56 protein-coding genes (1 of these 56 cut by a window edge) are annotated in these 57,671 nt (G+C 58.5%); 23 read left to right on the top strand and 33 right to left on the bottom strand.

Annotation, left to right across the window (positions count from 1 at the left end):
- A protein-coding gene (locus ACL2XP_RS17410) for an FAD-dependent oxidoreductase (RefSeq protein ID WP_413734188.1) crosses the window boundary here: on the top strand, positions 1-626 show its 3' portion. Its footprint begins 601 nt before the window's first position; the window shows 626 of its 1,227 coding nt (coding positions 602-1,227); its start codon lies off the left edge, out of view; its stop codon occupies positions 624-626.
- 19 nt (positions 627-645) lie between these two features.
- Positions 646-1,947: an alpha/beta fold hydrolase gene (locus ACL2XP_RS17415; RefSeq protein ID WP_413734190.1), complete on the top strand. Its 1,302-nt coding sequence runs from the start codon at positions 646-648 to the stop codon at positions 1,945-1,947.
- 1 nt (position 1,948) lies between these two features.
- Here the strand turns inward: ACL2XP_RS17415 and ACL2XP_RS17420 are convergent, their stop codons facing one another.
- The 3 genes from ACL2XP_RS17420 to ACL2XP_RS17430 all read right to left on the bottom strand — a co-directional run bounded on the left by ACL2XP_RS17420 (position 1,949) and on the right by ACL2XP_RS17430 (position 4,465).
- Entirely contained in the window at positions 1,949-2,488 is a 540-nt protein-coding gene (locus ACL2XP_RS17420) for a GNAT family N-acetyltransferase (protein WP_413734191.1), read from the bottom strand.
- A gap of 29 nt (positions 2,489-2,517) precedes the next feature.
- Positions 2,518-3,477: a 2-hydroxyacid dehydrogenase gene (locus ACL2XP_RS17425; RefSeq protein WP_413734192.1), complete on the bottom strand. Its 960-nt coding sequence runs from the start codon at positions 3,475-3,477 to the stop codon at positions 2,518-2,520.
- Positions 3,478-3,592: 115 nt separating this feature from the next.
- Complete coding sequence (locus tag ACL2XP_RS17430; protein ID WP_413734193.1) at positions 3,593-4,465, bottom strand: phosphonopyruvate hydrolase; 873 nt, start codon at positions 4,463-4,465, stop codon at positions 3,593-3,595.
- Between the two features lie 123 nt (positions 4,466-4,588).
- Between ACL2XP_RS17430 and ACL2XP_RS17435 the strand changes: the two genes are divergently transcribed.
- Both ACL2XP_RS17435 and ACL2XP_RS17440 read left to right on the top strand, forming a co-directional pair.
- The gene (locus ACL2XP_RS17435) at positions 4,589-5,038 is read left to right on the top strand and encodes a DUF4385 domain-containing protein (protein WP_413739209.1); all 450 of its coding nucleotides are present in this window, start codon (positions 4,589-4,591) and stop codon (positions 5,036-5,038) included.
- 110 nt (positions 5,039-5,148) lie between these two features.
- The gene (locus ACL2XP_RS17440; RefSeq protein WP_413734194.1) at positions 5,149-6,288 is read left to right on the top strand and encodes a mechanosensitive ion channel family protein; all 1,140 of its coding nucleotides are present in this window, start codon (positions 5,149-5,151) and stop codon (positions 6,286-6,288) included.
- A gap of 77 nt (positions 6,289-6,365) precedes the next feature.
- Here ACL2XP_RS17440 and ACL2XP_RS17445 read toward each other — a convergent pair whose 3' ends face one another.
- A complete protein-coding gene (locus tag ACL2XP_RS17445) occupies positions 6,366-6,635 on the bottom strand; it encodes a YdgH/BhsA/McbA-like domain containing protein (protein WP_413734196.1) in 270 nt (89 codons plus the stop codon).
- Positions 6,636-7,081: 446 nt separating this feature from the next.
- On the opposite strand from ACL2XP_RS17445, the gene ACL2XP_RS17450 reads away from it, so the two are divergent.
- From ACL2XP_RS17450 to ACL2XP_RS17490, 9 genes are all read left to right on the top strand, one after another.
- Positions 7,082-7,741, top strand: coding sequence for an MgtC/SapB family protein (locus ACL2XP_RS17450; RefSeq protein WP_413734198.1), 660 nt, complete (start codon positions 7,082-7,084; stop codon positions 7,739-7,741).
- A 519-nt stretch (positions 7,742-8,260) separates the two neighbouring features.
- Positions 8,261-8,878 carry a 23S rRNA pseudouridine(2457) synthase RluE gene (rluE, locus tag ACL2XP_RS17455; RefSeq protein ID WP_413734200.1) on the top strand — a complete coding sequence of 206 codons (618 nt, stop codon included), beginning with the start codon at positions 8,261-8,263 and terminating at the stop codon, positions 8,876-8,878.
- 54 nt (positions 8,879-8,932) lie between these two features.
- Entirely contained in the window at positions 8,933-9,379 is a 447-nt protein-coding gene (locus ACL2XP_RS17460) for an NUDIX domain-containing protein (protein WP_413734202.1), read from the top strand.
- 111 nt (positions 9,380-9,490) lie between these two features.
- On the top strand, positions 9,491-10,600 hold the full coding sequence (gene mnmA, locus ACL2XP_RS17465) for a tRNA 2-thiouridine(34) synthase MnmA (RefSeq protein ID WP_413734203.1): 1,110 nt from the start codon (positions 9,491-9,493) through the stop codon (positions 10,598-10,600).
- 249 nt (positions 10,601-10,849) lie between these two features.
- The gene (hflD, locus tag ACL2XP_RS17470; protein ID WP_413734204.1) at positions 10,850-11,476 is read left to right on the top strand and encodes a high frequency lysogenization protein HflD; all 627 of its coding nucleotides are present in this window, start codon (positions 10,850-10,852) and stop codon (positions 11,474-11,476) included.
- Between the two features lie 24 nt (positions 11,477-11,500).
- Complete coding sequence (gene purB, locus ACL2XP_RS17475; protein WP_413734205.1) at positions 11,501-12,871, top strand: adenylosuccinate lyase; 1,371 nt, start codon at positions 11,501-11,503, stop codon at positions 12,869-12,871.
- A 178-nt stretch (positions 12,872-13,049) separates the two neighbouring features.
- Positions 13,050-13,721, top strand: coding sequence for a two-component system response regulator PhoP (phoP, locus tag ACL2XP_RS17480; protein ID WP_413734206.1), 672 nt, complete (start codon positions 13,050-13,052; stop codon positions 13,719-13,721).
- 5 nt (positions 13,722-13,726) lie between these two features.
- Entirely contained in the window at positions 13,727-15,193 is a 1,467-nt protein-coding gene (gene phoQ, locus ACL2XP_RS17485; protein WP_413734207.1) for a two-component system sensor histidine kinase PhoQ, read from the top strand.
- A 152-nt stretch (positions 15,194-15,345) separates the two neighbouring features.
- Complete coding sequence (locus tag ACL2XP_RS17490; protein ID WP_413734208.1) at positions 15,346-16,467, top strand: JmjC domain-containing protein; 1,122 nt, start codon at positions 15,346-15,348, stop codon at positions 16,465-16,467.
- Positions 16,468-16,544: 77 nt separating this feature from the next.
- Here the strand turns inward: ACL2XP_RS17490 and pepT are convergent, their stop codons facing one another.
- From pepT to lolC, 5 genes are all read right to left on the bottom strand, one after another.
- Positions 16,545-17,792 (bottom strand): peptidase T, encoded by a 1,248-nt coding sequence (gene pepT / locus ACL2XP_RS17495; RefSeq protein ID WP_413734209.1) that lies wholly within the window; start codon positions 17,790-17,792, stop codon positions 16,545-16,547.
- Positions 17,793-17,919: 127 nt separating this feature from the next.
- Positions 17,920-18,750 carry a Sir2 family NAD+-dependent deacetylase gene (cobB, locus tag ACL2XP_RS17500; protein ID WP_413734211.1) on the bottom strand — a complete coding sequence of 277 codons (831 nt, stop codon included), beginning with the start codon at positions 18,748-18,750 and terminating at the stop codon, positions 17,920-17,922.
- Between the two features lie 41 nt (positions 18,751-18,791).
- The gene (lolE, locus tag ACL2XP_RS17505; protein WP_413734213.1) at positions 18,792-20,039 is read right to left on the bottom strand and encodes a lipoprotein-releasing ABC transporter permease subunit LolE; all 1,248 of its coding nucleotides are present in this window, start codon (positions 20,037-20,039) and stop codon (positions 18,792-18,794) included.
- The gene (gene lolD / locus ACL2XP_RS17510) at positions 20,036-20,743 is read right to left on the bottom strand and encodes a lipoprotein-releasing ABC transporter ATP-binding protein LolD (RefSeq protein WP_413734214.1); all 708 of its coding nucleotides are present in this window, start codon (positions 20,741-20,743) and stop codon (positions 20,036-20,038) included. The genes lolE and lolD overlap by 4 nt, the downstream gene beginning before the upstream one ends.
- Positions 20,736-21,938 (bottom strand): lipoprotein-releasing ABC transporter permease subunit LolC, encoded by a 1,203-nt coding sequence (gene lolC / locus ACL2XP_RS17515; protein WP_413734215.1) that lies wholly within the window; start codon positions 21,936-21,938, stop codon positions 20,736-20,738. The genes lolD and lolC overlap by 8 nt, the downstream gene beginning before the upstream one ends.
- Positions 21,939-22,149: 211 nt before the next feature.
- On the opposite strand from lolC, the gene mfd reads away from it, so the two are divergent.
- On the top strand, positions 22,150-25,599 hold the full coding sequence (gene mfd, locus ACL2XP_RS17520; RefSeq protein ID WP_413734216.1) for a transcription-repair coupling factor: 3,450 nt from the start codon (positions 22,150-22,152) through the stop codon (positions 25,597-25,599).
- Between the two features lie 96 nt (positions 25,600-25,695).
- On the opposite strand, the gene ACL2XP_RS17525 is transcribed toward mfd, so the two are convergent.
- From ACL2XP_RS17525 to yceD, 22 genes are all read right to left on the bottom strand, one after another.
- A complete protein-coding gene (locus ACL2XP_RS17525) occupies positions 25,696-26,235 on the bottom strand; it encodes a glycine zipper 2TM domain-containing protein (RefSeq protein ID WP_413734217.1) in 540 nt (179 codons plus the stop codon).
- A gap of 420 nt (positions 26,236-26,655) precedes the next feature.
- Positions 26,656-27,960, bottom strand: coding sequence for an NAD(P)/FAD-dependent oxidoreductase (locus tag ACL2XP_RS17530; RefSeq protein ID WP_413734219.1), 1,305 nt, complete (start codon positions 27,958-27,960; stop codon positions 26,656-26,658).
- A 226-nt stretch (positions 27,961-28,186) separates the two neighbouring features.
- The gene (gene ycfP, locus ACL2XP_RS17535) at positions 28,187-28,729 is read right to left on the bottom strand and encodes an alpha/beta hydrolase YcfP (protein ID WP_413734221.1); all 543 of its coding nucleotides are present in this window, start codon (positions 28,727-28,729) and stop codon (positions 28,187-28,189) included.
- A 38-nt stretch (positions 28,730-28,767) separates the two neighbouring features.
- Entirely contained in the window at positions 28,768-29,811 is a 1,044-nt protein-coding gene (gene nagZ / locus ACL2XP_RS17540) for a beta-N-acetylhexosaminidase (protein ID WP_413734222.1), read from the bottom strand.
- Between the two features lie 19 nt (positions 29,812-29,830).
- On the bottom strand, positions 29,831-30,700 hold the full coding sequence (gene thiK, locus ACL2XP_RS17545; protein WP_413734223.1) for a thiamine kinase: 870 nt from the start codon (positions 30,698-30,700) through the stop codon (positions 29,831-29,833).
- Entirely contained in the window at positions 30,687-31,265 is a 579-nt protein-coding gene (gene lpoB, locus ACL2XP_RS17550; protein WP_413734224.1) for a penicillin-binding protein activator LpoB, read from the bottom strand. The genes thiK and lpoB overlap by 14 nt, the downstream gene beginning before the upstream one ends.
- Before the next feature lie 20 nt (positions 31,266-31,285).
- On the bottom strand, positions 31,286-31,669 hold the full coding sequence (locus tag ACL2XP_RS17555; RefSeq protein ID WP_413734225.1) for a YcfL family protein: 384 nt from the start codon (positions 31,667-31,669) through the stop codon (positions 31,286-31,288).
- A gap of 44 nt (positions 31,670-31,713) precedes the next feature.
- Entirely contained in the window at positions 31,714-32,064 is a 351-nt protein-coding gene (gene hinT, locus ACL2XP_RS17560) for a purine nucleoside phosphoramidase (protein WP_413734227.1), read from the bottom strand.
- 193 nt (positions 32,065-32,257) lie between these two features.
- Positions 32,258-33,694, bottom strand: coding sequence for a PTS glucose transporter subunit IIBC (ptsG, locus tag ACL2XP_RS17565; protein ID WP_413734228.1), 1,437 nt, complete (start codon positions 33,692-33,694; stop codon positions 32,258-32,260).
- A gap of 225 nt (positions 33,695-33,919) precedes the next feature.
- Positions 33,920-34,717, bottom strand: coding sequence for a metal-dependent hydrolase (locus ACL2XP_RS17570; protein WP_413734229.1), 798 nt, complete (start codon positions 34,715-34,717; stop codon positions 33,920-33,922).
- 11 nt (positions 34,718-34,728) lie between these two features.
- Positions 34,729-35,733, bottom strand: a complete 1,005-nt coding sequence (gene holB, locus ACL2XP_RS17575) for a DNA polymerase III subunit delta' (protein WP_413734230.1) — start codon at positions 35,731-35,733, stop codon at positions 34,729-34,731.
- Positions 35,730-36,371, bottom strand: coding sequence for a dTMP kinase (tmk, locus tag ACL2XP_RS17580; RefSeq protein WP_413734231.1), 642 nt, complete (start codon positions 36,369-36,371; stop codon positions 35,730-35,732). Before tmk ends, holB begins: the two co-directional genes overlap by 4 nt.
- The gene (mltG, locus tag ACL2XP_RS17585; RefSeq protein ID WP_413734232.1) at positions 36,361-37,377 is read right to left on the bottom strand and encodes an endolytic transglycosylase MltG; all 1,017 of its coding nucleotides are present in this window, start codon (positions 37,375-37,377) and stop codon (positions 36,361-36,363) included. The genes tmk and mltG overlap by 11 nt, the downstream gene beginning before the upstream one ends.
- Before the next feature lie 12 nt (positions 37,378-37,389).
- Positions 37,390-38,190, bottom strand: a complete 801-nt coding sequence (gene pabC / locus ACL2XP_RS17590) for an aminodeoxychorismate lyase (RefSeq protein ID WP_413734233.1) — start codon at positions 38,188-38,190, stop codon at positions 37,390-37,392.
- 81 nt (positions 38,191-38,271) lie between these two features.
- Positions 38,272-39,513: a beta-ketoacyl-ACP synthase II gene (gene fabF / locus ACL2XP_RS17595; protein WP_413734234.1), complete on the bottom strand. Its 1,242-nt coding sequence runs from the start codon at positions 39,511-39,513 to the stop codon at positions 38,272-38,274.
- Positions 39,514-39,592: 79 nt separating this feature from the next.
- Positions 39,593-39,829, bottom strand: coding sequence for an acyl carrier protein (gene acpP, locus ACL2XP_RS17600; protein ID WP_011410921.1), 237 nt, complete (start codon positions 39,827-39,829; stop codon positions 39,593-39,595).
- 154 nt (positions 39,830-39,983) lie between these two features.
- The gene (gene fabG, locus ACL2XP_RS17605) at positions 39,984-40,718 is read right to left on the bottom strand and encodes a 3-oxoacyl-ACP reductase FabG (protein ID WP_413734236.1); all 735 of its coding nucleotides are present in this window, start codon (positions 40,716-40,718) and stop codon (positions 39,984-39,986) included.
- Between the two features lie 14 nt (positions 40,719-40,732).
- On the bottom strand, positions 40,733-41,662 hold the full coding sequence (gene fabD, locus ACL2XP_RS17610; protein ID WP_413734237.1) for an ACP S-malonyltransferase: 930 nt from the start codon (positions 41,660-41,662) through the stop codon (positions 40,733-40,735).
- Between the two features lie 18 nt (positions 41,663-41,680).
- Entirely contained in the window at positions 41,681-42,634 is a 954-nt protein-coding gene (locus tag ACL2XP_RS17615) for a beta-ketoacyl-ACP synthase III (RefSeq protein ID WP_413734239.1), read from the bottom strand.
- A 6-nt stretch (positions 42,635-42,640) separates the two neighbouring features.
- Entirely contained in the window at positions 42,641-43,675 is a 1,035-nt protein-coding gene (gene plsX / locus ACL2XP_RS17620) for a phosphate acyltransferase PlsX (protein ID WP_413734240.1), read from the bottom strand.
- A gap of 15 nt (positions 43,676-43,690) precedes the next feature.
- Complete coding sequence (gene rpmF / locus ACL2XP_RS17625) at positions 43,691-43,861, bottom strand: 50S ribosomal protein L32 (RefSeq protein ID WP_162364591.1); 171 nt, start codon at positions 43,859-43,861, stop codon at positions 43,691-43,693.
- 16 nt (positions 43,862-43,877) lie between these two features.
- A complete protein-coding gene (yceD, locus tag ACL2XP_RS17630) occupies positions 43,878-44,399 on the bottom strand; it encodes a 23S rRNA accumulation protein YceD (RefSeq protein ID WP_413734242.1) in 522 nt (173 codons plus the stop codon).
- Between the two features lie 139 nt (positions 44,400-44,538).
- On the opposite strand from yceD, the gene ACL2XP_RS17635 reads away from it, so the two are divergent.
- A complete protein-coding gene (locus ACL2XP_RS17635; RefSeq protein ID WP_413734244.1) occupies positions 44,539-45,123 on the top strand; it encodes a Maf family protein in 585 nt (194 codons plus the stop codon).
- A gap of 19 nt (positions 45,124-45,142) precedes the next feature.
- On the opposite strand, the gene rluC is transcribed toward ACL2XP_RS17635, so the two are convergent.
- Positions 45,143-46,099, bottom strand: coding sequence for a 23S rRNA pseudouridine(955/2504/2580) synthase RluC (gene rluC, locus ACL2XP_RS17640; RefSeq protein WP_413734245.1), 957 nt, complete (start codon positions 46,097-46,099; stop codon positions 45,143-45,145).
- A 565-nt stretch (positions 46,100-46,664) separates the two neighbouring features.
- Between rluC and rne the strand changes: the two genes are divergently transcribed.
- The 6 genes from rne to solA all read left to right on the top strand — a co-directional run bounded on the left by rne (position 46,665) and on the right by solA (position 54,046).
- Positions 46,665-50,360: a ribonuclease E gene (gene rne / locus ACL2XP_RS17645; RefSeq protein ID WP_413734246.1), complete on the top strand. Its 3,696-nt coding sequence runs from the start codon at positions 46,665-46,667 to the stop codon at positions 50,358-50,360.
- A gap of 131 nt (positions 50,361-50,491) precedes the next feature.
- The gene (pyrC, locus tag ACL2XP_RS17650; protein WP_413734248.1) at positions 50,492-51,538 is read left to right on the top strand and encodes a dihydroorotase; all 1,047 of its coding nucleotides are present in this window, start codon (positions 50,492-50,494) and stop codon (positions 51,536-51,538) included.
- A 76-nt stretch (positions 51,539-51,614) separates the two neighbouring features.
- Positions 51,615-51,854: a DNA damage-inducible protein I gene (dinI, locus tag ACL2XP_RS17655; RefSeq protein WP_413739210.1), complete on the top strand. Its 240-nt coding sequence runs from the start codon at positions 51,615-51,617 to the stop codon at positions 51,852-51,854.
- A gap of 181 nt (positions 51,855-52,035) precedes the next feature.
- A complete protein-coding gene (locus tag ACL2XP_RS17660) occupies positions 52,036-52,314 on the top strand; it encodes a hypothetical protein (RefSeq protein ID WP_413734249.1) in 279 nt (92 codons plus the stop codon).
- A gap of 190 nt (positions 52,315-52,504) precedes the next feature.
- Positions 52,505-52,759 carry a biofilm formation regulator BssS gene (bssS, locus tag ACL2XP_RS17665; RefSeq protein ID WP_413734251.1) on the top strand — a complete coding sequence of 85 codons (255 nt, stop codon included), beginning with the start codon at positions 52,505-52,507 and terminating at the stop codon, positions 52,757-52,759.
- Between the two features lie 156 nt (positions 52,760-52,915).
- Positions 52,916-54,046, top strand: a complete 1,131-nt coding sequence (gene solA, locus ACL2XP_RS17670; RefSeq protein ID WP_413734253.1) for an N-methyl-L-tryptophan oxidase — start codon at positions 52,916-52,918, stop codon at positions 54,044-54,046.
- On the opposite strand, the gene ACL2XP_RS17675 is transcribed toward solA, so the two are convergent.
- Entirely contained in the window at positions 54,040-55,104 is a 1,065-nt protein-coding gene (locus tag ACL2XP_RS17675; protein ID WP_413734254.1) for a rhodanese-related sulfurtransferase, read from the bottom strand. The two genes, solA and ACL2XP_RS17675, sit on opposite strands and share 7 nt — an antisense overlap.
- A 194-nt stretch (positions 55,105-55,298) precedes the next feature.
- On the opposite strand from ACL2XP_RS17675, the gene ACL2XP_RS17680 reads away from it, so the two are divergent.
- Both ACL2XP_RS17680 and ACL2XP_RS17685 read left to right on the top strand, forming a co-directional pair.
- On the top strand, positions 55,299-56,396 hold the full coding sequence (locus ACL2XP_RS17680; protein ID WP_413734256.1) for an NADH:flavin oxidoreductase/NADH oxidase: 1,098 nt from the start codon (positions 55,299-55,301) through the stop codon (positions 56,394-56,396).
- A gap of 175 nt (positions 56,397-56,571) precedes the next feature.
- A complete protein-coding gene (locus ACL2XP_RS17685; RefSeq protein ID WP_413734258.1) occupies positions 56,572-57,492 on the top strand; it encodes a Kdo(2)-lipid IV(A) acyltransferase in 921 nt (306 codons plus the stop codon).
- Positions 57,493-57,671: the final 179 nt, after the last annotated feature.

Genomic DNA, 57,671 nt, shown 5'->3' on the forward strand with positions numbered 1-57,671 from the left:
AACAGCCGGATGATGACCACCATGCCAGCGGACACGGCGGCCCGAAAAATAATTTTATCATGCTCGATCGGGGTGAATACTGGCAGTGCGGCTATAGCATCGATAAAGGCAGCTTTGAGCCGCTGCGCCGGCAGGGGCTGGCGGCGTTTTTGCAGCGGGTGGCGCAGGCCGGGCCGTTTAGCCACCAGCGCCTGAGCGGCGCGGTAACGGATTGGCGGCAGATTAAGTTATTGGTGATCCGCATCGACCGCCTGGAACGGTGGGCGGCGCCCGGCGTATTATGTATCGGCGATGCCGCCCATGCCATGTCGCCCATCGGGGGCGTGGGCGTCAACCTGGCCATTCAGGATGCGGTGGCGACGGCGAATCTTCTCACCGCCCCGCTGCTGCGCGGCGCGGTGACCCTGGGCCAGTTAAACCGGGTGCAGCGCCGCCGCCGGTTCCCCACCTGGGCGTTGCAGTCGCTGCAAATCATGCTGACCGGCAAAAATAATCCCCCCCGCGATCCCGCGCGCAAACCGTCCGCCATCGGCGGCTGGATGCGCCGCCGGCGCTGGGTTCCATTTCTTACCGGGCGCATCATCGGCCTGGGGTTTCGCGGCGAAATCCCGCGCGCCGCGCGCTAAGTTACTTAAGGAGTCCCCATTGGACGCTGGCGAATATATGCTTCCCGGCATGCTGATCCGCGATCGGCTGTTCGACGTGCCCCTGGATTGGTCCAGGCCCGGCGACGGCCGCACTATCCAGGTTTTCGCGCGCGAAGTGGTCGACCCCGCCCGCCGCGACGCCCCCCTGCCCAAGCTGGCGTTCCTGCAGGGCGGGCCGGGCGGCAAAGCGCCGCGCCCGGCCGGCGGCGGCACCGTCTGGCTACAGGAAGCGTTGAAAACCCACCGGGTCATCTTGATCGATCAGCGCGGCACGGGGCGCAGCACCCGCATTGAAACCGCCACCATGGCCGGATTCGCGGATGACGGCGCGGCGGCCGATTATCTCTGGCTGTTTCGCGCCGATAGCATTGTGCGCGACTGTGAACATATCCGCGGCGCCCTGTACGGCGATGAGCGCTGGGAAACCCTGGGCCAGAGCTACGGCGGTTTTATCACCCTGAGCTATCTGTCGCTGGCGCCCCAAGGGCTGGCGGCCTGCTACGTCACCGGCGGCCTGAGCGGCCTCGATGCCGGCGCCGAGGATGTCTACCGCCTTACCTACCCGCGGGTGGCGGCCAAAAATGCCCGCTACTATCAGCGTTATCCCGCCGACCGGGCGCGCATCGCCCGCCTGGCCGACCATATCGCCGCCAACGACGTGCGGCTGCCGGACGGCGACCGGCTCAGCGTGCGGCGCCTGCAAACCCTGGGCATCGGTTTTGGCATGGCCGCGGGTTATGACAGCCTGCACTGGCTAATCGATGAAGCGTTCAGCGATGCGGGGGAAACCCGGCTAGCGGATCATTTCCTCGCTTCCGTCATGACGCTGACCTCATTTGACGACAATCCGCTGTTCGCGGTACTGCATGAAATGATCTATGGCCATGGCGATGAAGCCGCCAATTGGGCCGCCGAGCGGGTGCGCGCCGAATTCGGCGATTTTGACCCGGGCCGGCGTCCCCTGCTGTTTACCGGTGAAATGATATATCCCTGGATGTTCAGCGAAATCCGATCGCTGCGGCCGTTCCAGGGCGCGGCCAACGCCCTGGCCGGGCGCGCCGGCTATCCGCCGCTGTATGACCCGGCCATCCTGGCGGCCAATGAGGTGCCGGTGGCGGCGGCTATCTATCATGAGGATATGTATGTGGATGCCGGCCTGTCGCTGGATACCGCCGGCCGGGTCGGCAATCTGCAAACCTGGGTAACCAATGAATACCAGCATGACGGCGTGCGGCAATCGGCGGCGGTGCTGCGCCGCCTGCTGGATAATATCCGCCAGCGCGGCGGCGCCCGGCGGTGAATCAGGGCTTGGGGTATTGCCTGCGGTAAACGTTATGATCCACATAACAATCGCCGATTTTCTCCGCCCGCACCTGGCGGTAATCGAACTCGAAACCCAGGCGCTGGGCCAGGCGGTTGCTGGCCCGGTTGGACACCCCGCAGCGGATGATAAACGTATCCAGCCGGTCCGCTGCGGCATACCAGTCCATTAACGCCGCGACCGCCGTGGACATCACGCCCCGGCCTTCGTGCCGGGCCGCCAGCCAATACCCTATCTCCGCCTGCTTATCGTTGATCGTATTATACGAGAGGATACCGGCGAGCTCTTCATCCCAGCGCAGGACGTAGACGGCGGATCGCCCCTCGGCGAAATCGGCGCGATTATGGCGGATATTGGCCAGGGTATCCTTGACGTCATTGATCAGCCGCGGCCAGGAGAGATGGCGGCTCAGCCGCTCTTTTTCCAACTGCACCAGGGCAAAAAGATCCGCGGCATCGCTTTCTTGCTGCAATGAAAGCCGAAGGGAGGGAGGACATTTCAATTCACGGTAATCCATCATGCCGTCTCCGTTGGGTTACGCAATGTATTCTATTTTGTCGTCATTTCCGGCACCGGCGTCAACACCGGCCGGCCGGAAAAATGGCGTTTGAGGTTTTCCAGCACCCGCTCGAACATGGCCGCCTGCGCCTCGGGCGAGCGTCCCCCCACGTGCGGGGTCAGGATAATATTCTCCAGCGCCAGCAGCGCCGGCGGCACCGCCGGTTCGCCTTCGATCACATCCAGCGCGGCGCCGGCGATATGCCGGTGTTGCAAACTCTCGATTAGCGCATCGGTATCCACCACGCTGCCGCGGGAAATATTGATTAAAAAGCCCTGCGGGCCTAACGCCGCCAGCGCCTGGCGGTCGATCAGATGCCGGGTGCCCGCGCCGCCGGGGGTGCAGACCACCAGGAAATCCGCCCAACCCGCCAGTTCAGCGACGCTGGCGCAATACGTCAGATCGCTGTCCTGGCGTACGCTGCGGTTATGGTAAGCCACCGCCATATCGAATCCCAGCGCGCAGCGCCTGGCGATTTTTTCACCGATATGGCCCAACCCCAGTATCCCGACCCGCTTGCCGCTCAGCTGCGGCAGGAGCGCGCGGGAATGCCGCCACTGTCCCTGGCGCACCGCGCGGTCGAGGCCGGCGATATCGCGCACGATGGACGCCAGCAGCGCCATGGCATGATCGGCCACGGCGGTATCGTTGGTGCCCGAGCCGTTGGCCACCATAATGCCCCGTTCGCGGGCGGCCGCCAGATCGATTTTTTCATACCCCACGCCCTGGCAGCAGATAATGCGCAAATCAGGCAATGCCGCCATATCGGCCGCCGTCAGGCCGATGGAACCAATCGTCAGGACCGCCTGAACGCCCTGGCCCCCCTCGGCGGGCAGCAGCGGGCTGCGGTCGTTTTCCCTGAGCATCGGCAGCAGGCTGAAACCGGCCTGTTCAAATGCCGGGCGAAACGCGGCCGGAATATCGACATGAAGCAACAATGGAATGGACATGGTATTTAGCACTCATGATTTAACAAAAGTGATTGAATAATATAACCATACATTAGATATTTCCCGCGTAAAAGCATACGCATATTAATTTTAGATTACCGCAGTGGGATTATCCTCAGCGCAAAAAGCGTTGCTCCACCTCGCGCATCGCCGCATCCCCCTGTAGCTCGATAATCGCTTTCACCGTCGGCAAAGCGGCATCGACGTTATAAATACCCCCGTCCCGGCGAATTTGGGCAAACACCGACTGCATGGCTCCCACCGCGGCGCGGATGGCGTGGTTGCCATAAATAACCAGCCCCACCTTGCCCAAGTGTTCGATCGCCCGTTCGGTGAGCTGCGGATAGGCGGTGGGCACCAATACCAGCGGCGTATCATCCTGCCAGGCGGCGATAAAGCCCAGCACCTCATCGGGGGTGGATTGCCTGGAGTGAATTAAAATGGCATCCGCCCCCGCCGCGACATAAGCCCGCGCGCGGGACAGCGCTTCAACTTGGCCCAGCCCGGCGATCAGCGCCTCGGTGCGGGCGATAATCAGAAAATTCGCATCCCGGCGCGCGGCGCAGGCCGCGGCGATCTTGCCCGCGAATTCCTCGACCCGCACCAATTCCTGCCGGCCGTCGGGGCGCAGGCTGGTATCCTTGGGAAAGGTTTTATCCTCCATGACGACGGCGCTGACCCCGGCGGCCTCATATTGGGGGATAATCCAGGCGACATTCACGGCGTTGCCGAAACCGGTATCGATATCGGCGATAACCGGAATAGCCACGGCGGCGGCGATGGCGCGCATCATCTCCAGATGCGCGGACATGGAAAGAATATTGGCGTCCGGCACCGCATAACTGGCCGACAGCTCGAAACCGCTGCCCCAGATGGCATCAAAACCCGCCTGCTCGGCAAGCTTGGCCGCCAGGGGATTATGGGCCGCCATGGCATGGGTCAGCGCCGCATCGCGCAGTTTGGCGCCGAGTATTTGATTCTTATTCATCTGATGTCCTCTTGGGAAATTAGCCCTTTCGGGCGTCCTATCGTACCGCCGCCGGATCGACTATAGAATCGCGATAATCACCGCCAAATACTATGCTGCTAATCGGAGGCCATGTACAACATGATGAAGCCATTCAATTATCAACAGGATTTTGCCGCCCTGGATTTCCGTTTGCACCCCGAGCTGTATCAAGTCGGACGCGGCGAACAGGGCGTACTATTGGTACAGCCCTATAAAAACGAGATTCTGCCCCACTGGCGCTTTCGCGATGCCGGGGTCGCCCGGGAGTCGGCCGGGAAGATTTATGCGCTGTTTGAACAATACCGGCGGGAAGACGACTTCGTGGGCATGGATATGGCGCGCAAATTTATCCAGATGGGGTATACCCGCGCCCGGCGTTACGCCAATCATCAAGGGGGTAAAAAGTACGATGCCGCGGGCAAGGTACTGCCTTACATCGTCGATAAGCAAAAAGCCGACGCCGCCGCGGTATTCAAAGAGTACTGGGATCGATTGCGGGCGGATCGGGATTATCTGCAACGAAAAAAACGGCACCAGCGGCATTATGGCTGAGTCGGCGGCCGGAGTTGCCGCTTAGGGGATTTTGTGCCACTTTTTAATAACATTAAAAATAATTAGTTTTCTTTGCTCATTACATTGCTTATTTTACTTGGGAGAACCGCATGGAGACGTTAAGGAACCTTAACTTTTTCCGACTTATCACCTCGGGCGATTTTTGGCTTAATATCGCCATTATCATCGCCGCCACCATAATTATTTACTGGGTCATCTCCAAGGCCATTTTACTGGTCGGCCAGCGGGTCAAACAGTGGAGCACCGGCAAACACAGCGCCCTCTATCAGATGGCGGTGGAAATGCTCGATAACACCAAGCGGGTACTGATCCTGTTTACCGCATTTCTTATCAGCATGCGGTTTATCGAACTGCCGGGCACCTGGCACAGCGCCCTATCCCACGGCTGGTTCCTGGTATTCGCGATCCAAATCGCCCTGTGGCTGGACAGCGCCATTCATATCTGGTCGCAAAAGGTGGTGAACCAGCCGGGGGCGGTGCGCAATACCGTGACCATGGTGATCCTGGGCGTCATGCTGCGCTTGCTGATTTGGGCGCTGATGCTGTTGTCCATCCTCGGTAACGTAGGGGTGAATATCACCGCGCTGGTGGCGAGCCTGGGCGTCGGCGGCATCGCCATCGCCCTGGCGATCCAGACCGTGCTGAGCGACGTATTCGCATCGCTGGCCATCGGGTTCGATAAACCCTTTGTGATAGGCGATTTCGTGGTGTTTAACGATATCGCGGGCACCATTGAGCATATCGGCCTGAAAACCACCCGCATCCGCAGCCTGAGCGGCGAGCAAATCGTCTGCGCCAACGCCATTTTGCTCCAGCAGACCATCCATAATTATAAGCGTATGCAAACCCGCCGCATCGTCTTTACTTTCGGTTTGGCCTACTCGACCCCGCCGGAAAAACTGCGCGATGTGGGCCCCATGCTTAAAAGGATCATTGAGGAAATCGAAGAAACCCGTTTTGACCGGGCGCATTTTCTCTCCTTTGACAACTTTCGCCTCACTTATGAAGTGGTGCATATCGTCGCCAGCGCCGATTACAACAAATACATGGATATCCAGCAGGAGATAAACATCCGGTTAATGGAAGAGTTGGTAAAAATGGACATAAAATTGGCTATCCCCACGCAAAATATTTTATTTACCGAACCCGAGTTCCCGCAAATAAAAGTGCTGGAACCCGGCGCGCGGGATGCCGCGCCTGCCGAACCAGGGGAATCGCAGGCTGGATAACGGCCGGCGTGATTAAGCGAGGGATAAATAATTACCGGGCGCCGTAGTGTACGAAACGCCCGGTAGGAATGGTTAACTTAGCGATACAGCTGGGCATCGCCGGACCATCTGCTGGAGTCGCCGGAACTATCGAGGCCGATAATCCGGTAATAGGGAGCGTTCTCTTCGTTGGCTTTATGCCGCAGGGCGCGCGCCGCATCATCCGTCGACCCGGTTAAGCCGGACACCGATACTTCGCCGATGCTTTGATGCCCGGCGGCCTGCTCCTGGGTGATTTCCTGCGCCGCCATACTGGAGAACGAGACGCCGGCAATCATCGCTGCTACGAAATAAGACAATATCTTCATAACCCGATCCTCTAGTTTATTAATACATATTAAAGAATAGGGAAGATAACGTTAACCGCCAAGCTGCGTTTGTAACATAATCTGACCGCCGTGTTATATTTGCGCATTTTCACAAGCGTCCGCCGATGGTGCGATTGACGTTTTGGCTTTTTTTTTCATTAAAAAATATCCGTTTATCCACCTATGGTTTCATGGGCTGGGTTGCTGTCTTGCGCCGGTATAGATTATAAATATAAAGAATAGATATAATCGCTGACCGGATACGCATTTATCCAGGAATAAATAAAGATAACCTGACAAATATTGAAGGTCGGCGCTATTTCGCGGCGGCAACATTTCTGCTTACATTCCCTGATTGAAGATCCGCCAGAAAAATTCGATACTTAGCCACGATCCGGCGTTAATATCGTCCGGAATGTACGCCGGGCGGAAAAAAGGAGAACAATATGGACACCGAATTACTGCTGCGTATCGCCCTGGCCGGAGGATTAGGCGCGCTGATTGGAGTGGAACGCCAGCTGCGGGCCAAGGAAGCCGGTTTACGCACCCATATTTTAGTGTGTATCGGCAGCGCGATGTTTATGATTGTCTCGAAATATGGTTTTGCCGACCTGCTGGCGCAGGGGCATAATATCGCCCTCGATCCCAGCCGGATCGCGGCGCAGGTGGTCAGCGGCATCGGGTTCCTGGGCGCGGGCACCATTATGCTCAATAAACAATATGTCCGCGGCCTGACCACGGCGGCGGGCCTGTGGGTCACCGCCGCCATAGGGCTAATCGTCGGCAGCGGCATGTATGCCATCGGCATTTACGGCACCCTGATGACCCTGCTGGTGCTGGAAGGCATAAGGCAATTAAGCCGGCGGCTTATGGGCCAGCGTTATATCATCTCGCTCTCGCTTACCCCGGCCAGTATCGATTTGATTATGCCGGCATTAAAAAAGATGCGCATGCGGATAGTAAGATCGTCGGTTATACGCAGCGAAGATAAGAATAAGGATTGTAAAATGACGCTGGAAGTCATGCTGCACGCCCGCTATAAACCCACTGAAATCTACAACCAGCTATTGGGCATCGAAGGCCTGCATAAAATTGATATCCGCTGATACCAGTGGCCGCAGCGGCCGTTATGGCGTATCCGGCGCTGGCGCGGTCATTTATGCCGGCGCTATGCTGGCATAGTGCTGGCATAGTGCTGGCATAGTGCCGGCATAGTGCCGGCGTGAGTTTATCTCGCCGATAAATTCGGCATCGCGGCCATCGTAATTATAATCCGGCGCCACGCCCTACGCGGCGAAAGATATTGTAGCGGCGCAATATTTATTTAACCTACTATTGGCCGGGACTATATTAAGATCATTAGCCGCTAGCTGGCTGGAATTAAAATGAATCCAAAGTACAATTATAAATACAGCTTTCATTCAGCGCCAGGATATTATCCGGCCGGGTGTGCGCATCAACCAGCATTGATAGCGTCGCTTGCATATCCGATGCGGTTTTTTGCCCCGTGACCGCCAGCGCGCCGGGCTTGGGATAAATCGGTTTTCCCGCGTCGCCCCCACAAACCGCCCCACTTGAAACTGATTTGCAGTATAATGTTTTCAATGACAACAGCTACATAGATAATGGCGAGTTCCCCTATTAAAAATCACAGCCTTGCACGTTTTAGCCCCCGCCGCCCGCCGGCCCCTATGCGGGGACCCCGTCGCGTCATTCTGTTTAACAAGCCGTTCGACGTTCTGCCGCAGTTCACCGACGATGCCGGCCGCCTGACGCTGAAACATTATATCCCGATCCCGGATATTTATGCCGCCGGCCGCCTGGATCGCGATAGCGAAGGCCTGATGATCCTCACCAACGACGCCAAATTAAAAACCCGCTTGACCCAGCCCGTGGAAAAAACGGCTAAGATTTATTACGTGCAGGTGGAAGGCGAGCCCGAAGACGCCGCGCTCAAACTGTTGCGCACCGGCGTCACCTTGAGCGACGGGCCGACGCTGCCCGCCGGGGCGCAGCGCGTCAAAGAGCCGCGCTGGCTGTGGGAACGCACGCCGCCTATCAGGGAGCGTAAAGCCATTCCCACCTGCTGGCTCAAAATTACCCTTTATGAGGGCAGGAACCGCCAGGTCAGGCGCATGACCGCCCATATCGGCCACCCGACCCTGCGGCTGATTCGCTATCAAATGGCGGATCAAACGTTATTGGATTTGGCGCCGGGAGAATGGCGCGAGGTCCAGCTATAGCGTCTGGCGGATACCCACGGGTATCCCTCCATCCTCAAGCGTTAAGGAGCGCGCATGTTTAAACCGCATGTCACCGTCGCCTGTGTCGTCCAGGCGGAAAATCATTTTCTGATCGTTGAGGAAACCATTCATGGCAATCCGCGCTGGAACCAGCCGGCGGGCCATCTGGAGGCGGACGAAACCGTGATCCAGGCCGCCCAGCGCGAGTTATGGGAAGAGGCCGGCATCCATGCCCGGCCCCAGTCCCTGCTGCGCCTTCATCAATGGATTGCCCCGGATAAAACCCCGTTTCTGCGTTTTTTGTTTGCCATTGACTTGGCCAAACGCGTCACCGCTATTCCCCAGGACGATGATATCGATCGCTGCCTGTGGCTCAAGGCGGATGAAATCCTGGCCTCCACCCAGCTCCGCTCGCCGCTGGTGGCCGAAAGCATTCTTTGTTATCAGCAAGATACGCGTTATCCCCTGGAGATACTCAGCGCCTTCCAGTGGCCCGTTTAGCACAAATCTCCCCCTCCCGCCCCCCATGGGGTGGTGGCGCCGCGGGGCCGGATCGTGGTAAAATCCGGCGCTTCGCATCATCAGTCGCATCACCCCGTTTGTGAGAATCCCATGTCAGAAAACAGCCAGCTCAAAGTGATCGTCGGTATGTCCGGCGGCGTAGACTCCTCCGTTTCCGCCTATCTGCTCCAGCGCCAGGGCTACCAGGTGGAGGGACTGTTCATGAAAAATTGGGAAGAAGACGATAACGAGGAATATTGCACCGCGGCCAGCGATTTGGCCGACGCGCAGGCGGTATGCGATAAACTGTCCATCCCGCTGCACACGGTGAACTTCGCCGCCGAATACTGGGACAACGTATTTGAACTGTTCCTGGCGGAATATAAAGCCGGCCGCACGCCCAATCCCGATGTGTTATGCAACAAAGAGATCAAGTTCAAGGCGTTCCTGGAGTTTGCCGCCGAGGATTTGGGCGCCGACTTCATCGCCACCGGCCACTATGTGCGCCGGGGCGACGCGGCGGGTAAAAGCCAACTGCTGCGCGGGTTGGACGACAATAAAGACCAGAGCTACTTTTTATACACCCTCGGCCATGAACAATTGGCGCAGTGCCTGTTCCCGGTGGGCGAACTGGCCAAGCCGGAAGTGCGGCGCATCGCCGCCGAGCTGGATTTGGCCACCGCCGCCAAAAAAGACTCCACCGGCATCTGCTTTATCGGCGAACGCCGGTTCCGCGAATTTCTCGGCCGCTATCTGCCGGCCCGGCCCGGCCCGATCATGACCGTGGACGGGCAGCGGGTCGGCGAGCACCAGGGACTGATGTATCACACCCTCGGGCAGCGCAAGGGGCTGGGCATCGGCGGCACCCGCGAAGGCAGCGACGATCCCTGGTATGTCGTGGATAAACTGATGGACGACAACGTGCTGGTGGTGGCGCAGGGCCATGAGCATCCGCGCCTGATGTCGGTGGGTTTGCTGGCCGGCCAGCTTAACTGGGTGGATCGCTTGCCGCTGGGCGCCGCGCTGCGCTGCGTGGTGAAAACCCGCTACCGCCAGGCGGACATCCCCTGCCTGGTGGAACCCCTGGCGGACGGCCAGGTCCGGGTGCTGTTCGACCAGCCGGTGGCGGCGGTAACCCCCGGCCAGTCCGCGGTATTTTATCTTGACGATTTATGCCTGGGCGGCGGCGTGATCGAAGCCCGGCTGCCGCTGCAAGCTTAACCGCCGCCAGCGCGGGGCGCCTTTGGCCGGCGCCCTGCCCGCCGCCGCGTTGCCCCGCTATTCCCCCGCGCTTTTAAAAGTCGCGGCGCCTGCATCCCGAACTGGGTTTACCCCGCATTTTGTGGCATGATCGGCGGCAATGAAATGAACGCCCTTTTAGCGCCTGGCAAAGGCGGATGGCGATTATACGCGCGCGGTAGCGCATGGCTACACGTCGTCGCACAATCAGGGACGTGTACAGGAGTCACCTTGGCTAAGAATTATTACGATATTACGCTGGCACTGGCCGGGATCTGCCAAAGCGCCTTATTGGTTCAGCAATTGGCCCACAAAGGCGCCTGTGATGACGGGTTGCTGGAAGTGTCGTTACGCAGCGTACTCGATCTTAATCCGCCCGCCACCCTTGCCGTATACGGCAATCAGCTGTCCAATCTCAAGCTGGGGCTGGAAGGCGTGGTGGGAATGCTTAACGCTTCGCGCCAGGGGCCGGGAGCGGAACTGACTCGCTATACCCTGAGCCTGATGGTGCTGGAGCGCAAACTCCATGCCGACAAAGCTGCGCTGGACGAACTGGGCAAACGTATTGGCCAATTAGAGCGCCAGCTGTCGCATTATGAACTGATGTCCGAACCCCTGTTCAGCGCGATGGCGTCTATTTACGTCGATGTCATCAGTCCGCTGGGGCCGCGCATCCAGGTCACCGGCGCGCCGGCGATGCTGCAAAACATTCAGGTACAGGCCAAGGTGCGCGCCGCGTTACTGGCCGGTATTCGTTCCGCGGTGCTCTGGCAACAGATAGGCGGCGGCCGTTTGCAATTGATGTTCGGCCGCAACCGCCTGATGAAGCAGGCACAGCAAATTCTTGCACAATGTTAAAATTTATCCCAGGAGTTGCCATCAATGGAATTATCCTCACTGACCGCCGTTTCCCCCGTTGACGGCCGCTACGGCGATAAAGTCAGCGCCTTGCGCCCAATCTTCAGTGAATATGGTTTGCTGAAATACCGCGTCCTGGTGGAAGTACGCTGGCTGCAAAAACTGGCCGCTTGCCCGGGCATTTTGGAAGTTCCGCCGTTTGACGACGACGCAAACGCTTACCTTGACGCTATTGCCGCTAATTTCAGCGAACAGGACGCGGCGCGCATCAAAACCATCGAACGCACCACCAATCACGACGTCAAGGCGGTGGAATATTTTCTGAAAGAGAAAGTCGCGCCGGCGCCGGCGCTGCACGCCGTTTCAGAATTCATCCATTTTGCCTGCACATCCGAAGATATCAACAACTTATCCCACGCCCTGATGCTGCAAACGGCGCGCCAGGAGGTGATCCTGCCCTACTGGCGGCAAATCATCGACGGCATCAAACACCTGGCGCAGCTTTACCGGGATATTCCCCTGCTGTCGCGCACCCACGGGCAGCCCGCGACCCCCTCCACGGTGGGCAAGGAAATGGCTAACGTGGCCTACCGGATGGAACGCCAATACGGTCAACTGGCGCAGGTGGAGATCCTGGGCAAGATCAACGGCGCGGTGGGCAATTACAATGCGCATATCGTCGCTTATCCGCAGGTGGACTGGCACCGCTTTAGCGAAGAGTTCGTCACCTCGCTCGGCATTGACTGGAACCCCTACACCACGCAAATCGAACCCCACGATTACATCGCCGAGCTGTTTGACTGCATCGCGCGGTTTAATACCATCCTGATTGATTTCGACCGGGACATCTGGGGCTATATCGCGCTGAATCATTTCAAACAGCGCACCGTGGCCGGTGAAATCGGTTCTTCGACCATGCCCCATAAAGTCAATCCGATAGATTTTGAGAATTCCGAAGGTAATTTGGGCATGGCCAACGCTATAATGGGGCATCTGGCGGGTAAGCTGCCGATATCCCGCTGGCAGCGCGACCTGACCGACTCCACGGTATTACGTAATCTCGGCGTGGGCATCGGATATGCGTTAATCGCCTACCAGTCCACCCTGAAGGGCGTGAGCAAACTGGAAGTGAACGCCGATCGCCTGCTGGCGGAGCTGGATCAAAATTGGGAAGTCCTGGCGGAACCGATTCAAACCATCATGCGGCGCTACGGTATCGAAAAGCCTTATGAAAAACTTAAAGAGCTGACCCGCGGCAAACGCATCGACGCCGCCGGCATCCAGGCATTTATCGACGGCCTGCCGCTGCCGGAAAGTGAAAAAGCGCGGCTCAAGACCCTGACGCCCGCCAATTATATCGGCCGGGCAGTAACGCTGGTGGATGAGTTAAAATAGTTGGACCCGGGCAATTGACTCGTCGTCGGCGGCTCCGGTTAAAGCTCTGTTTAAGGTAAGTTTAGCCATCCTCTGGGATACTCACCCAAAAGACGTCCATAAACAGGGGATCGCTTTTACAGGTTTACAGAGGCGAGTGTTCCAGGCTCGTTACTGATGCTTTAACTTAGGAGTTGCGATGCGAGTTCTGGTTATAGAAGATAATTCTCTTCTTCGACATCACCTGACAGTACAAATGCGTGAAATGGGCCATCAGGTTGATGCAGCCGCCGATGCCAGAGAGGCGGATTATTTTTTACATGAGCATCCACCTGATATCGCCATTGTCGACCTCGGATTACCCGACGAAGACGGCTTGAGCCTGATTCGCCGCTGGCGGACGCATCAGGTGAAAATTCCCATCCTGGTGCTTACCGCGCGCGAGGGCTGGCAGGATAAAGTCACGGTGCTCGAAGCCGGGGCGGATGATTACGTCACTAAGCCCTTCCACCTCGAAGAGGTGGTGGCGCGGATGCAGGCGCTCATGCGCCGCAACAGCGGGCTGGCCTCGCAGGTGATCACGCTGCCGCCGTTTCAGATCGACCTTTCGCGGCGGGAGCTGATGATCAACAGCGAGCATATCAAGCTGACGGCATTCGAATATACGATTATCGAAACGCTGATTCGCAACGCCGGTAAAGTCGTCAGCAAGGATTCGCTGATGCTGCAACTTTATCCCGATGCCGAACTGCGGGAGAGTCATACTATTGATGTGCTGATGGGACGTTTGCGCAAAAAAATGCAGGCCGATTATCCGTATGAAGTGATTACAACGGTTCGTGGGCAGGGCTATCGTTTTGATGTTAATTAAGCTCTATGGCCCATTTTCCGTATCACCATAAAAAGCCTTTCTCGCTTCGCGTCAGATTCCTGCTGGCTACCGCCTGCGTGGTTCTGGCGCTTTCCCTTTGCTATGGCATGGTGGCGGTCATCGGCTACAGCGTCAGCTTTGACAAAACCTCGTTTCGACTGCTGCGCGGCGAGAGTAATCTGTTTTTCAGCCTGGCCCAGTGGAAGGACAACCGGCTGACCATCGCCGTGCCGCCCAACATCGACATTAATTTTGCCGCCCTGGTGCTGATTTATGACGATAAAGGCCATATTCTGTGGCGGCAGCGTTATGTCCCGGCCCTGGAGCCGCGGCTAAAACCGGAATGGCTGTCCAAAACCGGCTATTTCGAGCTGGATACCGATACCCGTACCAGCAGCGCCGTACTGGGGGATAACCCCAGCGCCCAAAACCGGCTGAAGGACTTCGACAGCAGCGACAGCAACGCCCTGACCCATTCGGTGGCGGTCAATCGCTACCCGGCCACCGAACGGCTGCCCCCGCTGACCATCGTGGTGGTGGATACCATACCCCACGAATTGCAGCGCACGGATCTGGTGTGGGAATGGTTCAGCTACGTGCTGCTGGCCAATCTGCTCCTGGTGGTGCCGCTGCTCTGGCTGGCGGCGCACTGGAGTTTGCGGCCCATCAAGGATCTGGTGCAGCAGGTCAGGGAGCTGGAGGGCGGCGAGCGGGACCGCCTTGACGAAAATCCCCCGCGCGAGCTGGGCATTCTGGTACGCAATCTCAATATATTGCTCAACAATGAACGCCAGCGCTATCAAAAATACCGCTCCACCCTCTCCGACCTGACCCACAGCCTGAAAACCCCCCTGGCGGTATTACAAACCACCCTGCGCTCGCTGCGCACCGGCAGGGATACCAATATCGAACTCATCGAGCCCATCATGCTGGAGCAGATCAGCCGGATTTCCCAGCAAATCGGCTACTACCTGCATCGCGCCAGCGTCCATTCGGATCACAACGTGCTGAGCCGGGAGCTGCATTCCGTGCCCGCGCAGCTCGACAGCCTGTGTTCGGCCCTGAACAAGGTGTACCAGCGCAAAGGCGTGTCCATCTCACTGGATCTTTCCCCCGAATTAACCTTTATCGGCGAAAAAAACGACTTTATGGAAGTGATGGGCAATATTCTGGATAACGCCTGCAAATATTGCCTGGAATTCGTCGAGGTCAGCGCCCGCGCCAGCGAAAAAGAGCTGCACCTGCTGATTGAAGACGACGGACCGGGCATTCCCGCGTCCAAGCGCACCCTGATCTTCCAGCGCGGCCAGCGCGCGGATACCCTGCGCCCGGGGCAAGGCCTGGGTTTATCGGTGGCGGCGGAAATCCTTGAGCAATACGAAGGCGATATTATCGTCGGTGAAAGCGCCCTCGGCGGGGCGCTGGTGGAAGTGATTTTCAAACGCCAGCAGGGCTACCAGGACGACGATTAATCCTGCCGGCTATTCGCCGGGCATTTTTTAACGCGTACCGGGCGAATTAAGCGATTTCATGCCGTTCTTTTGCGGTATGTCCGATAATTACCCCTTCTTACCCCGCCCGCTTCCGTTATAATCCAGTCAGGTTCCCTTACGTGGAAAAGGCAATGGATTATCAACTCGATCTTGACTGGAATGACTTTTTACAGCGCTACTGGCAAAAACGGCCGGTCATCATCAAACGGGCCTTCAAGGATTTTGTCGACCCATTATCCCCGGACGAACTGGCCGGCCTGGCGATGGAAACCGAGGTCGACAGCCGTCTGGTCAGCCACGACGACGGGCGCTGGCAGGTAAGCCATGGACCTTTTGAAAGTTTTGATCATCTGGGCGAAACCAACTGGTCGCTGCTGGTGCAGGCGGTCGATCACTGGCACGAGCCGTCGGCGGCGCTGATGCGCCCCTTCCGCCAATTGCCGGATTGGCGTATCGACGACCTGATGATCTCCTTTGCCGTGCCCGGCGGCGGCGTCGGCCCCCATTTCGATCAATATGACGTGTTCATTATCCAGGGACAGGGGCGCCGCCATTGGCGGGTGGGCGATAAGCAAATACTGAAGCAGCATTGCCCGCATCCGGATCTGCTGCAGGTGGAACCTTTCGACGCCATTATCGATGAAGAAATGGAGCCGGGGGATATGCTGTACATTCCGCCGGGATTCCCTCATGAAGGCTATTCACTGGAAAACGCCCTCAACTATTCGGTAGGGTTCCGCGCCCCCAGCGGCCGCGAGCTGGTCAGCGGTTTTGCCGATTATGTCCTGGCGCAGGAGCTGGGCGGCGCGCGCTACAGCGATCCGGCGATTGGCCTGCGGCCCGATCCGGCCGTGGTATTGCCGGAGGAAATCGATGCCTTGCGCACCATGATGATGGATTTGGTGCAGCAGCCGGATCGTTTTAACCATTGGTTTGGTGAATTTGTTTCCCAATCGCGCCATGAACTGGACCTCGCCCCGCCGGAACCGCCTTACCAGGCGGGGGAAATTTATGATTTGCTCCAGCAGGGCGATCATTTGCAACGCCTCGGCGGGCTGCGCGTGATTAAAGTGGGGGAAGAGTGTTATGTAAACGGGGAACAGATCGTTACCCAGCATAAGCCGGCGGCCTCCGTGCTGGCAAACTCGTACACCATAACCGCCGGGCAGCTGGGCGATGCGCTGGACGATCCTTCATTCCTGGCGCTGCTGACCGCGCTGATCAATAGCGGCTACTGGTACTTTAAGAATTAATATCCGCTTGGCCACATAACAACGGCCCGATTAATCGGGCCGTTGTTTTTCCCGCCGGGGGCGATCGCCCGCCCGCGCTAAATCTTATGCGGCGCGCCCTTGGAGCGCAACGCGGTCAGTTCGGCGATACGCATAATCACCTGCACCGCTTTTTCCATGCCGTCATGGGACGCGAACTCGTGTTTGCCGTGGTAGTTATAACCGCCGGTAAATAAATTCGGGCAGGGTAAACCGCGAAATGACAGCTGCGCGCCGTCGGTGCCGCCGCGAATCGGCTTCATGATGGGGTCCAGCGCGCAGTCACGCATTGCCTGCTGGGCCAGCTCGATGATATGCGGGTATTTGGCCACCTGATCGCGCATATTGTAGTAGCTGTCCTCGATGGACAATTCGATATAGCAATCAGGATGCAGCCCTTTGCCCAGTTCTTCGGCGGCGGTAATCATAAACTGCTTGCGCGCGGCAAAACTCTGGCGATCGAAATCGCGGACGATATAGTGCATCTCCGCCCGATCGACGCTGCCCTTCATGGTATTGAGATGGTAAAAACCCTGGTAGCCGTCGGTGGTTTCCGGCGTTTCATCGGCCGGCATCTTCTGATGAAACCGGGCCGCCAGCGTCAGGGCATTGACCATTACCCCTTTGGCCGAGCCGGGATGAACGTTGTTGCCGACGATTTTCACCAGTACCGAGGCGGCATTGAAATTTTCATATTCCAGCTCGCCGATGCCGCCGCCGTCCATGGTGTAGGCCCACTGCGCGCCGAAACGTTCAACGTCGAAGAACTGCGCCCCTTTACCCACCTCTTCATCCGGCGTAAAGGCGATGCGGATGTCGCCATGGGGCAGCTCTTTGGTTTTGATGCGCACCATGGCGGTGATGATTTCGGCAATGCCGGCTTTGTCGTCGGCGCCCAGCAGCGTTTTGCCGTCGGTGGTCACCAGGGTATGTCCCAGCAGTTGGTGCAATACCGGGAACATCACCGGCGACAGGATTTCATCGCCGTTGCCCAGGGCGATATCGCCGCCGCGATAGTTTTCCACAATTTGCGGATTGACATGTTTACCGGAAAAATCCGGCGCGGTATCCATATGGGAAATAAAGCCAATGGCCGGCACCGCCCAGGCGACATTGGACGGCAGGGTGGCCATCAGGCAACCGTGATCGCTTAATGTCACCTGCTCAAACCCCAATGCGGAAAGTTCTTCCTGCAAGGCATGCGCCAGTTTCCATTGTCCTTCGGTACTCGGGACCTGTTTGACCCCGGGTTTGGATTGGGTGTCAAAGGAGACATAATTTAGAAAACGATCGAGTAATTTATCCATTTTTTCCGCCTATCGCATCTTTGGCACCTATTATGGGCAGCGATGATTTTGCAAATATTGTGTCAGGTCAGTTTTCACCGTTTTTGACCAATAAAAAGCACGCGCGGCTTAGCATGGCGTATTCTCCCTATCCCCGCTGCGCCACGAACCCTTCGATAAACTTGTTGACATACTCCGGCACGCATTGGCTCGCCGGACCGTAGACATGCTCCTCGAACTGGCTCTCCACGTGGCTTGGCTCCAGGTTGAGCTCGACCGTCCGGGCGCCGCTCAGGCGCGCCTCATGCACAAACCCCGCCGCCGGGTACACATGGCCGGACGTGCCGATGGCCAGGAAATAATCCGCTTTGCCGAGCGCCGCGTAAATATCATCCATGCCCAGCGGCATCTCGCCGAACCACACGACATGCGGGCGCAAAACCGACGGGAACTGGCAGCAATGGCAGCGGTCGCTTTCAGCCACGTCTTGCGTCCACTCAAAGATCTGGCCGCTGTTGACGCAGCGCACCTTCAGCAGTTCGCCGTGCATATGAATCACGCGCCGGCTGCCCGCCCGCTCGTGCAAATTATCGATATTCTGGGTCACCAGCAGGAAATGATCCCCCAGCATCTGCTCCAGCTCCGCGAGCGCCAGATGCGCGGCATTCGGCTTGATTTCCGGTTGCTGCAACTGGCGGCGGCGCTCATTGTAAAACCCCTGCACCAGCTGCGGGTCGCGCTGAAAGCCTTCCGGCGTAGCGACGTCTTCCACCCGGTGTTCTTCCCACAGGCCGTCGGCGGCCCGGAAAGTGCGGATACCGGATTCGGCGGAAATACCCGCCCCGGTCAGTACCACCACAAAAGGTTTTTTCATCTTGGTTACCGCCATGGTGTCACGGTGAAAAATACGTGAACGCAATCGTTGCTGCCGGAGCCGTTTACTTTTACGAAACCGGATTAACCGGCGATGTATACGCATGCTGCTGATTCCTTAATGCCCGGGAAAACCACCGCCGGGACTTATAGACCACTTAAGACCCGGGCCGGATCGATGCGGCTGGCGCGCCGCGCCGGATACCAGCTGGCCAGCAAACTGAGCAGCAGCGCCGTACCTAATACGCTGGCCACGTCCAGCCAATGCAGCTCGGTGGGCAGAAAATCGATGGGATAGATATCGCCGGACAGCAGCGTATGCCCCAGCAACCGTTCTATGCCTTTCACCAGCGATGTCAGATTCAATGCCGCCAGTACGCCGACCACCACGCCGCTGACGCTGCCGGTCAAGCCGGCCAGCAGCCCATACCAAATAAAAATAGCACGGGTCAGGCGGTCTTTGGCTCCCAGGGTGCGCAATATCGCAATATCGGTGCTTTTATCTTTCACCGCCATCACCAGGGTGGAGACGATATTAAAACAGGCCACGCCAATCACCAGCACCATGGCCAGGTACATAATGGCCCGGATCATCTGGATATCCCGGTACATGTACCCATAGGTGCCGATCCAACTGCGGATATAGACATAGGATTGCGTCACTTCGCCCGCGTCGCGCACCAGCTTGTTGGCGGCGAAGGGATCGCTCATCTTGAGGGCGATGCCGCTGATATCCTGGCCTTTGTCCAGATACTGCTGGGCGTCGGTGAGCGGCACCATGGCGAAACTATGATCCAACTGCCCGCTCAGGGCCAGAATACCGCTCACCTGCAGCCGGATACGCTTGGGTTCGAGCAGCTTCATTTCGGGATCGCTGTTGGGAATCATGACGGTCAGCCAGTCGCCCTGCTTGACGTCAAGGGTATCCGCCACGCCCTTGCCGATGATGATTTGCTGCTTGCCGGCGCTGAAATCCTTCCAGGCGTTGTTTTGCACGTATCCCGGCAGAGCGCTCAAACGCGACTCCTGGGCGGGATCGACGCCCTTCACCTGGATGGCCTTGAGCTTGACGCCCCGCTCCACCAGGCCGGTGAAATTCACATACGGCGCCGCCGCAACGATGCCCGGCACTTTTTCCACCCGCGCCAATACGCCCTGCCAGTCTTTAAACGGCGGGTTCACCGGCTCGATTTCCCCGTGGGGCACCACCGCCAGTATCCGGTTATTGAGTTCGCGTTCAAAGCCGTTCATCGCGCTCAGGCCGATAATCAGCACCGCCACGCCCAAGGCGATGCCGAAAGTGGAAATAATCGAGATCAGCGAAACCATGCCGCCGCGGCGCCGGCCGCGGCTAAAACGCAGTGCAATTTGCAATGCCAGCGGCAACCCACTCATTCCCGCACTCCCAGCAGGTCGCCGTCTTGCTGCAACTGGCCGTCGCGCATCTCCAGCTGGCGGTTGAGCCGCCGGGCCAGATGCAAATCGTGGGTCACCACTAAAAACGCGGTGCCCTGGCGCATATTCAATTCGCCCAATAATTCAAAAATACTGTCGGCGGTACGTTGGTCCAGATTCCCGGTGGGCTCATCGGCCAGCACCAGCGCCGGATGATTCACCAGCGCGCGCGCAATGGCCACCCGCTGGCGTTCGCCGCCGGACAGTTCGGACGGGCGGTGATGGCCGCGTTTCTCCAGGCCCACCGCCGCCAGCATTTCCCGGGCCGTAGCCTTGGCCTGCTGGGGAGCGACGCCGCCGATCAGCAGCGGCATGGCGACGTTTTCCATGGCGCTGAAATCCGGCAGCAAATGGTGAAACTGGTAGATAAAACCCAGGCGGCGGTTGCGGATTTCAGCGCGGGCCTGGGATGACAGGCTGTTGAGCTGCCGGCCTTCGAAAATCACCTCGCCGGACGTCGGTTCGTCCAGGCCGCCCAGCAAATGCAGCAAGGTGCTTTTGCCGGAGCCGGAACTGCCGACAATCGCCATCATTTCACCCGGCTGCATGGAAAAGGTCACATCGCGCAGCACATCGGTAAACAGCTTGCCTTCCTGATAACGCTTACTCAGATTGTTACACTGCAACAAAGGAGTATTATTCATAACGTAAAGCCTCAGCGGGATGAACGGCGGCCGCGCGCCAGGAAGGATAAAGCGTGGATAATAACGCCACCACCATGGCCAATACGGCGATGGTAGCTACCTGAAGGGGGTCGATATCGACCGGCAACTGGGCGCCGTCAAGAAACGCCCCGATCACCGGCATTAAATTATTCAGCTGGCCGGCCAGCAGCAGGCCCAGGCCGGTGCCCAGCAATGCGCCGATAATGCCGGCGCCGGCGCCCTGCACCATAAACACCAGCATCACCTGGCGGCGGGTCAGGCCCAGCGTTTGCAAAATGGCCACTTCACCCTGTTTTTCCATAACCAGCAGGCCGAGGGACGTGATAATGTTGAACGCCGCCACCGCCACGATCAGGCTTAACAGCAGCCCCATCATATTTTTTTCCATCCGCACCGCCTGGAACAGCTCGCCCTTGCGCTCGCGCCAGTCCTTCCACTGGGTGCCTTCCGGCAGGGCCTGCCGGCTGACGGCGTCCACGTCCAGGGGCTGTTGCAGCCACAGGCGCCAGCCGGTGATATTGCCGGCCGGATAGCGCATCAGGCGCGAGGCGTCCTGCTGGTTGGTCAATAATTGATACTCATCCACTTCGCTGTTGGCGGCAAAGGTGCCCGCCACGGTAAACAGGCGCTGGCTGGGAATACGGCCCATGGGCGTGAACTGGCTGGCGCCGGGCACCATCAGGCGCAGCCGATCGCCGCGTTTGACCCCCAGCTGGCCGGCCAACTGCTCGCCGAGGATGACCTGGTAGCCGCCGGGCTGCAGTTTATCCATGCGCACGTTGACCAGATAACGGGCCAGCGGCTCCGGGTCCTGGGGATTAACGCCCAGCATCACCCCTACGGCGACGCTGCGCGCGCTTTGCAGCACCACATCGCCGGTGGTCAGGGGTACAATGCGGCTGACGCCCTTAAGTCTTTCTAGCGCTGAGGACGGAATACGTTTAGGATCTAACGAACCGCCGGGTGTGGTGATCAATGCCTGGGGCATGACACCGAGGATATTGCCTTCCAGCTCGCGCTCGAAGCCGTTCATCACCGATAATACGGTGACCAGGGCCATCACGCCGAGGGTAATGCCGATGGTGGATAACCAGGAGACAAAGCGCCCGAAGCGGTCTGATGCCCGCCCGCGCATGTAGCGCAGGCCAATATATAATGCGACAGGTTGATACATTGAATTCCGTTTGGATGCAATTGCCAAAGCAAAGTGATCAAGGATAATAAAGGGTCGTACCCTATTATGGAACTACTAACCGCCTCTATAACCGGCTTTTATTCTTGTTAGGCTGCCGAACATGAGCCATCATGCCCAATGCATGACCGTTTCGCCACAGGCCGTAGCGTATTGGCCCCCGGCCGCAAGAGAAGAGATCTGACCACAGTTTATGTCCGAACACTATCGTTATACCTTACCCGCCAAGCCCGGTGAACAGCGTTTATTGGGCCAGCTCACCGGTGCCGCCTGCGCCGTGGAATGCGCCGCCATCGTCGACCGCTATGCCGGCCCGGTCATGCTGATCGCCCCGGATATGCAAAACGCCCTGCGCCTGCATGACGAAATCCGGCAATTTACGCGCCATCCGGTGGTGACCCTGCCCGATTGGGAAACCTTGCCCTACGACAATTTTTCGCCGCACCAGGAGATCATCTCCGATCGGCTGTCGACGCTCTACCGGTTGCCGTCGATGGAGCGCGGGGTCATTATCCTGCCAATCAATACCCTGATGCAACGGGTATGCCCGCACTCTTTCCTTCACGGCCACGCGCTGTTGATGAAAAAGGGACAGCGCCTGTCGCGCGATAAACTGCGCGGGCAGTTGGAACAGGCCGGCTACCGCAGCGTCGATCAGGTAATGGAACACGGGGAGTTCGCCACCCGCGGCGCGCTGCTCGATCTCTATCCGATGGGCAGTGAAGAACCCTACCGCATCGATTTTTTCGACGACGAGATCGACAGCCTGCGTATTTTCGATGTGGACACCCAGCGCACGCTGCAGGAAGTGGATCATATCAATCTGCTGCCGGCCCATGAATTCCCCACCGACAAGACCGCCATCGAGCTGTTTCGCAGCCAGTGGCGCGAGCAGTTCGAAGTCAGGCGCGACGCGGAACATATTTACCAGCAGGTCAGCAAAGGCACGCTGCCGGCCGGCATTGAATATTGGCAACCGCTGTTTTTCAGCGAGCCGCTGCCCGCCCTGTTCAGCTATTTGCCCGCCAATACCCTGCTGATCAATACCGGCGATCTGGAAGCCGGCGCCGAACGTTTCTGGCAGGACGCCCAGCAGCGTTATGAAAACCGGCGGGTTGATCCCATGCGCCCGCTGGTGGCGCCCGAATCGCTGTGGCTGCGGGTGGACGGGCTGTTCAGCGAGCTGAAAAACTGGCCGCGGGTGCAACTGATCGGCGACAAGCTGGCCGACAAGGCCGCCAATGTCAATATGGAGTATCAGCCGCTGCCGGACCTGGCGGTGGAAGCGCAAAGCAAAGCCCCCATGGATAAGCTGCGCCAGTTCTGCGAACGGTTCGACGGCAGCGTGATTTTCTCGGTGGAAAGCGAAGGGCGCCGGGAAACCCTGCAGGAACTGCTGGCGCGCATCAAGCTCAACCCCAAATTAATCGCCCGTCTCGATGATATCGCCGCGCCGGGGCATTACCTGATTATCGGCGCCAGCGAACGCGGGTTTATCGACAACTACCGCCGCCGCGCCCTGATTTGCGAAGGGGATCTGCTGGGGGAACGGGTCAGCCGGCGGCGCCAGGATAACCGCCGGGCCATCAACGCCGACACCTTGATCCGCAATCTGGCGGAGCTGCATCCCGGCCAGCCGGTGGTGCATCTGGAGCACGGCGTCGGCCGCTATGCGGGCATGACCACCCTGGAGGCCGGCGGCATCAAGGCGGAATACCTGATCCTGACGTATGCCGGTCACGACAAGCTCTATGTGCCGGTTTCGTCGCTGCACCTGATCAGCCGCTATTCCGGCGGCGCGGAAGAAAGCGCCCCGCTGCATAAACTCGGCGGCGACGCCTGGTCCCGCGCGCGGCAAAAGGCGGCGGAACGGGTGCGCGACGTGGCGGCGGAGCTGCTCGATATCTATGCCCAGCGCGCCGCCAAGGTCGGTTTCGCTTTCCGGCAGAACCGCGAAAACTATCAGCTGTTCTGCGAAGGTTTCCCGTTCGAGGCCACGCCGGACCAGGCGCAGGCCATCAACGCGGTGCTTAGCGATATGTGCCGGCCGCTGGCCATGGATCGCCTGGTGTGCGGCGACGTCGGGTTCGGCAAAACCGAAGTGGCGATGCGCGCCGCCTTCCTGGCGATTGAGAATCATAAACAGGTGGCGGTGCTGGTGCCCACTACCCTGCTCGCCCAGCAGCATTACGATAATTTCCGCGACCGCTTCGCCAACTGGCCGGTGCGCATCGAAATGATTTCCCGCTTTCGCAGCGCCAAGGACCAGGCCCAGGTGCTGGAACAGACGGTGGAAGGCAAGGTGGATATCCTGATCGGCACCCATAAGCTGCTGCAAAGCGATATCAAATGGCGCGACCTGGGATTGCTGATCGTCGATGAGGAGCACCGCTTCGGGGTGCGCCACAAGGAGCGCATCAAGGCCATGCGCGCCGATGTGGATATCCTGACCCTTACCGCCACCCCGATCCCCCGCACCCTGAATATGGCCATGAGCGGTATGCGCGACCTGTCGATTATCGCCACCCCCCCGGCCCGGCGCCTGGCGGTGAAAACCTTTGTGCGGGAATACGACAGCCTGGTGATCCGCGAGGCCATCCTGCGCGAAGTGCTGCGCGGCGGCCAGGTCTATTATCTCTACAATGATGTGGAAAATATCGAAAAGGCCACCCTGCGCCTGCAGGAGCTGGTGCCGGAAGCCCGCATCGTCATCGGCCACGGCCAGATGCGCGAGCGCGACCTGGAGCGGGTGATGAATGATTTCCATCACCAGCGGTTTAATGTGCTGGTATGCACCACTATTATTGAAACCGGCATCGATATCGCCAACGCCAATACCATTATTATCGAACGGGCCGATCGCTTCGGCCTGGCGCAGTTGCATCAGCTGCGCGGCCGCGTAGGGCGTTCCCATCACCAGGCCTATGCCTACCTGCTGACCCCGCCGCCCAAAGCCATGAGCCAGGACGCGCTGAAACGGCTGGAGGCCATTGCCTCCCTGGAGGATCTGGGCGCCGGTTTCGCGCTGGCCACCCACGATCTGGAAATTCGCGGCGCCGGCGAACTGCTGGGCGAAGATCAGAGCGGCCAGTTGCAGACCATTGGTTTCTCATTGTATATGGAGCTGCTGGAAAGCGCGGTGGAAGCGCTGAAAGCCGGACGCGAACCTTCGCTGGAAGATCTGACCAGCCAATTAACCGACGTGGAACTGCGCATGCCCGCCCTGCTGCCGGAGGAATATATTCCGGACGTCAATACGCGCCTGTCGTTCTACAAACGTATCGCCAGCGCGCCGGATACCCGGGAAATCGAGGAGCTAAAGGTGGAATTAATCGACCGTTTCGGGCTATTGCCCGATCCGGCGCGCCACCTGCTGGATATCGCCGCGCTGCGCCAACGCGCCCGCCGGCTGGGGATTAAACGCATAGAAGGCAATGAGAAAGGCGGTTTTATCGAGTTCAGCGAGAAAAACTGCGTCGATCCGGTGTATTTAATCGGCCTGCTGCAGCGCGACCCGAAAACCTTCCGCCTGGACGGCCCCACGCGGCTGAAATTTATCCAGCCCCTGCCTGAACGGCTGGAACGGCTGAAATATGTGGATCAACTGCTGGAAGGGCTGGATCGGCACCGGGTGCCGGCGTAATACCGCTACGCCAGGATCTTGCCCTGAGTGATGAATACCCTTTGCCGCCGGCATGGCGCCGGCGGCAAAGGGGCGCACGGGTTTACAGCGGCTGGCTTAGACTTGTTTATTCAGTTGCAGCCGGCCTTTATTATCCAGGGGAATCTGGGTGCCCGGATCGTGGTCCATGCGGATTTTGCCCTGCTGATCGCCAATTTTGTAGGTGACGTCGTAGCCCAGCAATTTTTGCGATTTGTCATACACGGTCTGGCAGCGCTGCTGCGTACTGGAGTAAGTGTCGCTATTTTGCAAGTTGCCCTGTACCTGGTTACCGGTGTAGCCGCCGGCCAGCGCCCCGGCCACCGTCGCCACGTCCTTGCCCCGCCCGCCGCCGAACTGATGGCCGATGACGCCGCCCGCCACCGCCCCCAGCAACGAACCGGCAATTTTATTTTCATCCTGCACCGGCCGGCGGTGCGTGACGGTAACATTGCGGCACTGCTGGCGCGGGGTTTTAATGGTTTCATTGATCGGGATCGCCGTGACCACCTGCGCATATTGCGGACCAGAGGAGAACATGTCCAGTCCGGCGACCGCCGCGATCCCTGACGCCGCCGCAATCCCAATGCCGACACCGGCTAACATTGATTTATTCATGGGAAATCCTCCTGAAATATTAACCCACGCATTCACTGACGGCCACCAGATTGCCGGCGCGGGCTAAAGCATAAGCCAGCCTGCCCAGCCTACATTGATACCAGCGAACATCCGGGTAATCCTACCCATCGATACAGCATACTTGGCCCATCTAAAACGGCGTGCGTGAATCGCCAGCTAGATGATCCGAAGTCTGCACAAACCGGCCGGACGCCGCAATAAGACTAATAGCCAAAACGAGAGAAAGTGACGGGTGATAAGGCGAGTTTGGGAGAATTCCTAGGGGGCTAAGCTAAAAAAACCCTATTTTCTGCTAAGGATTAGAGCGGCTAATATGACGCCGGCGGCAGGTTTGGACGGCTGGAAGTCGCCCAGGCCCGCGCGGCCAACCCGCGCGGAGCCAAAGGGCGGGCCGAATGATTAATGCAGTTTCAAATGCGGCCGGATCACCCGGTTGATCCGCCCCACCAGCATAATCAGACCGGTTTTAATAAAACCATGCAGGGCGATTTGGTGCATGCGGTACAGCGAAATATACACCGCCCGGGCGATGCGCCCTTCAATCATCATGGAACCGCGCATCAGGTTGCCCATCAGGCTGCCCACGGTGCTGAACCGGGACAGGGAAACCAGCGAGCCGTGATCTTTATACACATACGGCTTCTGGTCGCGGCCGTTCAACAGCGCCAGGATATTGCCGTGTACCCGGGTGGCCATCTGGTGCGCCGCCTGGGCGCGCGGCGGGACAAACCCCCCGGACGCCTGGGGACATGACGCGCAATCGCCAATGGCGAAAATAGCCGGGTCGCGGGTGGTTTGCAGCGTTGGCTCCACCACCAGCTGGTTGGTGCGGTTGGTTTCCAGCCCGGCGATCTCCTTGAGGAAGTCCGGCGCTTTAATGCCCGCGGCCCACACCATCAGTTCCGCCTGGATAAATTCGCCTTCTTTGGTGGTCAGCCCGTCCGGACCGGCGCTGGTCACCAGGGTTTTGGTCAATACCCTGACGCCCATTTTGCTCAATTCCTGATGCGCAGACGCGGAAATACGCGCGGGCAAAGCGGGCAGGATGCGCTCGCCCGCCTCCACCAGCGTAACGTTCAGCGCATGATTGTCCAGGCCTTTAAAGCCGTAGCTGTGCAGTTCCTGTACCGCATTATGCAGTTCCGCCGACAGCTCCACCCCGGTGGCCCCGCCGCCGACGATGGCGATATTGACCCGCTCGTCGGCGCCGGACTGAGTGGAAAATTTCAGGAACAGATTGAGCATTTCATTGTGGAAACGCTGGGCCTGGGCCGGATTATCCAGGAAAATACAGTGTTCTTTGACCCCGGCGGTGCCGAAGTCGTTGGAAACGCTGCCCAGCGCCATCACCAGGACGTCATAGGGCAACTGGCGCACCGGCACCAGCAGATCGCCCTGGGCATCGCGGATCTCGCCCAGTTGCACCGTTTTTTCCTCGCGGTTCAGCCCCGTCAGGCTGCCCATCTGGAATTGGAAATGATGATTGCGGGCATGGGCCAGATAGCTGATGGCGTCGACGCCTTCGTCCAGCGAGCCGGTGGCCACTTCATGCAGCAGGGGTTTCCACAGATGGCTGTGATTGCGATCCACCAGGGTGATTTGCGCTTTATGGCCGCGGCCAAGAGAAGAACCCAGGCGGGTCGCCAGCTCCAGTCCGCCGGCGCCGCCGCCGATAATAACAATTTTCTTCAGGGGTGATGACAAAATAACCTCCAATTGTAAACCAATCGTTAACTAAGGGTAACAATGAATACCCTTATAAAACACATGGTTACACTAAAAATAAATAGCTACTGCGGTCAGATTATCACGCCCGGTCATTTGGTCATACCAAAATTGATATAAATCAATTTTCCCGACGGCGGCGGCCGGGAACTCACCCAGCGTGAGGCCCCGAACGCATCATAATGAAGTCAGGAAAAAACGGCGGTCAGCCCAGGGCTTTAAACGCCTGGATACGCTGCAGATGGGGGGAGATATTTTTGAATTTATGAGCTTGCTCATCGTCCCAGATGATTTCGTAAAACGGCCCCAGCAGCTCGGCGCTGCGGCGGTTATCCAGGGCTTCGTCGTTGCGCGACAGCAAAACCAGGCAGCGGTCGCGGTTTTTATCGCGAAAATTGCTCACGCATTTGGTAGCGATATCCACATACTCTTCCGGCCGGTCGATTTTGCCCGGCATATTGTCCTGCGGAAACAAATTCGGATTGATGATGACCTGGCGGATATCGCACAGGAAACCGATACGCTCCGCCCAAAAACCGCCTAAGCCGACGCCGCAAATCAGCGGGCGCTCGTCATCGGTCAGTTGCTGCATCTTGTCCACTTCTTTGAGCAAATGCTGCATATCGTGGCGCGGGTGGCGGGTGCTGTAGCTGATTAAGCGCACATCGGGATCGATAAACTGAAGCTGGAGCACCTTTTCATGATTACCGGGACTGTTAGAATCAAAACCGTGCAAATAGATGATCATCACTATCCTCGTCTATAAATGAGTCCGGTCGCTGGACATCAGCGGTCGGGGAATTCTTCCCGTCGCTGTTTCTCCTCGGCCCACTGCCGCGATAACAGGGTCAGCTGCTGGTGGATCTGCTTCCAGCGTGGAGAACTCAGGAGTTCCTTACGGGAACAGACTCCCCGATGGTATAACGTCTCCAGGCCCCCGACTTTGATCGGCGACAGATTATCCAGCACCTTTACGGCGCCTGCGCGGTTATTGCACACCAGGATCATGTCGCAGCCGGCCTCAAGGGACGCCTGGGCCCGTTCGGCGTACCCGCCCATCACCGCCGCGCCTTCCATGGATAAATCATCCGAAAAAATAATGCCTGCAAATCCCAGCTCACGGCGCAGCATCTTTTTCAGCCAGAACGGCGAACCGCTGGCGGGCAGGTCATCCACTTCAGTATATATGACGTGGGCGGGCATGATGGCATCCAGGGCGCCGCGCTGGATTAACGTCGTGAATACCCGCATATCATGGGCGCGGATCTCGTCCAGCGGCCGGCCGTCCCGGGGGGTTTCTTTATGGGAATCGGCGGTGACCGCGCCATGGCCGGGAAAATGCTTGCCGGTGGCCTTCATGCCCGCCTGGCGCATGCCGCTGATAAAACTCTCCGCCAGCTCGATGGCCGGTTCCGCCAGGTGATGGAAAGCGCGCTCGCCGATGGCCGCGCAGCCGTGGCCGATATCCAGCACCGGCGCGAAGCTGATATCAATATCCATGGCAATCATTTCCGCCGCCATCAGCCAGCCGGCGTCCCGCGCCAGCGCAGCGGCCTCGGGCATGGGCCGCAGCGCCGCGTACGACTCGGCGGCGGGCAGCAGGGTAAACCCTTCGCGAAAGCGCTGCACCCTGCCTCCCTCCTGATCCACCGCCACCACCAGACGCCGGCGGGAAGCGCCGCGAATTTGCGCGATCAGCGCCGCCAGCTGATCGGGATCGTGGTAGTTGCGGGTAAAGATAATTACGCCGCCCACCAGCGGGTGCTGCAATATTTCACGTTCTTCATTATCCAGCTCGTAGCTGGCGACATCTAACATCAATGGACCCACAACCACCTCAACCTGTTATTTATTTTGAACCGCCAGCCAGGCCCAAACGGCGGCGCGGCGCCGCGGCCTGTAGTATAAATTGCCGCCGGCCGGTTTGACCCCAGCGGGCCTCGTACCACATCAGCATCAGATAATCCACCCAAGGCGCCCAGGCGGCAACCTGGCGGCGCAGCGCGGCCAGGGAATAGCCGGGCGACGCCGCGTGGTAGCCGGCCAGCAGCGCCGCGCATTGGCGCCCGTCCAATTGGTTGCCCCGCGCCAGCGCCGCCAGCTCCAGGGCGATATCGCCGTCGCCGGCATACTCCCAGTCTATCAGCCGCAGTCCGCCGTCGTCAGCGCGCACCAGATTGCCGGGATGGACATCCATATGCAAGGGGGCGATATGCAGGGGCGCCGGCATTTTGCCCCGCATAAAGCGCTGGTGCAGGCGCAGCCAGGCCGGTGAGCGACGGCCGGGATCGCTGGCCTGCCAGCAGGCGGCGTAACGCGGACGCAGCGCCAGCGGATAACCGCAGCGCGGGCCGCGGTGCAAATGCAGTAACCGGCCGGCCAGCGTACCGTCGGCCAGCGCCCTATGCCAATCAGCCGCTGACAGGGTTTCCCCCGCCAGCCACTCCACGACGAGCCAGGGCGTTTTGGGTGCGATCGGCCGCGGGGCCAGTTGCCGGGGCTGTAAATGCCGCAATATGCGATATTCCCGCCGCCGATCGACGCCGAGCGCCGGATGCTGCGGCGTAGCGCCCCGCGCCAGCCAATCCACTCCCGGCGCGCGGATGCGCCAGCTTTCGCCGGTCAGGCCGCCGACCGGTTCCACCCGGCACGCGCCGGGATCGATGCCGGGCAGCCGCCGCGCCAACATATCGGCCAGGGCGCCATTATTCCCGGGCAAGCCCTTTGCCCGACCAGATAATTTCTCCTGACTGCACCAGCATCAGCTGCATTTCCAATTCCGGCAGCTTGGCGTCGCCGTTGGCATCGCTATACAGGACATATTGCGCGTTGACGTAGCGCGCCAGGCCTACGGCCTTGGAGCGCGATTCCAGGCTATCATCCACCGACAGACCCAGGGTTTGCTTGGCCGAGGTCATTTGATCCTGGCCGATAATCTTGAACCGATCGCTGGACGCCAGGGCGCTATAGAGCGCGGCGGTGGCCTTGCCGGTCTGGATGCTGCCGTTGGTGTTGTTTTTCATGGTATTGATTAACAATACGCTGCCCGGCGCCACCCCTTCGGCACCCAGCATTTGCTGGATCAGCGGGCTGACGCTGGCCTGCCAGTCAATGGTGCGGATTTTCGGCGGGGACGGCACCGGCTGCGGGGCCGGCGGCGGCGTCGGGGTCGGCTCCGGCTGTGCCGGCTCTACGGTGGCCGGCGGTTGTTGGGGCTCGGGCGCACGTGTTGGACAGCCGGTCAGCACCAGGGCGGCCAACAGGATAAACAGATACTTTTTCATTATCGATCGCTCAAAAAAAATCATAAGAAAAGATAAAGGCGAACGCGCTTAGCCTCAAGATTACCATTGACCGAATCGAGGGTTACGCTGGTCCCGGGGGGAACCACCACCGTACGGGTATCGGGAAAGGGCAAAATATCCAACCCCTGCGCGTCGTACCAGTAAAACCGGTAATTGACGGTGACGGCGCGGTTTTGGCCGTTATTGACCACCGCATGGGCGCGCAGGCGGCCCTGATCGTCGCCAATCGCGGGCTGTTCGGCGATGATGCCTGCCGTCATCACCGACGGGTCCATGATCAACGTTTGCCGATCGTTAATCATCAGGGTTTTATTGGCGCTGCCGCTGCATCCCGCGACGATCAGCAACGCGGCGAGGACCAGATAAGGCCACGTAGAACGCATGCTTTTTCCCATTGCCGTACCGCCCCGTTCGCTGCGTTGGCCGATCAAAAAGCCACCAGCGGTCCGAGGGGCCGGCCGCCTAGCAGATGCATATGGAGGTGGTAGACTTCCTGGCCGCCGTGGCGGTTGCAATTCACAATCAGCCGGAAGCCGTTTTCGGCGATACCTTCCTGCTCGGCGATTTTAGCGGCGGCCGTGAACATGCGCCCCAGCGCGGCTTCATGCTCGGCGGTGACGTCATTGACGGTAGGGATCAGGATATTCGGGACAATGACGATATGGCTCGGCGCTTTAGGAGAAATATCGCGAAAGGCGGTAACCAGGTCGTCTTGATAGACGATCTCCGAGGGTATTTCCCGGCGAATGATTTTGCTAAAAATAGTTTCTTCAGCCATGACATCTTTCCTTGTAGCAAAACAGGTTAGTGCATGGAGTATGAGCGACTTATACCACTTCTTTCAACCTTCCGATGGTTTTATTACGCAGTGAAGTTCATGGGATTGGGAATTCGCGCCGCGGGGGATAAAAATAGCCCCAGGCAGGCATTTGGCCTCCCCGGGGCGGTGCGCATCGTCGGTGAATGATCCGTCAGGCAAATTGACGCATATATTCATCCATATCGGTTTTCAAATTGTCGGATTTGGTGCCGAAGATTGCCTGCACGCCGGAACCGGCGACCACTACGCCGGCCGCGCCCAACTGTTTCAGGCCGGCCTGATCGACCTTGGAAATATCCGCCACGCTGATGCGCAGGCGGGTAATGCAGGCATCGAGGTTGGTGATGTTTTCTTTACCGCCAAACGCCTTGACCAGCGCGCCGGCCATTTCTGTGCCCATGCGGCTCACCTGCTGGCTGGCATTGGTTTCACGCCCCGGCGTTTTCAGGTCCAGCTTGGCGATTAACACGCGGAACACGGTGTAATATATCAGGCCATAAATAATGCCCACTAACGGGAATAGCCAGATCCGGCTGCTATTGCCGCTCAGTACCACGAAATCAATCAGGCCGTGGGAGAAACTGGTGCCGTCGCGCATCCCGAGCAGGATGCAAATCGGGAAAGCCAGGCCGGCCAGGATGGCATGAATCACATACAGGATGGGCGCAACAAAGATAAAGGAGAACTCGATGGGTTCGGTGATGCCGGTAAGGAACGCCGTCAGGGCGCCAGAGATCATGATGCCGCCCACTTTGGCGCGATTTTCCGGTTTGGCGGAGTGCCAAATGGCGATGGCGGCGGCGGGCAGGCCGTACATCTTGAACAGGAAACCGCCGGAGAGTTTGCCCGCGGTCGGGTCACCGGCCATATAACGGGGAATATCCCCATGGAATACCTGGCCGGCGGCATTGGTGTATTCGCCCACCTGCATCTGGAACGGCACGTTCCAGATATGATGCAGGCCAAAAGGCACCAGCGCGCGCTCGACCAAGCCATAAATGCCAAATGCCACCACCGGGTTCTGGTAAGCCGCCCATTGGGAGAAATCCTGGATCGCCGAGCCGATGGGGGGCCAGATAAAGGACAGTACGACGCCCAATATAATGGCAAACAGCCCGGAAATAATCGGCACAAAACGTTTACCGGCGAAAAAGCCCAGATACTCCGGCAGCTTGATGCGATAAAAGCGGTTAAACATATAAGCGGCGATGGCGCCGGAAATAATACCGCCCAGCACGCCGGTGTCCGCCAGGTGTTTCGCGGCGATTTCGTCCGGCGGCAAATGCAATACCAGCGGCGCAACCACCGCCATGGTTTTGACCATGATGCCGTAGGCGACCACCGATGCCAGCGCGGAAACGCCGTCGTTATTGGTAAAGCCCAGCGCGACGCCGATGGCGAAAATCAGCGGCATATTGGCGAAGACCGACCCGCCGGCTTCCGCCATAACGTGGGAAATCACTTCGGGTATCCAGCTGAAATTGGCCGAACCGACCCCCAGCAGTATCCCGGCGATCGGCAATACCGATACCGGCAGCATTAGCGATTTACCTACTTTTTGCAGGTTGGCAAATGCGTTCTTGAACATAATTGTGTGTGCTCCTGAGTAAAAAAAAAATGCCGCTGACTTTATCCCGCATACCGGCGGGCGCAAAGGTTCTTTGGGCCTTTGTTCGGATGGAAAACCAGATCCTTTTATTTATTACGAAGAGTAAAATAAATCGGCGCGGGAGTGTTTGATTACAGTCACGTTTCGCGCAAAGGGTACCGCTAAATAATGCCGATTACGAGCCGAAATTATTCCCCGCGCGGTTCAGGCCGGGAGCGTCAGGCGCTGGGGCGCGACATGGAACAGTCGGCCGAAATTGGCGGTGGTGGCAGCGGCCAGTCGTTCTACCGTAACGCCCTTGAGCTGCGCCACGAAATCGGCCACATCCCGTACATAGGCGGGCTGGTTCTCTTTACCGCGGTAGGGCACCGGCGCCAGATAAGGCGAATCCGTTTCCACCAGCAGGCGATCGAGCGGCACGTAGCGGGCCGCTTCGCGCAGCTCTTCGGCTTTGCGAAAGGTCACCATGCCGGAAAAAGAGATATAAAAACCCAGATCCAGCAATACCCTGGCCGTGGCGGTATCTTCCGTAAAACAGTGCAATACCCCGCCGCACTCCCCCGCCCGCTCTTCCTGTAAAATAGCCAGCGTATCTTCACGGGCCGCGCGGGTATGCACGATCACCGGCTTATCGAGCTCGCGGCCGATGCGGATATGCTCGCGCAGCGCCGCCTGCTGTTCTTTCTTGTTATCCTGCTGGTAGTAATAATCCAGCCCGGTTTCGCCCAGGGCCACCACGGCCTCGCCGGCGGCCAGGCGGCGCAGCTCGGCAAAATCATAAGGCTCATCCAGATTAAGGGGATGAATGCCGCAGGACATCAGCACCTCGTCGCGCCGGCCGATCAGTTCGGCCATGTTGCGAAACCCCTGCAGCGTGGTGGCCACCGCCAGCATCAAATGCACCTCGCGGGCTTTGGCCTTGGCGACCACATCGGCCACGTCGCGGTGCAGCGTTTCATAATTCAACCCATCCAGATGACAGTGGGAATCAACTAAAAACATGGCTATGACCTTTATAATGTCCAGGGATGCGTACGCCCGTCAGGGGCGTCATTTTCCCAATTAAGCAGTTGGTTGGTTAAGACCAATTCACGGTTAATGCCGGCGATGGCCTGCCATTGCTGGCGGCATCCCAGCCATTGATGCAATTGGTGATGCAAGGCCCCGGCCTGATACCGGGTGCCCAGTTCGCTGACCAGGTGAAGCTGATCCTGGTTAATCATAAAGCCGGTGGCGCCCTGCTGCCATTTCAGCGCATCGGTTAGCAAGCTGAGCAGCCAATAGAGCGGCTCGTCGTCCTTATCTTTATTGAGCAGGGGCAGCAGCGGCAGGAAATCGCGCCGGGCGAGCGCGCTGCCGATGCCGGCGCACAGCGCCGCCCGCTCCGTCCAGCGAGCGGGTTGCAGCAATTCCAGCGCGCCGAGGGGCGCGCCGCCGGCCAGACGCAGCGCGGTGCGGGCCTGTTCCGCCCCCTCGATGCCCTGCTGGCGCAGCCACTGCAACCCGACGGCTTCGTCAGGGGAAGGCAGGTGCCAGTACAGGCAGCGGCTGCGCAGGGTCGGCAACAGGCGGGACGGCTCGCGACAGCCCAGCAGGAAATACGTGCGTTCGGGCGGTTCTTCCAGCGTTTTTAGCAGCGCGTTGGCCGCCTGTTCGGTCAGCAGTTCGCTGTGCGGCAGCCAAACAACTTTGGCGCCGCCCTGCTGGGCATGATTATACAGCGGATCGATAATCTGGCGAATGCTGTCCACGCCCAGGCTCAGGCGCCCTTTTTCCGCCTCCGGCTGATAGAAATCGGGATGCGTGCCGGCCATCATCAGGCGGCAGCTATGGCAATGGCCGCAGCTTTTGATGCCTTCCGGCTGCTGGCAAATCAGCCAGCGGCCCAGGGCGTAAAACAGCGATGATTCGCCATTGCCCTTGAGCGCATGGATCAACAGGGCATGATGCCCCTGCCCCTCCTGGTAGCGGGCGAGAATTTGCCGGTAAGGCGCATTCAGCCAAGGGTACCAGTTCACGAATGCCGCTCCCCCGCACCAAGCCAGCTTTCCAGCCGATCGCGCAGCGCGGCGCCCACCTGCTCCAGCGGCCGGCTGGCATCCAGGGTGATAATCGCGGGATCGGCGGCGGCCAAAGCCTGGTAGCGCAGGCGGGTGCGCTCAAAAAACGCCAGCGATTCCTGTTCAATGCGATCGAGCTCGCCGCGGGCCCGGGCGCGTTGCAGCCCCACTACCGGCGGCAGATCGAGATACAGCGTCAAATCGGGACGAAAATCCCCCAGCACCAAATCGCGCAGCGTGGCCAGCAGCGTCGGATCGACTCCGCGCCCGCCGCCCTGGTAAGCCTGGGATGAGAGATCGTGACGATCGCCCACCACCCATGCGCCGCGGGCCAGGGCCGGTTTGATCACATTTTCCACCAGCTGTACGCGGGCGGCATAGAGCATCAGCAATTCCGCCTTGTCGGTCACGACGTCGCCGTCGATACCGTCCTTGATTAACCGGCGCAGCACTTCCGCCAGCGGCGTGCCGCCCGGCTCGCGGGTAAAGACCACATCATGGATGCCATGGCGGCCGAGAGTCTCGACCACCACGCTGATGGCGCTGGTTTTGCCGGCGCCCTCAAGTCCTTCGATGACAATGAATTTACTGTCCATGGTTTTCCTTAACGCTTTCACGGTATTGCTGTACGGCCTGATTGTGGCTCGCCAGGTTAGTGCTGAACACATGTCCGCCCTTGCCGTCGGCGACAAAATAGAGATAGGACGTCTTGGCCGGATGCGCGGCGGCATCCAGCGCCGCCTGGCCCGGCATGGCGATGGGCGTCGGAGGCAGCCCGGTTATCACATAGGTATTATACGGCGTTGGCGCGCTCAGGTCTTGTTTGCCGATCGTGCCGCGATAACGCTCGCCCATGCCGTAGATGACGGTCGGGTCGGTTTGCAGCCGCATGCCCAGGCGCAGGCGATTGATAAATACCGACGCGACTTTGGCGCGCTCGTCCGCGACCCCGGTCTCTTTTTCAACGATCGAGGCCATGGTCAATAAGTCCAGCGGCGTTTTATAAGGCAACCCGGGCGCCTTGCCCTGCCAGGCCTCATCGAGGGCTTTATCCATGCGCTGCCCCGCGCGCTTTAACAGGGCGGTATCGGCGGTTTGGGCGGTATAGAGATAGGTATCGGGATAAAAATGCCCCTCCAGCGGCGCCGAAGGCTCCCGCCCCAGTTTTAACGCCAACCGATCCTCCGCCACGCCTGCCAGCGTATGTTTAAGATAAGGCGCTTTGCCGAGGATGGCCAGCCACTCTTTAAGCGTGGACCCTTCAACGAAACGTATGGAAAACTGCGCTTCGCGGCCGCTGACCAATAACGCCAGCATCTGGCGCACGGTCATGCCGGGCGTAAAGCGGTAGGTGCCGGCTTTAAAGTTGGCCAGCTCCGGCTCCAGCAGCCACAGGCCCGGCAGCCAGCGGGTACGCTTGACGATATGCTGTTGGTGCAACGCGAGTTTAAGCCCTTCGCGGCCGGTGCCGGCGGGCAAAGTGAAAATGGTATCTTCACGGATGGTCAGCGGGGACGCGGCGAAGTGCTTAATCTGGAACAGGCAAAAAGCTAACCCGCCCGCCAACAGGATGACGGCGATAATCAAAATCTTTTTCTTCATGCAATAACTCTGTTAACAGTTCGGGCTGACGAAATCAAACAAGGTCCGGGAATCATACCGGCGTTGATCGATGGCAGTGACCGGCAAAACCGGCATCAGCGCGTTACACACTATCGCCTCATCGGCACTCTCAAGCTCCGTGGCGACGGCCTCCACCAGACGGACCCTGAATGGCGAAGCGGCCAGCTGCCGCAAAATATGCCGGCGCATGACCCCGGCCACGCCCGCATGTTCCAGCGCCGGCGTAAACACTTCGTCGCCTTTACGCCAGAAGATATTCGCCGCGCAGCATTCAACCACCATCCCCCGGGTATCGAGCACCAGCGCTTCCCCGGCATCCGCGACCCGATCCAGATGGGCGCGGATCAGCACCTGCTCCAGCCGGTTAAGGTGCTTGATTCCCGCCAGCAGCGAACCGCGCGCCAGCCTGATGGGGCTAAGGGCCAGTTTAACGCCGCTTGCGCGCCAGGCGGCGTATTGGGCCGGGACGGGCCGGTGGGAAATAATGCGCAGCGGCGCGGCGCAGCCGGTGGGACTGTAGCCGTGGCCGCCGCTGCCGCGGCTGATTATCACTTTGAGCACGCCTTGTTGCCGGAGTTCAGCGACCTGGTTCATTTCATGAGTCAGCGCCTGCCAATCCGGCGGTGGGAATAACAGGCGTTCGGCGGCCTGGGCCAGGCGCTCAAGATGGTACGCCATCAATTCGACCCGCCCGGCGCGGATCAGCGCGGTGGTGAAAAAACCATCGCCGAACTGGATGGCGCGATCGGTCAATGGCAGGTACTGCTGGGATTGTCCGTTGATCCAATACATATCTCACCCGCTAAGCCGCCGCTCAGGCGCCAATGATAAAAAAATGGCCCGATAAACGGGCCATTGGTCATAACTCTACGATTAAAACTTACGAAACACCAGCGAGCCGTTGGTGCCGCCGAAACCGAATGAGTTACAAAGCGTATATTCCATCCTGGGTGCCTGCCGCGCTTCATTGGGCACAAAGTCCAAATCGCATTCCGGATCGGCATTATCCAGATTGATGGTAGGCGGAACCGCGCCGTCACGCAGCGCCAGGATACTGAAGATCGACTCAATCGCCCCGGCCGCGCCCAGCAAATGCCCGGTCATGGATTTGGTGGAACTGATCATGACTTTATATGCCTTTTCGCCAAATACGGATTTCACGGCATAGGTTTCGGCTTTATCGCCCACCGGCGTGGAAGTGCCGTGGGCATTGATATAGTCGACCTGCGACGGCGTAATGCCGGCATCGCGCAGGGCATTGACCATGGCCAGCGCCGCGCCGGCGCCGTTTTCCGGCGGCGAGGTCATGTGGTAAGCATCGCTGCTCATCCCAAAACCCACCAATTCGGCATAAATTTTCGCGCCGCGCTTTTTAGCGTGTTCGTATTCTTCCAGCACCATGACGCCGGCGCCGTCGCCCAGCACAAAACCATCGCGGTCACGATCCCACGGACGGCTGGCCGCCTGGGGATTGTCGTTGCGGGTCGAAAGCGCGCGGGCCGCGCCAAAGCCACCGACGCCCAGCGGAGTGCTGCCTTTTTCGGCGCCGCCGGCCAGCATGACATCCGCATCGTTATACGCAATGATGCGCGCGGCATGGCCGATGTTATGCACGCCGGTGGTACAAGCGGTGGCCACACAAATACTGGGGCCGCGCAGTCCACACATGATAGTCAGGTGACCGGCTATCATATTGACGATGGTGGATGGCACAAAAAACGGGCTGATTTTACGCGGACCGCCGTTGACCAGGGCGGTATGATTATCTTCGATTAAACCCAGGCCGCCAATGCCGGAGCCGATTGCCGCCCCGATACGCGGTGCGTTTTCTTCGGTGACCTCCAGTCCTGAATCCCGCATGGCCTGCATGCCAGCCGCAATGCCGTACTGAATGAAGATATCCATCTTGCGGGCTTCTTTACGAGAAAGATAATCTTCACAATTAAAATTTTTCACTAAGCCAGCAAAACGTGTTGCATAGGCAGTAGTATCAAAATGGTCGATCGGGCCGATGCCACTCTGTCCGGCTAGGAGCGCGCTCCACGTAGATTCTACGGTATTGCCGACAGGAGACAACATGCCAAGTCCGGTCACAACTACTCGACGCTTAGACACGCTTGTCCTCCAAGGAGGGAAAATATGACGCTGTGGGACAAAAACTTAGGCGGTCGAGTGACCGCCTAGGGATGTTCGCTTACTGCTGGCTTGCCTGAATGAAATCAATAGCTGCCTGGACAGTAGTGATTTTCTCAGCTTCTTCGTCCGGAATTTCAGTATCAAATTCTTCTTCCAGCGCCATTACCAGCTCCACGGTGTCGAGAGAATCGGCGCCGAGGTCATCGACAAAAGAAGCATTATTAACGACTTCTTCTTTCTTAACACCCAGTTGCTCAGCGATGATTGCCTTAACGCTTTCTTCGATAGTGCTCATACTCTTAAATTTCCTATCAAAACTCGCTTACGCGATGGTTTTCGTAGTGTATAAAATGTTGAAAAAGATGCAACTAAATCCCGGCTGGTCAAACCACGATTTTATGCTATTTTGCGGTGTTTACCACAAATAACGCAAATGATTTTCGTGCTTTTTACAGCATATACATGCCCCCGTTGACATGTATCGTTTCACCGGTAATGTATGCCGCCTCGTCTGAGGCGAAAAAAGCAACAGCACTGGCAATTTCTTTCGGATCGCCAAGACGATTTGCCGGAATCCGGGACAAAATGTCCGCACGGTGGTCATCTGTCAACGCTTCGGTCATATCAGTAGCAATAAAACCGGGCGCTACCACGTTTACCGTGATGCCGCGCGAGGCGACTTCACGAGCCAACGATTTGCTAAAGCCAATCAAACCGGCTTTGGCAGCGGCATAATTCGCTTGCCCGGCATTTCCCATCGAGCCAACAACAGAACCGATGGTAATGATTCTGCCATAACGCTTTTTCATCATCGCGCGCATTACCGCCTTGGACATGCGGAATACGGAAGTCAGGTTAGTATCAAGGATAGCCTGCCATTCGTCTTCTTTCATGCGCATCAGCAGATTATCACGCGTGATACCCGCATTATTCACTAAAATATCAGCTTCGCCAAATTCTGCGCGCATTTTCTCTAAAAGAGTATCGATGGATGCGCTATCCGAGACATTCAATTGCAACCCTTTGCCCCGGTTGCCCAGGTAGGTGCTGATGGCTTCGGCACCCTGCGCGCTGGTAGCGGTGCCAATCACGATCGCGCCGCGTTCAGCCAGCATTTCAGCGATGGCTCGGCCAATTCCCCGGCTGGCGCCGGTGACCAGGGCGATTTTACCTTCAAAGCTCATTGAATTCCCCATATTTATAGCTCAATCGCCGCGGCCAGCGACGCCGGGTCGTTAACCGCCGCGCCGGACACGGTGGCGACAATGCGTTTGGTCAGGCCGGTAAGCACTTTGCCGGGCCCGACTTCCAATAAAACGTCCACGCCCTGCGCGGCGAGGTATTCAACGGTTTCAGTCCAGCGCACCGGATTATACAGCTGACGCACCAGGGCCAGGCGGATCGCATCGGGATCGGTCTCGGCCTTGACGTCGACGTTATTGACCACCGCCACGGCGGGGGTGGAAAACGGGATATCTTTCAGCGCCCGGGCCAGCCGATCCGCCGCGGGTTTCATCAACGCGCAGTGGGACGGCACGCTGACGGGCAGCGGCAAGGCGCGTTTGGCGCCGGCGGCTTTGCAGGCCGCGCCCGCGCGTTCCACCGCCTCTTTATGCCCGGCGATCACCACCTGGCCCGGCGAATTAAAATTCACCGGCGAAACGACCTGCCCCTGCGCCGATTCAGCACAGGCCTTGGCGATGGCGTCGTTATCCAAACCAATAATGGCCGCCATGGCGCCCACGCCGGCCGGTACGGCTTCCTGCATCAGCCTGCCGCGCAGTTCCACCAGTTTCGCCGCCTGGGCGAAGTCCAGCACGCCGGCGCACACCAGCGCCGAATACTCGCCAAGGCTGTGCCCGGCCAGCCATGACGGCCGCCGGCCGCCCTGCCGCTGCCAGACGCGCCAGATGGCCACCGAGGCCGCCAGCAGCGCCGGCTGGGTTTGCCAGGTTTTATTCAGTTCTTCCGCCGGCCCTTGCTGGGTCAGTCGCCACAGATCATACCCCAACGCGGCTGACGCTTCTGCGAAGGTGGCCTCAATTAGCGGATTTTGCGCCGCCAGTTCTGCCAGCATGCCGACGGTCTGGGACCCCTGGCCTGGGAATACCATTGCAAATTCTGTCATGTGGATGTTCCTGTTAAATCAAAACCGAATCAGTGCCGAACCCCAGGTAAAACCGCCGCCGAAGGCTTCCAGCATAATCAGTTGGCCACGCCTGATGCGGCCGTCGCGCACCGCTTCGTCCAGCGCCAGCGGTACGGAAGCGGCGGAGGTGTTGCCGTGCCGGTCGAGGGTCACCACCACTTTATCCATGCTCATATTCAGGCGCTTGGCCGTGGCGGCGATAATCCGCAGGTTGGCCTGGTGCGGCACCAGCCAGTCCAGTTCGGCGCGGTCGAGCTGATTGGCGTTCAGGGTCTCATCGACAATATGCGCCAGTTCGGTCACCGCCACTTTGAACACTTCGTTGCCCGACATGGTCAGATAAGCCGGCGCGGTCGGGTCGAGACGATCGTGATAAGGCAGCGTCAGCAGATCGCCGTAGCGGCCGTCGGCGTGAATATGGGTCGAGAGTATCCCGGGCTGCTCGGAGCGGCCCAGCACCACGGCGCCGGCGCCGTCGCCAAAGAGAATCAACGTGCCGCGGTCGGTGGGGTCCAGCGTGCGGCTCAGCATGTCCGAACCGACCACCAGCGCATATTCCACCGCGCCGTGCTTGATATATTGATCCGCCACGCTCAGGGCGTAGGCAAATCCGGCGCACGCGGCGGCCAGATCGAAGGACACGGCATCGCGAATACCCAGGTGCTGCTGGATTTCACATGCGGAACTTGGAAACGCATGGCTTGAGGAGGTGGTGGCGACAATAATCAAACCCACCTGCCCCGCGTCGATACCCGCCATTTCCAGCGCGTGCTGCGCCGCGGTGAAACCCATGGTGGACACGGTCTCCTTCACGCCGGCGATACGGCGTTCACGAATACCGGTACGGGTCACGATCCATTCGTCGGAGGTGTCCACCATTTTTTCCAGGTCGGCATTGGACCTTATTTGTGCCGGAAGGTAACTGCCGGTACCGAGAATCTTTGTATACATGTACGCTTAATCACTCTTGGGTAATACCGCATCAAGGCGTGCGGCGATCCGTTGCGGAATCTGCCGCTCCACCGCTTGCATTGCCTGTTCGATAGCGACGGTAAACGCGCGCTGATTTGCCGCCCCGTGGCTTTTAATCACCGTGCCACGCAAACCTAACAGACAAGCGCCATTATACTGGTCGGGATTAAGATGGCCGAATTGGCGCGCGAGACGTTTTTGCACCCAGCGCTTGATTAATTTCATCAGCCAACCCTGCCTGCCGCCGTCCCCTGAGGATTTAAGCAAAGACAGAAAAAGTCTTATCACCCCTTCCATGGTTTTTAATGTGACATTGCCGACAAACCCGTCACAAACCAGCACATCGGTTTTCCCTGTCAGCAATTCATTGGCTTCAAGATAACCGATATAGTTGATTGACGGAATACTTCTGAGTAGTGACGCGGCCTGCTTGATATTGTCGAGGCCCTTGGTTTCTTCCTCGCCGATATTAAGCAGCGCCACCCGCGGGTTATTCACGCCCACGATCTCTTCCGCCATGACCGCGCCCATAATGGCGAACTGGGCCAGCATCGGGCCATCGCATTCAACATTGGCGCCCAGGTCCAGCACCACGGTTTTCCCGCGCTGCTGGTGCGGCAGCACGGTCATCAGGGCCGGGCGCTCGATTCCCTCAAGGGGTTTAAGCAGCAGCTTGGCCAGCCCCATCAGCGCGCCGGTATTGCCCGCGCTGACGCAGGCCTGCGCCCGCCCTTCCTTGATCAGCTCCAGCATGATGCGCATGGAACTGCCGCGGCTGGCCCGAATGGCATGCGACGGCTTGGCGTCACCGGCAATAACGGATTCGGCGGGAATGACCGTCAATCGCTCAAGCAGAACGGAATCTGTTTTTGCCAGTAATGGATTTATCGCAGCGGGGCTGCCGACAAGCAGCAATTCTAATTGCGGATGATAAGCCAGTGCCTGCAATGCAGCAGGCACTGTCACGGCGGGACCGAAATCACCGCCCATTGCATCTAACGCCAGGGTTAGACGTATCAATGTATCGCCTTTAAATTACTTGGCGATAACTTTGCGACCGCGGTAGAAACCGTCGGCAGTGATGTGGTGACGCAGGTGGGTTTCACCGGAGACTTTGTCCACTGATACGGTAGAGGTGGTCAGCGCGTCGTGAGAGCGGCGCATACCACGTGTAGAACGGGTGGGTTTATTCTGTTGTACGGCCATGGACCTTACTCCTTGATTACTTTCGCTTTAAACTGGCTAATACGGAAAACGGGTTAGGTTTTTCAACCTCGGACGGCAATTTGCCGAATACCTGTTCCGCGTCGGACACTTCACAGTGTTCATTATCATGAACCGGTGCGATAGGCAGCGAAAGAATAACTTCATCTTCAATCATTGCCAGCAGGTCTACCTCGCCAAAACCATTGACATAGACCGCTTCGTACGCTTCCGGCAATGCCTCAGCCTGCTCGTCGGTAACGACCGGGCTAAAACAAAATGTCGTGTGTACCTGATGCGCAAACGGCTGATTGCAGCGCTGGCACAGCAGCGTCACCGCCACGTCCGCACTGCCGTCGATCACCGCCAAGCGCTGATTATCGATATTAAACGACAACGACGCCTGGACATCACTATCCACACTTACCACGGATTCGGCAATACGCGTAACCTGCTCAGGCGCATAGACACCAACATAGTCCAGGCGTTTCTGTGCAGTACGGGCCGCATCGATAGTCAGGGGTAATTTTACTTTTTGCATAGGGCGCGCATATTAACTTTGTAACGACATAGAGTCAAAGAAAAAGGCGTTTTTACCCGCCTTTCAGCAATATTCGCTTCCGAAGCGGCGAACAGTTTAAAATGACCGGCGGAAATAAGCCATTATCGGAATAAAAAATATGTGCGAAATTGTTTTAGCGTCCTCTTCGCCTTTCCGCCGGGCCCTGTTGGAAAAATTAAACCTGCCCTTCCACAGCGCCGCGCCGGACATCGATGAAACGCCCCTGGCCGGCGAAGCGGCCGCGGCAATGGTGCTGCGCCTGGCCGGCGCCAAAGCCCGGGCGCTGGCGGAGCGCTATCCCGCGCACCTGATTATCGGCTCCGACCAGTGCTGCGTATTAAACGGCCGCATCACGGGCAAGCCCCACACCCGGGAAAACGCCATCGCGCAACTGCGGCAGGCCAGCGGCCGGCGCGTAACCTTCTACACCGGACTTGTGCTGCTCAACAGCCGCACCGGCCGCGCGCAGGAAACGGTGGAGCCGTTCCATGTCGTTTTTCGCACCCTGGCCGACCCGGAAATCGACGGTTACGTCACGTTGGAACAGCCCTGGCACTGCGCCGGCAGCTTCAAGAGCGAAGCCCTGGGGATCGCCCTGTTCGATTCCCTGAGCGGCCGCGACCCCAATACGCTGATCGGCCTGCCGCTGATAGCCTTGGCGGCGATGCTGCGCGACGAAGGCGTCAATCCCTTAACGCGTTAACCCGCGGCGGGCCGCGCGGTTATTTATCATTGGCCCGCAGGAACAACAGGCACTGGCGCAAATCTTTATCCAGCGGCGCTTCGATCCGCATGGTCTCGCCGGTGTCGGGATGTTCGAAGCGCAGGGCCGCGGCGTGTAAAAACAGCCGGTGCAGGCCGGTCCCTTTGAGCTGCTGATCAAACTGCGCGTCGCCATAACGGTCGTCGAAGGCGATGGGGTGGCCGGCATATTGCGCATGCACGCGTATCTGATGGGTGCGCCCGGTGAGGGGGCTGGCCCTGAGCAGCGTGGCGTGGGCGAAGCGCTCCTCCACTTTAAAGCGCGTCTCGGACGGTTTGCCGTCGTGGCCGACCCGCACGATGCGCTCGCCGCTGGCCAGAATATTTTTAAGCAAAGGGGCGGACACCAGCTTGGTTTGCGACGGCCATTCGCCGGCCACCAGCGCCAGATAATCCTTTTGCATGCCTTTCATGCGCAATTGCTCGTGGAGCAGGCGCAGGGCCGAGCGTTTCTTGGCCACCAGCAATACCCCGGACGTATCCCGGTCCAGGCGATGGACCAGTTCAAGGAAGCGCGCGTCCGGACGCAGGGCGCGCAGCCCTTCGATGACGCCGAAGCTTAAGCCGCTGCCGCCGTGCACCGCCGTGCCCGAGGGCTTGTTCAGGATAAGCAGATGATCGTCTTCATATAAAACCGCGTCGGCCAAAGCCGCCACTTTACCCAGCAAAGGGGAAACCGGCGCTTGGTCCGGCGCCGATTGCCTGACCGGCGGGATGCGCAGCTCATCGCCGTCCAGCAGTTTATATTCCGGCTTGACCTTTTTTTTATTGACCCGCACTTCCCCTTTGCGCACGATGCGATAAATCATGCTTTTCGGTACCCCCTTTAAACGGGTACGCAAAAAGTTGTCGATCCGCTGACCGGCTTCATCGGCAGAAATGGTGATAAATTGTACGCTAACGTTATTTTCATTCATGGGACGCGATTCTAAATATACCGCCACCATAGCGCCACTCCTTTTTCTGTGCTTAACTGTGCTTTAATTGGTAAAAAAGTTTTTCGGGTTGATTCCGGCTTCGTTGCACGCGGACCGAGCGGGAATGTAACCGTCAGTCGGAATCTTGTTATCAAGAGGTAAAGTCGCCTTGCTATATGAGTGTCAGCGGTGGAATAATGTCTTAACTTTCCACACTGCTCCCGTTAAAGGCGAGAAATCGTGGAATTTTTAAATTTGCCGGATTAACCATACACGCAGCAATGGCGTAAGACGTATTGATTAATCAGGCAGTTAGCGGGCTGCGGATTGCAGCTTGGCCGGCAAAAGGAATTCGTTCTGGCGACCGTTATCAGACGCTATTCCCCTAGTAAATGCGCTGTTTTTCTCTCAGGATTACAGGCTACCGAAATAATGCGCCCCTCTGCTAGCGACAACCGTGAGGTTGACGGTTTTGCGACAAGTCACGGGGCCGTCGGTGATTACCCGGTCATGCGTTTTTTTGCCCGCAGCTCTGATGCCAATGCATAAAAAAGAGTAAGTTGAGATGAAAAGAATGTTAATAAACGCAACTCAGCAGGAAGAGTTGCGGGTTGCTCTGGTAGATGGCCAGCGGCTGTATGATCTGGATATTGAAAGCCCCGGTCATGAGCAGAAAAAAGCGAATATCTACAAGGGTAAAATCACCCGGATTGAACCCAGTCTTGAAGCGGCGTTTGTCGACTATGGCGCCGAGCGCCACGGCTTTCTGCCCCTGAAAGAAATTTCCCGCGAATATTTCCCCGCGCAATATGCCTCCCACGGCCGCCCGAATATCAAGGACGTGCTGCGTGAAGGACAGGAAGTCATCGTTCAGGTCGACAAGGAAGAGCGCGGCAACAAGGGCGCGGCCCTGACGACGTTTATCAGCCTGGCCGGCAGCTATCTGGTGCTGATGCCGAATAATCCGCGCGCCGGGGGCATTTCCCGCCGCATCGAGGGCGACGATCGCACCGAGCTGAAAGAAGCGCTGTCGTCCCTGGAACTGCCGGAAGGCATGGGCCTGATCGTGCGCACCGCCGGGGTGGGTAAATCCGCCGACGCGCTGCAATGGGATCTGGCGTTTCGCCTCAAGCATTGGGAAGCCATCAAGAAAGCCGCCGAAGGACGCCCTGCGCCTTTCCTGATCCATCAGGAAAGCAATGTTATCGTCCGCGCGTTCCGCGACTACCTGCGTCCGGATATCGGCGAAATCCTCATCGACAACCCCAAAGTGCTGGAAAAAGCCAAAGAGCATATCGCTTCGCTCGGCCGCCCCGACTTCAGCAGCAAGATCAAATTATACAGCGGTGAAATTCCCCTGTTCAGCCATTATCAAATTGAATCGCAGATCGAATCGGCGTTTCAGCGTGAAGTGCGCCTGCCGTCCGGCGGTTCGATTGTCATCGACACCACCGAAGCGCTTACGGCCATCGATATCAACTCCGCCCGATCCACCCGCGGCGGCGATATCGAAGAAACCGCCTTCAACACCAATCTTGAAGCGGCGGACGAAATTGCCCGCCAGCTGCGCCTGCGCGACTTGGGCGGCCTGATCGTCATCGACTTTATCGATATGACGCCGGTGCGCCATCAGCGGGAAGTGGAAAACTGCCTGCGCGAGTCCGTACGCCAGGATCGCGCCCGTATCCAGATTGGCCGCATTTCGCGGTTCGGTTTGCTTGAACTCTCCCGCCAGCGCCTGAGTCCGTCGCTGGGAGAATCCAGCCATCATGTCTGCCCGCGCTGCGGCGGCACCGGCACCATTCGCGATAACGAATCCCTGTCCCTGTCTATTTTGCGCCTGATTGAAGAAGAGGCGTTAAAAGAGAATACCCACGAAGTCCACGCCATCGTTCCGGTGCAGATCGCCTCTTATCTGCTCAACGAAAAGCGCGATTCGGTGAATGCCATCGAGCGTCGCCAGGGCGGCGTGCGGGCGATTATCGTACCGCACGATCAGATGGAAACGCCGCATTACGCGGTGCTGCGCGTACGCAAGGGCGAAGAGGCCCCGACGCTGAGCTATCTTTTGCCGCAGCTGCATGAAGCCGAAATGGCCCAGCCTTCCGAAGAGCCTGCGGCCGAGCGTAAATTGCCAGAGCAGCCGGCCCTGGCCGCGTTCGTGATGTCCGATACTCCGCCGCTGTCCGGCGAACCGTCGGCAACCGAACCCGCGGTCGTCGCCGCGGAGACGGCCGCCCCGGCCGGCCGGCCGGCGGCTGCCAAGCCTGCCGCCGCTTCCGCCGCCGCTCCCGCGGCCCCAGGCGTGCTCAGCCGCGTGATGACCAAGCTGAAAAGCTGGTTCAGCGAACCTGAGCCCGATACCGGGCCCGCTACGGCGGTAGAAGTGAAAGACGTCGCGCCCGTGACCGAAGCGCCCGAAACGCCGCGTCGCCAGGGTCAGGGCCAAGGGCAGGATCGCCGCGGCCAGCGTCGCCAGAATGTTCGCCGGGATCGTAACGGCGAGCGTGGCGGCGAACGCGAACAGCGCGCCCCGCAGGAAGGCCGCCAGCCGCGCGAAGCCCGCGAGCCAAGAGAACCCCGCGAGCGCCGCGAACCCCGCGACGATCAGCGCAGGGGCAAACGCCAGAATGCGCCGGTGGAAACGGAAGTTATCGATACCGATATCATTGAACAGCCGCAAACCGGGGAAGATCCGGCGCCGCGCCGCGAACCGCGCGCGGATCGTCCGCGCCGCCGCCAGGAAGACAAGCGTCAGCAGCCGGAAGTCAAAGCAGAGCCGGTAGCAGCGGTTGAACCGCCGGCCGTTGTCGCCGACGCCGTTAGCGACGACGATAAGCCGACGCCGGTCATGCCCCGCCGTCAACGCCGCAACCTGACGCAGAAAATCCGGGTGACCAATAATGACGATGCTGCCCGCGACGCCGAAGACCAGGCCGCGCCGGCGAACGAAAGCCCGATCGGGGAAAACGCCGCCCCGCTGCCCGTCGTTGCCTACCAAAGCAACGACGCCGAGACGACGGATGCCCAGGAAAACCCGCTGACGGATAATCACGGCGATAATGGCCGCAACGGCAACGAGGCGGGCCTGCCCCGCCGCTCGCGCCGTTCACCCCGCCATCTGCGGGTCAGCGGACAACGTCGCCGCCGTTATCGTGACGAACGCTACCTCAACCAGTCGCCGGCTCCGCTGAGCAGCGCCGTCGCGTCGCCTGAAATGGCATCCGGCAAAGTCTGGATCAGCTATCCGGTTACGCCCATCGAGCGATTTGAGCAAAATCCGTCGCCCGTCAGCGAAACGCCGGAGCCGACCCCGTCCGTAACGCAAAACGTCGCCCAGCCGCCGGTGGCCGCCATTGTCCCGGAACATCAGGATCGGGAGCAAACTGCGGTAACGGAGCCTGCCGCACCCGCTTCAGGCGTCGTGCAGTCGGAACCGTTGGCGCCGCAGGAGCGTCCCGAGACTACGCCCGTTCCTCAGGAAGCCACCCCGACGCAGACGGCCGCCGTCGATGAGTTGCCCGAGGTGATTAACCCCGAAGATCGGGACGTTGCCCGGCAGCAGGCCGCCGCCGCCAAACCCGCCGGTGACTCGCTTTCCGCCGTGGCCGACACGGATACCTCCGCACCGCTCGGCGCGGATTCCGCCGCCGTGCCGGTCGAAGCGTCGTTTGCCACCCTGGCGGAAGAAACGTCCGCATCCGACCCGGTTGCTACCGCAAACGGGTCGGTGGATGCCGAGACTGCGCCCGCCGTCGCGGCGCCGGGCGAAAGCCAGCCGGCAACGGCCGCCGCACCGGCCAATACGGCGGTGGTGCTGCTTTCCGATGAGACTATCGCGGCCTTGCAAGTGTCCCGGAAAGTTCCGGCTGCGCAGCATGACCCGATATCACCGGTACCGTCCGCATCCGTGACGGCTGCTCCCGAGGTAAACCCAGTGGAAAACGAAGCCGAGACGATTGCCCCGGCCCCGCAGACCGAACCGACGGCAAGCGAACCGGCCCAGGCCGCCGTGCAACCGGCCGGCGAACCCGTGACGCCGCGGGCGCCTACCGCAGACGCGCAGCCGCGCTTTAAGCACCATGCCAGCGCGCCGATGACCAAGGCCCCTGCCCCGGAGTATGTTCCCACCCCGGAACCGGCCAGCGAATGGCATCGCCAGGACTACCAGTTTGAGGGACGGGGTTCGGCCGGTGGCCATGCCGCCGCCAACCAGGCGGCAGCGCCGGCGACCAAACCGACGCCTAAAGACGAAAACTGATTGAGTCACGACAAACCCGCTTCGGCGGGTTTTTTTATGGTGCATCTTCACCCCGATACGCTTATTCTTATACCCCGCCGTTATCTTGACCCTGATCGCTTATTTGCCCTTCTCTAGCCGGAGCCTTGCCCATGACTTCAACGCCTACCGAGATTACCCTGCGCCGACCCGACGATTGGCACCTGCATCTGCGCGACCACGAGATGTTGCGCGCCGTATTGCCCTATACCAGCCGCGTCTTCGCCCGGGCAATCATCATGCCCAACCTGTCTCCGCCGGTGACCACCATGGCCCAGGCCGTCGCCTATCGCGCGCGTATAATGGCGGCGGTACCGGCGGGGCATCATTTCCAGCCGCTGATGACCTGTTATCTCACCGACACGCTGGATAAAGCGCAATTGGTGGACGGCTTTGCCCAAGGCATTTTTACCGCCGCCAAATTATATCCGGCCAACGCCACCACCAACTCCAGCCACGGCGTGACGCAAATCACCGCCATCTATCCCTTGTTCGCCGCTATGGAAAAGATTGGCATGCCGTTATTGATCCATGGGGAAGTAACGGCGGCGGAGATCGATATTTTCGATCGTGAAGCCCGGTTTATCGAACAGGTTATGGAGCCGATACGCCGGCATTTCCCGGCGTTAAAAATCGTCTTCGAACACATTACCACTCTGGAAGCGGCGCAATATGTGCTGGCGGCGGACCGCCACCTGGCGGCGACCATCACCCCGCAGCATCTGATGTTTAACCGCAACCACATGCTGGTCGGCGGCGTGCGGCCCCATCTGTTTTGTTTGCCGATCCTCAAGCGCAATACTCACCAGGACGCGCTGCGCGCGGCAGTGGCCAGCGGATGCGACCGCCTGTTTCTCGGCACCGACTCCGCGCCGCATACCCGGCATGCCAAAGAGTCCGCTTGCGGCTGCGCGGGCGTATTTAACGCGCCCGCCGCCCTGGCGGCCTATGCCGCCGTATTTGAGGAAATTGGCGCATTGGCGCATCTGGAGGCTTTTTGCTCCCTTAACGGCCCGCGCTTCTACGGCCTGCCGCTTAATGAGGATTTCATTACCTTGCGGCGCAGCGCGCAAACACAGCCGGAAAGTATCCCGCTGGGCGACGAGTCCCTGGTGCCCTTCCTGGCGGGACAAACGGTGAATTGGATCATCGAGGCCTAAAAGAAAGCCGCTGCCTCTTGCGCCATCAACGCATATACTGTATAAATAAACAGGCGTTGATACTATGAGAAAAAATATGCGTATCGAAATTACCCTGGCTAAAGCGACACCGCTGCCCGCTGGCGCGCTTGAGGCATTGACCAAAGAATTCACCACCCGGATTGATAAACAGTTTACCGATTCCCATGTGCAGGTCCGTTATGCGGGTGCCAATGGCATAAGCGTTATGGGAGGCAGTAAAGAAGACAAGGCGCTGATCACCGATATCCTGCAAGAGACGTGGGAAAGCGCCGATGACTGGTTTGACCCTCAATAATAAGAAGTTTGTACTGTCGCTTCGCCGGGATCTTTCCCGGCTTTTTTATGGGTAAAATCTGAGCGCGATCGCAAAACATTATTGAGAATAGTCGACGCTGCTATTGGCAAACGCCGCTTTCTGGGCTGTAATCACCCAAGGCAACGCATTTTGCACAGGCCATATTGGGGGGAGCGCCGCTATGATGACCACGAAACCGGAAGAAGCCATGACCTTCGGCGAATTGCTGGAGTTAATCAGTCAACAGCAACGCAGGCTTAACGTACTGGAGATCGCCTTTTCGTATTTATCTTTCAGCCTGGATGAAAAAGCCAACCAGCTGTTAATCCATAATCTGCTGCTTGAAGCGCAGAATCAAAACCGCGATGCCATTATGCAAAAATATTTTTCCCAGCTAGCCAATGAAATGGCTAATCGCATCAATCCGATTGTTCCTCCCGCCGTGCCGGAACAGGAATAATTATCAGAATCGCCCTATGGATAAGGCTCTTCGCTGATAGAATTTTTAACTAAAGAATGCAAAAGTTAAAAAAAATCGTTTAATTAGCAAAAAAAGTGACAAGGCGGGGGTATACTTAGTTTGCTCGCTAAAAAGGAGCCGCATGAGCCTCAAAGTCACTCTTATTAAACGAGTCAGAAAAGGGGTATTTATGGACAGAAAAAACGAGATTATTCATACCCATCCACTGGTCGGCTGGGACATCAGCACCGTAGACGCTTACAATGCCATGATGATCCGCCTGCATTACATCAACTCCACCAGCCAGGCTACCGAAGATGCGGAAGTGGATCGTACTTTATGGCTGACCACCGATGTCGCGAAGCAGCTGATATCCATACTTGAAGCGGGCATCGCAAAAATTGAAGCAACGGAATATCAGGATCTTGATCACCGCAAACACTAATCTCGACGCTACCCCTCGGGCACCCGCTGCTTTGCACCGGGTGCTTTTTTTATTATCCTATTTTAATGTTTCCGCCAGATGACATCCGCCCGCTCATTGGCCGGATAATTTTCTACCCCCCTACGATTTGCACGGGACCCAGCAGGAATAATCCGCATGGTTTATGATTTGATTATTATCGGCAGTGGTTCAGTCGGCTCAGCCGCTGGTTTCTACGCTACCGAAGCCGGTCTTAATGTCTTAATGATTGATGCCGCTTTTCCTCCGCATCATGCCGGGAGCCATCATGGCGATACCCGGCTCATTCGCCACGCGTACGGCGAGGGGGAAAAATATGTCCCGATGGTGCTGCGGGCGCAAACCCTGTGGGAAGAGCTGTCTACGCGCAGCGACTGCGCCTTGTTCCATCGCAGCGGCGTGCTCAATCTCGGGCCGCGCCAGTCCGGGTTTATCAAAAACGCCATCGCCAGCATCCAGTCCTTTGCGCTACCCTGCGAAATATTGAATGCCACCCAGATTAGCGCCCGCTGGCCTGAATTCAGCCTGCCGGATGACTATCTGGGGGTGTTTGAGCCGCAGGCGGGCTATCTCAAGTCCGAATTGGCGATTGCCACTTATATCCGCCTGGCGGAACAGGCCGGCTGCGCCCAGTTGTTTAACTGCGGCGTGACCGATATTCATCACCAGGGGCGGGAATTTGATGTCACCACCCAGGAAGGCAGCCATTATCAGGGGCATAAACTGCTGGTGTCGGCCGGGACGTGGGTTAAAAAATTATTGCCGTCCCTGCCGATCACCCCGGTGCGGAAAGTTTTTTCCTGGCACCAGGCGGACGGCCGTTTCAGCGAAGATAATCATTTCCCGGCCTTTACCATCGAGACCCCCAATGCCGGGCATTACTACGGTTTCCCGGCGGTCAAAAATGAGCTTAAGGTGGGCAAACATGACGGCGGGCAGCCGATCGACGCGCCGGAACAGCGCACCCCCTTCGGCAGCTATCCCACCGACGGCAGCGAAAATTTCACTTTCCTGCGTCATTTCCTGCCCGGGGTCGGCGTTTGCCTGACGGGAGAGGCCTGCACCTACGATCTGTCGCCGGATGAGGATTTCATTATCGATACCCTGCCAGGCAATAAAGATATGCTGATTGTCAGCGGCTTAAGCGGCCACGGCTTTAAGTTCGCCAGCGTATTGGGCGAGATCGCGGCGGGCTTCGCCGCCGGGGAACACAGTGCGTTCGACCTCGCCCCGTTTTCGCTGGCGCGCTTTGATAACCGCGCTTATTGACCGTCAGGTTCACCCGGCGCCTCATCGGGCCGGGTTAGCGATAGCCGCTGCCGGGATTTGTTAAAAATCTTCATGCCGTTTTCACGGCCCGCCCGCAGCGCCCGCTGCTCTTCCGGCGGCAAGGCTAATTCATCCCGGCAGGTCGCGCTGCAACAGTGCTGATAGCGATCGGCGCAGGCCGGGCACTGGATAAACAGCAAATGACAGCCCTGGTTGGCGCAGTTGACATGGGTGTCGCAAGGGGCGCCGCACTGATGGCAATGGGCAATGATATCGGGTGTTATGCGCTCGCCGAGCCGCTCGTCGAACACAAAGTTTTTGCCGGTGAATTTTAGCGGCAAGCCCTGCTCCCTGGCGCGCCTGGCGTATTCGATAATTCCGCCCTCTACGTGATGGACGTTGGTAAAACCATGGTGCTGCATATAGGCGCTGGCTTTTTCACAGCGTATCCCGCCGGTGCAGTACATGACGATATTTTTGGTTTTATCCGCCGCCAGCATCTCGACCGCCATCGGCAGCTGCTCGCGAAACGTATCCGACGGCACCTCGATGGCGTTATCGAAATGCCCCACCTCATATTCATAATGATTGCGCATATCGACGAATAAGGTATCGGGATCGTCGGCCATGGCGTTGACCTGCTCCGCGTTTAAGTAGTGACCGACGTTGGATGGATCAAACGTGGGGTCGTCGATGCCGTCGGCCACTATGCGCGCCCGGACCTTCATGCGCAGCACCCAAAAGGATTTGCCGTCATCGTCCAGTGCGACGTTCAGCCGCACTCCGTCCAATGCCGGATGGGCGGCATACAGCGCGGTTTTGAAAGCGCTAAAACGGTTTTGCGGCACGCTGATCTGCGCGTTAATGCCTTCACCGGCGATATAGACCCGGCCAAAGACGCCCAGCGCCGTCATGGCCTGATATAGCCCGTCGCGAAATGCCTGGGGGTCGTCCAGACGGAAATATTTATAAAATGACAGGGTGATGCGCGGCTCGGTTTCGGCCAGCATCAGCGCTCTGAGCTCTTGGTTGGAAACCCGGTTGTGTAACACTGGCATGGTGTACGTTCCTGGAGTGGGTGATTAATCAGAATGGCCGGCATCATACCGCAAATGATTAACATTTATCAAAATCCCGTCCGTGATTTTTCCCGAACCGTAGACGGAAAAAGCATTTATCGCCGAGTTAAAAAAGAGTTAACTTGCTAACGTTACACATATGTACGTCATACGTTCAACTTTGAGGCAATATTATGAGCCAGCTATTTTCACGATTCGCCCTGGGACAATTAGCATTGCCTAATCGCATCGTGATTGCGCCAATGTGTCAGTATTCCGCCGACGAAGGCAAAGCCACCTCCTGGCATCAGATCCATTTAGGGCACCTGGCCCTGTCGGGCGCGGCGCTGCTGATCGTCGAAGCCACCGCCGTCAACCCGGCCGGGCGCATTTCGCCGCGGGATCTCGGTTTATGGGACGAAGGAACGGAGCAGGCCCTAGCCGATGTCGTGCGCAATATTAAACAGCACTCCCCCATCGCGCTGGGCATACAGCTCGCCCATGCCGGGCGTAAAGCCTCGACCCGGGTTCCTTGGGAAGGCGGTAGTAATATCGCGCCGGATGCGGGCGGTTGGCAGACATTGGCGCCCTCGGCGGTGCCTTATGCCGAAACGGACTTTCCGCCCCAGGCCATGACCCTGCAGCAGATTGACCAATTAAAAGCGGATTTTGTCGCCGCGGCCAAGCGCGCCGAGCGGATTGGTTTTAATCTGATTGAATTGCATGCGGCCCACGGCTATCTGCTGCATCAATTTCTTTCCCCGCTGGCTAACCAGCGCCAGGATAGCTATGGCGGTAGTCTGGAAAACCGCATCCGCCTGACGCTGGAAGTCGTTCAGGCGGTGCGGGCGGCGGTGTCGCCGGGCATCCCCGTCGGAGTGCGCATTTCCGGCTCCGATTGGGTGGCCGGCGGATGGGATATCGAGCAATCGACCGTCCTGGCCAAAGCGTTAAAAGCGCAGGGTTGCGATTATATCCACGTCTCCAGCGGCGGGTTGTCGGCCTTGCAGAAAATCCCGGTCGGTCCGGGCTACCAGGTGCCGTTTGCCCGCCGCATTAAACAAGAGACCGGGCTTAATACCATCGCCGTCGGACTGATTACCGAACCCGAGCATGCCGAAGCGATCGTGGCCACCGGCGAAGCGGATATGATTGCGCTGGCCCGCGCGGTGCTTTACGATCCGCGCTGGCCGTGGCATGCGGCGGTCAAACTCGGGGCCAAAGTTAATGGGCCCCGGCAGTATTGGCGCAGTGAACCGCATTATGTAAAAGATTTATTTTTAAAAAACTAAGCCGCGCCGAACCGCGCCTGCTAGGCAAAAGGCGCGCATATGGACAAAATTATGTTTTTTTGCGCGCCGCTTTGCTTCCCCTTTTCAGAAAAAATGCCAGAATAAAGGTAGTGTTGGTGAAAATATCGCATTAAGGACGATTTTTTGCCATTTACACCTTAGAAAACGAGAACTCATGACAAATATTCCAACTTTTAACCGTTCTCTGCTCCATCCGCGCTATTGGCCGACGTGGATAGGAATAGGACTGTTATACCTTGTCGTATTATTGCCATATCCTCTGTTATATCGCCTCGGGACCTTCCTGGGACGCCTGTCCATGCATTTTCTCCAACGGCGCGTACATATCGCCAGACGCAACCTGGAACTGTGCTTTCCAAATCGTTCACGTGAAGAAAGAGAAGAGCTGCTCATTAAAAACTTTGAATCGGTGGGCATGGGGCTGATTGAAACCGGAATGGGCTGGTTCTGGCCGGACTGGCGGGTCAAGCGCTGGTTCAAGGTTTCGGGACTGGAAAATATCCAGATCGCCCGCAATCATAACCAGGGCGTATTGCTGATCGGGCTGCATTTTTTATCCCTGGAATTGGGTGCGCGTATTTTTGGCATTTATAATCCCGGCATCGGGGTTTATCGTCCCAATGACAATAAGCTGCTCGATTGGCTACAAACCTGGGGGCGGATGCGCTCCAACAAATCAATGCTCAATCGTTCGGACGTCAAAGGCATGATCCGCGCCCTGAAAAACGGCGAAATCATCTGGTATGCCCCGGACCACGATTACGGTCCGAAAAGCAGCGTATTTGCCCCGCTGTTCGCCATAGAGCAGGCAGCCACCACCGCCGGCACCCATATGCTGGTGCGCCTGGGCAAACCCGCCGTAATCCCGTTTGTCCCGCGCCGGTTGCCCGGCGGCCAGGGTTACGAGCTGATCATCCTGCCGGATCAACAGGAAGTGCCGCTTGATAGCGACGTAGCCACCGCCACCTATATGAATAAAGTGCTGGAGAAAGCCATCCTGCTGGCGCCGGACCAATATATGTGGCTGCACCGCCGCTTTAAAACCCGGCCGCCGGGAGAACGGTCGCTATATTGACCGCCCCCTGACGATGCCGAGCGCCGTTGCCAATGCGCGGCATCGTCCGCCAGGGTGCAAAACATGCCCCTGAAATTGCCCGCTGCCCCGTTTAAGCGCATACTTGTACCTAATTATGCAAAAAATCCCGGCGAGAACGCCCCCGTGCCCTGTCAACGTATCTGACCGCCGTTACCTTT

Source organism: Sodalis sp. RH21 (assembly GCF_047324175.1).
In the GTDB taxonomy this organism is placed as follows: domain Bacteria; phylum Pseudomonadota; class Gammaproteobacteria; order Enterobacterales; family Enterobacteriaceae; genus Acerihabitans.

Bases quoted from the DNA above. Each gene is read 5' to 3' on its own strand.
- mnmA (WP_413734203.1), top strand. From the start codon at position 9,491: ATGTCAGAAAACAGCCAGCTCAAAGTGATCGTCGGTATGTCCGGCGGC.
- ACL2XP_RS17450 (WP_413734198.1), top strand. From the start codon at position 7,082: ATGGACACCGAATTACTGCTGCGTATCGCCCTGGCCGGAGGATTAGGC.
- ACL2XP_RS17555 (WP_413734225.1), bottom strand. From the start codon at position 31,669: ATGCGTTCTACGTGGCCTTATCTGGTCCTCGCCGCGTTGCTGATCGTC.
- solA (WP_413734253.1), top strand. From the start codon at position 52,916: ATGGTTTATGATTTGATTATTATCGGCAGTGGTTCAGTCGGCTCAGCC.
- ACL2XP_RS17685 (WP_413734258.1), top strand. From the start codon at position 56,572: ATGACAAATATTCCAACTTTTAACCGTTCTCTGCTCCATCCGCGCTAT.
- ACL2XP_RS17570 (WP_413734229.1), bottom strand. From the start codon at position 34,717: ATGTTTTTAGTTGATTCCCACTGTCATCTGGATGGGTTGAATTATGAA.
- lolD (WP_413734214.1), bottom strand. From the start codon at position 20,743: ATGAATAATACTCCTTTGTTGCAGTGTAACAATCTGAGTAAGCGTTAT.
- cobB (WP_413734211.1), bottom strand. From the start codon at position 18,750: ATGCGTATACATCGCCGGTTAATCCGGTTTCGTAAAAGTAAACGGCTC.
- rpmF (WP_162364591.1), bottom strand. From the start codon at position 43,861: ATGGCCGTACAACAGAATAAACCCACCCGTTCTACACGTGGTATGCGC.
- rluE (WP_413734200.1), top strand. From the start codon at position 8,261: ATGGCGAGTTCCCCTATTAAAAATCACAGCCTTGCACGTTTTAGCCCC.
- fabG (WP_413734236.1), bottom strand. From the start codon at position 40,718: ATGAGCTTTGAAGGTAAAATCGCCCTGGTCACCGGCGCCAGCCGGGGA.
- pyrC (WP_413734248.1), top strand. From the start codon at position 50,492: ATGACTTCAACGCCTACCGAGATTACCCTGCGCCGACCCGACGATTGG.
- ycfP (WP_413734221.1), bottom strand. From the start codon at position 28,729: ATGATCATCTATTTGCACGGTTTTGATTCTAACAGTCCCGGTAATCAT.
- tmk (WP_413734231.1), bottom strand. From the start codon at position 36,371: ATGGACAGTAAATTCATTGTCATCGAAGGACTTGAGGGCGCCGGCAAA.
- phoP (WP_413734206.1), top strand. From the start codon at position 13,050: ATGCGAGTTCTGGTTATAGAAGATAATTCTCTTCTTCGACATCACCTG.
- rne (WP_413734246.1), top strand. From the start codon at position 46,665: ATGAAAAGAATGTTAATAAACGCAACTCAGCAGGAAGAGTTGCGGGTT.
- lpoB (WP_413734224.1), bottom strand. From the start codon at position 31,265: ATGAAAAAGTATCTGTTTATCCTGTTGGCCGCCCTGGTGCTGACCGGC.
- pepT (WP_413734209.1), bottom strand. From the start codon at position 17,792: ATGGATAAATTACTCGATCGTTTTCTAAATTATGTCTCCTTTGACACC.
- ACL2XP_RS17425 (WP_413734192.1), bottom strand. From the start codon at position 3,477: ATGTCCATTCCATTGTTGCTTCATGTCGATATTCCGGCCGCGTTTCGC.
- dinI (WP_413739210.1), top strand. From the start codon at position 51,615: ATGCGTATCGAAATTACCCTGGCTAAAGCGACACCGCTGCCCGCTGGC.
- ACL2XP_RS17635 (WP_413734244.1), top strand. From the start codon at position 44,539: ATGTGCGAAATTGTTTTAGCGTCCTCTTCGCCTTTCCGCCGGGCCCTG.
- ACL2XP_RS17525 (WP_413734217.1), bottom strand. From the start codon at position 26,235: ATGAATAAATCAATGTTAGCCGGTGTCGGCATTGGGATTGCGGCGGCG.
- purB (WP_413734205.1), top strand. From the start codon at position 11,501: ATGGAATTATCCTCACTGACCGCCGTTTCCCCCGTTGACGGCCGCTAC.
- ACL2XP_RS17490 (WP_413734208.1), top strand. From the start codon at position 15,346: ATGGATTATCAACTCGATCTTGACTGGAATGACTTTTTACAGCGCTAC.
- hinT (WP_413734227.1), bottom strand. From the start codon at position 32,064: ATGGCTGAAGAAACTATTTTTAGCAAAATCATTCGCCGGGAAATACCC.
- fabD (WP_413734237.1), bottom strand. From the start codon at position 41,662: ATGACAGAATTTGCAATGGTATTCCCAGGCCAGGGGTCCCAGACCGTC.
- ACL2XP_RS17445 (WP_413734196.1), bottom strand. From the start codon at position 6,635: ATGAAGATATTGTCTTATTTCGTAGCAGCGATGATTGCCGGCGTCTCG.
- lolE (WP_413734213.1), bottom strand. From the start codon at position 20,039: ATGAGTGGGTTGCCGCTGGCATTGCAAATTGCACTGCGTTTTAGCCGC.
- ACL2XP_RS17430 (WP_413734193.1), bottom strand. From the start codon at position 4,465: ATGAATAAGAATCAAATACTCGGCGCCAAACTGCGCGATGCGGCGCTG.
- ACL2XP_RS17660 (WP_413734249.1), top strand. From the start codon at position 52,036: ATGATGACCACGAAACCGGAAGAAGCCATGACCTTCGGCGAATTGCTG.
- ACL2XP_RS17675 (WP_413734254.1), bottom strand. From the start codon at position 55,104: ATGCCAGTGTTACACAACCGGGTTTCCAACCAAGAGCTCAGAGCGCTG.
- ACL2XP_RS17440 (WP_413734194.1), top strand. From the start codon at position 5,149: ATGGAGACGTTAAGGAACCTTAACTTTTTCCGACTTATCACCTCGGGC.
- ptsG (WP_413734228.1), bottom strand. From the start codon at position 33,694: ATGTTCAAGAACGCATTTGCCAACCTGCAAAAAGTAGGTAAATCGCTA.
- lolC (WP_413734215.1), bottom strand. From the start codon at position 21,938: ATGTATCAACCTGTCGCATTATATATTGGCCTGCGCTACATGCGCGGG.
- ACL2XP_RS17615 (WP_413734239.1), bottom strand. From the start codon at position 42,634: ATGTATACAAAGATTCTCGGTACCGGCAGTTACCTTCCGGCACAAATA.
- pabC (WP_413734233.1), bottom strand. From the start codon at position 38,190: ATGTATTGGATCAACGGACAATCCCAGCAGTACCTGCCATTGACCGAT.
- ACL2XP_RS17680 (WP_413734256.1), top strand. From the start codon at position 55,299: ATGAGCCAGCTATTTTCACGATTCGCCCTGGGACAATTAGCATTGCCT.
- rluC (WP_413734245.1), bottom strand. From the start codon at position 46,099: ATGAATGAAAATAACGTTAGCGTACAATTTATCACCATTTCTGCCGAT.
- ACL2XP_RS17435 (WP_413739209.1), top strand. From the start codon at position 4,589: ATGAAGCCATTCAATTATCAACAGGATTTTGCCGCCCTGGATTTCCGT.
- phoQ (WP_413734207.1), top strand. From the start codon at position 13,727: ATGGCCCATTTTCCGTATCACCATAAAAAGCCTTTCTCGCTTCGCGTC.
- yceD (WP_413734242.1), bottom strand. From the start codon at position 44,399: ATGCAAAAAGTAAAATTACCCCTGACTATCGATGCGGCCCGTACTGCA.
- ACL2XP_RS17460 (WP_413734202.1), top strand. From the start codon at position 8,933: ATGTTTAAACCGCATGTCACCGTCGCCTGTGTCGTCCAGGCGGAAAAT.
- mltG (WP_413734232.1), bottom strand. From the start codon at position 37,377: ATGAAGAAAAAGATTTTGATTATCGCCGTCATCCTGTTGGCGGGCGGG.
- bssS (WP_413734251.1), top strand. From the start codon at position 52,505: ATGGACAGAAAAAACGAGATTATTCATACCCATCCACTGGTCGGCTGG.
- mfd (WP_413734216.1), top strand. From the start codon at position 22,150: ATGTCCGAACACTATCGTTATACCTTACCCGCCAAGCCCGGTGAACAG.
- acpP (WP_011410921.1), bottom strand. From the start codon at position 39,829: ATGAGCACTATCGAAGAAAGCGTTAAGGCAATCATCGCTGAGCAACTG.
- ACL2XP_RS17420 (WP_413734191.1), bottom strand. From the start codon at position 2,488: ATGATGGATTACCGTGAATTGAAATGTCCTCCCTCCCTTCGGCTTTCA.